Source organism: Algoriphagus litoralis, from assembly GCF_003259255.1.
Taxonomy (GTDB): Bacteria; Bacteroidota; Bacteroidia; order Cytophagales; family Cyclobacteriaceae; genus Algoriphagus; species Algoriphagus litoralis.
Genome location: NZ_QGOL01000007.1, coordinates 115,344 through 173,014, shown reverse-complemented (window position 1 = coordinate 173,014; position 57,671 = coordinate 115,344). Strand labels below are relative to the sequence as shown.

General features: G+C 42.8%; 53 protein-coding genes (2 of these 53 cut by a window edge). 23 read left to right on the top strand and 30 right to left on the bottom strand.

The window, feature by feature from the left end; all coding sequences use genetic code 11:
* Positions 1-770, bottom strand: the 5' portion of a protein-coding gene (locus tag DK188_RS08415) for a lactonase family protein (RefSeq protein WP_111670376.1). Its footprint begins 379 nt before the window's first position; 770 of the gene's 1,149 nt are visible here — the first part of the coding sequence; its start codon is at positions 768-770; the stop codon falls past the left edge of the window.
* Between the two features lie 172 nt (positions 771-942).
* Between DK188_RS08415 and DK188_RS08410 the strand changes: the two genes are divergently transcribed.
* Entirely contained in the window at positions 943-3,477 is a 2,535-nt protein-coding gene (locus DK188_RS08410; RefSeq protein WP_111670375.1) for a phosphoenolpyruvate carboxylase, read from the top strand.
* 62 nt (positions 3,478-3,539) lie between these two features.
* On the opposite strand, the gene DK188_RS08405 is transcribed toward DK188_RS08410, so the two are convergent.
* The 7 genes from DK188_RS08405 to DK188_RS08375 all read right to left on the bottom strand — a co-directional run bounded on the left by DK188_RS08405 (position 3,540) and on the right by DK188_RS08375 (position 11,960).
* Positions 3,540-4,190, bottom strand: coding sequence for a hypothetical protein (locus DK188_RS08405; RefSeq protein WP_111670374.1), 651 nt, complete (start codon positions 4,188-4,190; stop codon positions 3,540-3,542).
* Positions 4,191-4,294: 104 nt separating this feature from the next.
* The gene (locus DK188_RS08400; RefSeq protein WP_111670373.1) at positions 4,295-4,765 is read right to left on the bottom strand and encodes a hypothetical protein; all 471 of its coding nucleotides are present in this window, start codon (positions 4,763-4,765) and stop codon (positions 4,295-4,297) included.
* A gap of 129 nt (positions 4,766-4,894) precedes the next feature.
* A complete protein-coding gene (locus DK188_RS08395; protein ID WP_111670372.1) occupies positions 4,895-6,094 on the bottom strand; it encodes a BamA/TamA family outer membrane protein in 1,200 nt (399 codons plus the stop codon).
* Positions 6,095-6,252: 158 nt separating this feature from the next.
* Positions 6,253-6,909 carry a porin family protein gene (locus DK188_RS08390; protein WP_111670371.1) on the bottom strand — a complete coding sequence of 219 codons (657 nt, stop codon included), beginning with the start codon at positions 6,907-6,909 and terminating at the stop codon, positions 6,253-6,255.
* Positions 6,910-7,539: 630 nt separating this feature from the next.
* Positions 7,540-9,879, bottom strand: a complete 2,340-nt coding sequence (locus DK188_RS08385) for an outer membrane beta-barrel family protein (protein WP_111670370.1) — start codon at positions 9,877-9,879, stop codon at positions 7,540-7,542.
* A gap of 62 nt (positions 9,880-9,941) precedes the next feature.
* The gene (locus DK188_RS08380) at positions 9,942-11,195 is read right to left on the bottom strand and encodes a sensor histidine kinase (RefSeq protein ID WP_111670369.1); all 1,254 of its coding nucleotides are present in this window, start codon (positions 11,193-11,195) and stop codon (positions 9,942-9,944) included.
* Positions 11,196-11,276: 81 nt separating this feature from the next.
* The gene (locus DK188_RS08375; RefSeq protein WP_111670368.1) at positions 11,277-11,960 is read right to left on the bottom strand and encodes a response regulator transcription factor; all 684 of its coding nucleotides are present in this window, start codon (positions 11,958-11,960) and stop codon (positions 11,277-11,279) included.
* Positions 11,961-12,164: 204 nt separating this feature from the next.
* Between DK188_RS08375 and DK188_RS08370 the strand changes: the two genes are divergently transcribed.
* The 3 genes from DK188_RS08370 to DK188_RS08360 all read left to right on the top strand — a co-directional run bounded on the left by DK188_RS08370 (position 12,165) and on the right by DK188_RS08360 (position 15,932).
* Positions 12,165-13,577, top strand: a complete 1,413-nt coding sequence (locus tag DK188_RS08370; protein ID WP_111670367.1) for a sugar porter family MFS transporter — start codon at positions 12,165-12,167, stop codon at positions 13,575-13,577.
* Positions 13,578-14,163: 586 nt separating this feature from the next.
* Complete coding sequence (locus DK188_RS08365) at positions 14,164-14,892, top strand: DUF2092 domain-containing protein (RefSeq protein ID WP_111670366.1); 729 nt, start codon at positions 14,164-14,166, stop codon at positions 14,890-14,892.
* 5 nt (positions 14,893-14,897) lie between these two features.
* A complete protein-coding gene (locus DK188_RS08360) occupies positions 14,898-15,932 on the top strand; it encodes a DUF6515 family protein (protein WP_111670611.1) in 1,035 nt (344 codons plus the stop codon).
* A 21-nt stretch (positions 15,933-15,953) separates the two neighbouring features.
* Here the strand turns inward: DK188_RS08360 and DK188_RS08355 are convergent, their stop codons facing one another.
* The 3 genes from DK188_RS08355 to tamL are packed head-to-tail and all read right to left on the bottom strand — an operon-like array spanning position 15,954 to position 19,861.
* The gene (locus tag DK188_RS08355; protein WP_111670365.1) at positions 15,954-16,529 is read right to left on the bottom strand and encodes a phosphatase PAP2 family protein; all 576 of its coding nucleotides are present in this window, start codon (positions 16,527-16,529) and stop codon (positions 15,954-15,956) included.
* Positions 16,526-17,437, bottom strand: coding sequence for an oxygen-dependent coproporphyrinogen oxidase (gene hemF, locus DK188_RS08350; RefSeq protein ID WP_111670364.1), 912 nt, complete (start codon positions 17,435-17,437; stop codon positions 16,526-16,528). Before hemF ends, DK188_RS08355 begins: the two co-directional genes overlap by 4 nt.
* A gap of 6 nt (positions 17,438-17,443) precedes the next feature.
* The gene (gene tamL / locus DK188_RS08345; RefSeq protein WP_111670363.1) at positions 17,444-19,861 is read right to left on the bottom strand and encodes a translocation and assembly module lipoprotein TamL; all 2,418 of its coding nucleotides are present in this window, start codon (positions 19,859-19,861) and stop codon (positions 17,444-17,446) included.
* A gap of 19 nt (positions 19,862-19,880) precedes the next feature.
* On the opposite strand from tamL, the gene DK188_RS08340 reads away from it, so the two are divergent.
* Both DK188_RS08340 and DK188_RS08335 read left to right on the top strand, forming a co-directional pair.
* The gene (locus tag DK188_RS08340; RefSeq protein WP_111670362.1) at positions 19,881-20,630 is read left to right on the top strand and encodes a TrmH family RNA methyltransferase; all 750 of its coding nucleotides are present in this window, start codon (positions 19,881-19,883) and stop codon (positions 20,628-20,630) included.
* Positions 20,627-21,637 (top strand): bile acid:sodium symporter family protein, encoded by a 1,011-nt coding sequence (locus DK188_RS08335; protein ID WP_111670361.1) that lies wholly within the window; start codon positions 20,627-20,629, stop codon positions 21,635-21,637. Before DK188_RS08340 ends, DK188_RS08335 begins: the two co-directional genes overlap by 4 nt.
* A gap of 49 nt (positions 21,638-21,686) precedes the next feature.
* On the opposite strand, the gene DK188_RS08330 is transcribed toward DK188_RS08335, so the two are convergent.
* The gene (locus DK188_RS08330) at positions 21,687-24,290 is read right to left on the bottom strand and encodes a mechanosensitive ion channel family protein (protein ID WP_157963199.1); all 2,604 of its coding nucleotides are present in this window, start codon (positions 24,288-24,290) and stop codon (positions 21,687-21,689) included.
* Positions 24,291-24,484: 194 nt separating this feature from the next.
* Between DK188_RS08330 and DK188_RS08325 the strand changes: the two genes are divergently transcribed.
* Positions 24,485-25,357 (top strand): hypothetical protein, encoded by an 873-nt coding sequence (locus DK188_RS08325; RefSeq protein ID WP_111670359.1) that lies wholly within the window; start codon positions 24,485-24,487, stop codon positions 25,355-25,357.
* Positions 25,358-25,582: 225 nt separating this feature from the next.
* On the opposite strand, the gene DK188_RS08320 is transcribed toward DK188_RS08325, so the two are convergent.
* From DK188_RS08320 to DK188_RS08275, 9 genes are all read right to left on the bottom strand, one after another.
* Positions 25,583-26,551 (bottom strand): Kelch repeat-containing protein, encoded by a 969-nt coding sequence (locus DK188_RS08320; protein ID WP_111670358.1) that lies wholly within the window; start codon positions 26,549-26,551, stop codon positions 25,583-25,585.
* 23 nt (positions 26,552-26,574) lie between these two features.
* Positions 26,575-28,224: a serine hydrolase domain-containing protein gene (locus DK188_RS08315; protein ID WP_111670357.1), complete on the bottom strand. Its 1,650-nt coding sequence runs from the start codon at positions 28,222-28,224 to the stop codon at positions 26,575-26,577.
* Between the two features lie 324 nt (positions 28,225-28,548).
* Positions 28,549-28,791 carry a hypothetical protein gene (locus DK188_RS08305; protein WP_111670355.1) on the bottom strand — a complete coding sequence of 81 codons (243 nt, stop codon included), beginning with the start codon at positions 28,789-28,791 and terminating at the stop codon, positions 28,549-28,551.
* Positions 28,792-29,006: 215 nt separating this feature from the next.
* Positions 29,007-29,855 carry a prephenate dehydrogenase gene (locus DK188_RS08300; protein WP_111670354.1) on the bottom strand — a complete coding sequence of 283 codons (849 nt, stop codon included), beginning with the start codon at positions 29,853-29,855 and terminating at the stop codon, positions 29,007-29,009.
* Between the two features lie 5 nt (positions 29,856-29,860).
* Positions 29,861-31,009: a pyridoxal phosphate-dependent aminotransferase gene (locus DK188_RS08295; RefSeq protein ID WP_111670353.1), complete on the bottom strand. Its 1,149-nt coding sequence runs from the start codon at positions 31,007-31,009 to the stop codon at positions 29,861-29,863.
* Positions 31,006-31,830, bottom strand: coding sequence for a prephenate dehydratase (locus DK188_RS08290; RefSeq protein WP_111670352.1), 825 nt, complete (start codon positions 31,828-31,830; stop codon positions 31,006-31,008). The genes DK188_RS08295 and DK188_RS08290 overlap by 4 nt, the downstream gene beginning before the upstream one ends.
* Positions 31,827-33,059 (bottom strand): 3-phosphoshikimate 1-carboxyvinyltransferase, encoded by a 1,233-nt coding sequence (locus DK188_RS08285; protein WP_111670351.1) that lies wholly within the window; start codon positions 33,057-33,059, stop codon positions 31,827-31,829. The genes DK188_RS08290 and DK188_RS08285 overlap by 4 nt, the downstream gene beginning before the upstream one ends.
* Positions 33,060-33,077: 18 nt before the next feature.
* A complete protein-coding gene (gene aroB / locus DK188_RS08280) occupies positions 33,078-34,121 on the bottom strand; it encodes a 3-dehydroquinate synthase (RefSeq protein ID WP_111670350.1) in 1,044 nt (347 codons plus the stop codon).
* A 79-nt stretch (positions 34,122-34,200) separates the two neighbouring features.
* Positions 34,201-35,298 carry a chorismate mutase gene (locus tag DK188_RS08275; RefSeq protein ID WP_111670349.1) on the bottom strand — a complete coding sequence of 366 codons (1,098 nt, stop codon included), beginning with the start codon at positions 35,296-35,298 and terminating at the stop codon, positions 34,201-34,203.
* Between the two features lie 582 nt (positions 35,299-35,880).
* Here DK188_RS08275 and DK188_RS08270 point away from each other — a divergent pair.
* The 5 genes from DK188_RS08270 (at position 35,881) to DK188_RS08250 (ending at position 40,385) form a co-directional block, all read left to right on the top strand.
* Positions 35,881-37,053, top strand: a complete 1,173-nt coding sequence (locus DK188_RS08270) for a proline dehydrogenase family protein (protein ID WP_111670348.1) — start codon at positions 35,881-35,883, stop codon at positions 37,051-37,053.
* 175 nt (positions 37,054-37,228) lie between these two features.
* Positions 37,229-38,932 carry a lysine--tRNA ligase gene (lysS, locus tag DK188_RS08265; protein ID WP_111670347.1) on the top strand — a complete coding sequence of 568 codons (1,704 nt, stop codon included), beginning with the start codon at positions 37,229-37,231 and terminating at the stop codon, positions 38,930-38,932.
* Positions 38,933-39,092: 160 nt separating this feature from the next.
* Positions 39,093-39,401, top strand: a complete 309-nt coding sequence (locus DK188_RS08260; RefSeq protein WP_111670346.1) for a nucleotidyltransferase family protein — start codon at positions 39,093-39,095, stop codon at positions 39,399-39,401.
* Entirely contained in the window at positions 39,391-39,732 is a 342-nt protein-coding gene (locus tag DK188_RS08255) for a HepT-like ribonuclease domain-containing protein (RefSeq protein ID WP_111670345.1), read from the top strand. Before DK188_RS08260 ends, DK188_RS08255 begins: the two co-directional genes overlap by 11 nt.
* Before the next feature lie 182 nt (positions 39,733-39,914).
* Entirely contained in the window at positions 39,915-40,385 is a 471-nt protein-coding gene (locus DK188_RS08250; protein ID WP_157963198.1) for a hypothetical protein, read from the top strand.
* 143 nt (positions 40,386-40,528) lie between these two features.
* Here the strand turns inward: DK188_RS08250 and DK188_RS08245 are convergent, their stop codons facing one another.
* The 4 genes from DK188_RS08245 to DK188_RS08230 form a co-directional block, all read right to left on the bottom strand.
* Complete coding sequence (locus DK188_RS08245) at positions 40,529-41,119, bottom strand: hypothetical protein (RefSeq protein ID WP_111670343.1); 591 nt, start codon at positions 41,117-41,119, stop codon at positions 40,529-40,531.
* Positions 41,112-41,609: an RNA polymerase sigma factor gene (locus DK188_RS08240; RefSeq protein ID WP_111670342.1), complete on the bottom strand. Its 498-nt coding sequence runs from the start codon at positions 41,607-41,609 to the stop codon at positions 41,112-41,114. Before DK188_RS08240 ends, DK188_RS08245 begins: the two co-directional genes overlap by 8 nt.
* On the bottom strand, positions 41,606-42,439 hold the full coding sequence (locus tag DK188_RS08235; RefSeq protein WP_157963197.1) for an alpha/beta fold hydrolase: 834 nt from the start codon (positions 42,437-42,439) through the stop codon (positions 41,606-41,608). Before DK188_RS08235 ends, DK188_RS08240 begins: the two co-directional genes overlap by 4 nt.
* Positions 42,440-42,673: 234 nt before the next feature.
* On the bottom strand, positions 42,674-43,408 hold the full coding sequence (locus DK188_RS08230) for a DUF4197 domain-containing protein (RefSeq protein WP_111670340.1): 735 nt from the start codon (positions 43,406-43,408) through the stop codon (positions 42,674-42,676).
* Between the two features lie 240 nt (positions 43,409-43,648).
* On the opposite strand from DK188_RS08230, the gene DK188_RS08225 reads away from it, so the two are divergent.
* The gene (locus DK188_RS08225) at positions 43,649-44,863 is read left to right on the top strand and encodes an arginine deiminase (RefSeq protein ID WP_111670339.1); all 1,215 of its coding nucleotides are present in this window, start codon (positions 43,649-43,651) and stop codon (positions 44,861-44,863) included.
* 25 nt (positions 44,864-44,888) lie between these two features.
* On the opposite strand, the gene DK188_RS08220 is transcribed toward DK188_RS08225, so the two are convergent.
* A complete protein-coding gene (locus tag DK188_RS08220; protein ID WP_232825690.1) occupies positions 44,889-47,684 on the bottom strand; it encodes a putative LPS assembly protein LptD in 2,796 nt (931 codons plus the stop codon).
* Here DK188_RS08220 and DK188_RS08215 point away from each other — a divergent pair.
* The 3 genes from DK188_RS08215 (at position 47,683) to DK188_RS08205 (ending at position 51,120) form a co-directional block, all read left to right on the top strand.
* Complete coding sequence (locus DK188_RS08215; RefSeq protein ID WP_111670338.1) at positions 47,683-48,483, top strand: N-acetylmuramoyl-L-alanine amidase family protein; 801 nt, start codon at positions 47,683-47,685, stop codon at positions 48,481-48,483. The two genes, DK188_RS08220 and DK188_RS08215, sit on opposite strands and share 2 nt — an antisense overlap.
* A 135-nt stretch (positions 48,484-48,618) precedes the next feature.
* Positions 48,619-50,235, top strand: coding sequence for an acyl-CoA carboxylase subunit beta (locus DK188_RS08210; protein ID WP_111670337.1), 1,617 nt, complete (start codon positions 48,619-48,621; stop codon positions 50,233-50,235).
* Positions 50,236-50,274: 39 nt separating this feature from the next.
* Positions 50,275-51,120, top strand: coding sequence for a transglutaminase family protein (locus tag DK188_RS08205; protein ID WP_111670336.1), 846 nt, complete (start codon positions 50,275-50,277; stop codon positions 51,118-51,120).
* Here DK188_RS08205 and DK188_RS08200 read toward each other — a convergent pair.
* Together DK188_RS08200 and DK188_RS08195 are read right to left on the bottom strand one after the other, a co-directional pair.
* Complete coding sequence (locus DK188_RS08200; RefSeq protein ID WP_111670335.1) at positions 51,114-51,692, bottom strand: thioredoxin domain-containing protein; 579 nt, start codon at positions 51,690-51,692, stop codon at positions 51,114-51,116. The genes DK188_RS08205 and DK188_RS08200 overlap by 7 nt on opposite strands.
* Before the next feature lie 212 nt (positions 51,693-51,904).
* Positions 51,905-52,534, bottom strand: coding sequence for a 4'-phosphopantetheinyl transferase family protein (locus DK188_RS08195; RefSeq protein WP_111670334.1), 630 nt, complete (start codon positions 52,532-52,534; stop codon positions 51,905-51,907).
* Between the two features lie 36 nt (positions 52,535-52,570).
* Between DK188_RS08195 and DK188_RS08190 the strand changes: the two genes are divergently transcribed.
* From DK188_RS08190 to DK188_RS08175, 4 genes are read left to right on the top strand one after another with little or no spacing between them, the layout of a single operon-like run.
* Positions 52,571-53,491, top strand: a complete 921-nt coding sequence (locus DK188_RS08190) for a WD40 repeat domain-containing protein (RefSeq protein ID WP_111670609.1) — start codon at positions 52,571-52,573, stop codon at positions 53,489-53,491.
* Complete coding sequence (locus DK188_RS08185) at positions 53,488-54,597, top strand: DivIVA domain-containing protein (protein ID WP_111670333.1); 1,110 nt, start codon at positions 53,488-53,490, stop codon at positions 54,595-54,597. The genes DK188_RS08190 and DK188_RS08185 overlap by 4 nt, the downstream gene beginning before the upstream one ends.
* Positions 54,597-54,962 carry a dihydroneopterin aldolase gene (gene folB / locus DK188_RS08180; RefSeq protein ID WP_103922960.1) on the top strand — a complete coding sequence of 122 codons (366 nt, stop codon included), beginning with the start codon at positions 54,597-54,599 and terminating at the stop codon, positions 54,960-54,962. The genes DK188_RS08185 and folB overlap by 1 nt, the downstream gene beginning before the upstream one ends.
* An 8-nt stretch (positions 54,963-54,970) precedes the next feature.
* Entirely contained in the window at positions 54,971-55,426 is a 456-nt protein-coding gene (locus DK188_RS08175) for a DUF4268 domain-containing protein (protein ID WP_111670332.1), read from the top strand.
* Between the two features lie 3 nt (positions 55,427-55,429).
* Here DK188_RS08175 and DK188_RS08170 read toward each other — a convergent pair whose 3' ends face one another.
* Complete coding sequence (locus DK188_RS08170; protein ID WP_111670331.1) at positions 55,430-55,924, bottom strand: DUF6265 family protein; 495 nt, start codon at positions 55,922-55,924, stop codon at positions 55,430-55,432.
* A 34-nt stretch (positions 55,925-55,958) separates the two neighbouring features.
* The gene (locus DK188_RS08165) at positions 55,959-56,273 is read right to left on the bottom strand and encodes a HesB/IscA family protein (RefSeq protein ID WP_111670608.1); all 315 of its coding nucleotides are present in this window, start codon (positions 56,271-56,273) and stop codon (positions 55,959-55,961) included.
* A 112-nt stretch (positions 56,274-56,385) separates the two neighbouring features.
* On the opposite strand from DK188_RS08165, the gene DK188_RS08160 reads away from it, so the two are divergent.
* The 3 genes in view from DK188_RS08160 to DK188_RS08150 are tightly spaced (at most 32 nt apart) and all read left to right on the top strand, a layout consistent with a single transcriptional unit that may run on beyond the window.
* Complete coding sequence (locus DK188_RS08160) at positions 56,386-56,907, top strand: DUF7935 family protein (protein ID WP_111670330.1); 522 nt, start codon at positions 56,386-56,388, stop codon at positions 56,905-56,907.
* Positions 56,908-56,916: 9 nt separating this feature from the next.
* On the top strand, positions 56,917-57,330 hold the full coding sequence (locus DK188_RS08155) for a YkvA family protein (protein ID WP_111670329.1): 414 nt from the start codon (positions 56,917-56,919) through the stop codon (positions 57,328-57,330).
* Positions 57,331-57,362: 32 nt separating this feature from the next.
* On the top strand, positions 57,363-57,671 hold the beginning of the coding sequence (locus DK188_RS08150) for a thioredoxin family protein (protein WP_111670607.1). Its footprint extends 315 nt past the window's final position; 309 of the gene's 624 nt are visible here — the first part of the coding sequence; the start codon lies at positions 57,363-57,365; its stop codon lies beyond the right edge, outside the window.

The window sequence follows — 57,671 nt, the reverse complement described above, 5'->3', positions numbered from 1 at the left end:
TAGGAAAATACATCCATAGCAGCAGCCATTTCCTGCACTACCAATACCTCTGAGCCATCTGCTGAAAAAGTCAAATGCCTAGGGCCATCTCCTGGCGTCACAGGAAATTCTCCTGAAAGTGAAAGAGGTTCGGTGCGCGTTGCATCAAAATCATACACGTAGAGCTTGTCTGTGCCTAAGTCTGCGACCAAAACCCGCTTGCCCTCAGGATCAAACGTGGTGCTGTGGACATGTGGCGCTTCTTGTCGGTCTCGATTGACACTTTTGCCGGTATGCTGGATGGTTTGAACATGGGTCAGGCTGCCTTCCGGGGAGACTTTAAATACACTGAGACTACCTCCGGTATAATTTCCCAAAATGACAAAATCCTCATTTGGAGAGATCGAAATATGGCAAGGATGATCTCCTCCTGACTCTTTTTGGTCGATCAGGCGGAGGGAATTGTCCATAGTGTCTCTTGCAAAGCTGAGAATCTGTCCACCTGGAGTGCCAGATTCTTCCTCCAGTGCAAAAACCCGTTTTCCATCCTTGCTTGCGATGACAAAAGAAGGATTGGCTATGCCTCCTGCAATTGTCTCTACCGTCAGGATATTTTCTTCTGGTGAAAAATAGAGGTGATTGATACCCTGAATGGGAGAGTCAGTATAGGTGCCGACCAGAAATTCATAGCTGGTAGGGGTAGGAGGGGTATTAGCCAATTGGTTTTCTTGTTTTGGGGAATTGCAGGCAGCAAGTATCAGTGCCAAGGTCAGGACGGGAATGGATTTCATGAGATGAAAGTAGAAAAAAAAATTGTGTTAATATTTTTCTTGTTTTGCTAAAAAGAAGAAATAAATCGATCAAAAAGAAAAAAAATAATTCAAAAACTTATTGAATTTCTAAATATCCTTCAGAAAAATAGAAAATTCATTAATTTGCCATAACTACCAAATCTGACCCTGGATGTTTCAAATTTATGATACCCAAGTCGCCAAGCGATTTACGATTTACAACAGCCTTTTTTTAGATCTGCCATTTGATGACATCTATGTCACCGGAACCTTGCTGCCTTTTTTGGGAAAGGCCTGTGAAAAAGGTTTTGCCGAAGGAAAAACTCCCCGGGAGATAATTGATGGTTTTTTTGAAGAGATGATGCCTGGTGAAAAAGGAAAGGCGCAAACCGATTTTCTTTTCCAAATGATCCAATATGTGGAGCGTCAGGTCGTTTTGTTTGACTCTATAGAGGATGCAGCCTACGAAAAGATCAATGATATCGGAGGCAAAGGGTCCATCAAAGCGCTAATCAGTCGTGTAGAAACGGATCGAAAAAAAGACCAACTGGTAGAAAAGCTGAAAAATTTTTCGGTAAGACTGACCCTTACCGCCCACCCGACACAATTTTATCCAGGAAATGTACTCGGAATAATTACTGATCTGGAGAACGCCATTCGGACCGACGATCTGGAAAGTATCAATCTTCTCCTTCAACAACTGGGAAAAACAGGTTTTATCAATCGGGAAAAACCCACTCCTTTTGATGAGGCAATCAGTCTCATTTGGTATCTGGAGAATGTATTTTACCACAGCATTCCGGATATCATTATTCGCCTACTCAAAGGACTCAATCAGCCGCTTCACACTTGGGAAAATCCATCCATATTAAAGGTGGGATTTTGGCCGGGAGGAGATCGGGATGGAAACCCGTTTGTAACCCATGAGACCACGCTTCAAGTTGCGGATCGATTGAAAAAATGGCTCATGCGCTGCTATTATCGTGATCTGAGGAAACTCCGGAAGCGACTGACCTTCAAGCATGTGGAGGAGCATATTGTCAAAGCGGAGCGGGGTATTTATTACACTCTCTTCGAAAACAAAGAAATCTACTCTTCCAAAGAGGATCTGTTGGCTATACTTTTTGAAGCAAGAGAGGCATTGATCACATATCATGACGGTTTGTTTTTGGATCTTTTGGACCGCTTTATTCTCAAAGTGCGGATTTTCGGATTTCACTTCGCTTACATGGATTTGAGGCAGGACAGCCGCAAGCATGATGGACTCTGGGAAGAAGTTCTAAGTATCCAAGGGCGAGAATTTACAGGGACGGAAGACGAGCTCATTGAGAAGGTCATGACTACCCAATCCCTGCCAAGTGTGGATCAATTCCAGGAGCCCTTTCATAAAGAAATGCTACTCTCCACAGCTACTGTGAAGTCTGTGCAGAAATCTAATGGCGAAGATGGACTTCACCGATATATCATTTCCAACTGTCAGTCAGTGCTTCATGTCCTTGAAGTCTATCAGATGGCAAAATTGACTTTAGGTGTTCAAACGGGGAATTTACCTCTTGATATTGTTCCTCTTTTTGAAACGATAGATGATTTGGAGATGGCACCCCAAATCATGACCAAACTCTACCAGATGCCAGAATATCAGGCCCACCTCAAAAGTCGTGGTAATAAACAAAATATCATGCTTGGTTTCTCAGACGGAACCAAGGACGGAGGGTATCTGAAAGCAAACTGGTCAATCCTCATCGCAAAAGAAGAGCTGACCCGTGTTTCGAGAGAAAACAACATCGAAGTGGTCTTCTTCGATGGCAGGGGAGGACCAGTAGCAAGAGGAGGAGGAAACCTACATAATTTCTATGCTTCTCTAGGTGAAAAAGTGGAGAATTCAGAGATCCAGGTGACTATTCAGGGTCAGACGATCTCCTCAAACTATGGGAAGCAAGCGTCCTGTATCTATAATTTCGAGCAATTATTGAGTGCGGGAGTAGAAAATCACCTGTATCCTGATTTTGAAAAGAGCCTGGACCAACGGCAACGTGCACTCATCGAGCGGCTGGCAAACATAGGCTATGAAAAATATAAGGATCTTAAAAACCATCCCAAATTTGTCCCTTATCTCGAACATGTCGCCCCACTGAAATTCTTTGGAATGACCAATATCGGTTCTCGACCGCTAAAACGAGGAAAGGGCTCTGGACTTAAGTTTGAAGACCTGAGAGCGATACCTTTTGTCGGTTCTTGGGCACAGATGAAACAGAATATTCCGGGCTTTTACGGAGTAGGATCGGCAATTACAGCCATGGAGCAAGAGATAGGAATGGAAGAATTACAGAAACTTTACCAAGACAGTCTATTCTTCCGGACGCTTTTGAGCAATTCGATGCAGTCCCTTAAAAAATGCTTCTATCCAGCCACAGCCTACTTAAAAGACAATCCTGAATACAGCGAATTCTGGCAGATGCTCTTCCGCGAATTTGAATGCTCGGTGGAGAAACTGAAGAAAATAGCCGGAATGGATGAGCTATTGGATGATAATCCAGTGACTAAAAGTTCTATTGAAATCCGTGAACGAATCGTTTTGCCATTGATCACTATTCAGCAATATGCCATTCAGACTATTCTAGAAAATGGATCTTCTACGGAGATTCTCGACCGATTAATTCTGCGCACCATGTTCGGCATTATCAATGCCACCAGAAATGCTGCTTAACCTTTGAACATAAAAAAGCCCTTGAATGATGAAATTCAAGGGCTTTTTGCTTTTGAGAAGAATTATTTCTTTACCGGTTTCGCGATGATCCCGTCTTTGATCATCTGATCGACCACTACACCTGCAAAAGTGTGTGAAAAAGCTTCCAAATTGGCTGGATTGGTAGTTTCGGACTGAGAGGACCACACTAGTGCTTCAGTTTTTGAATCATACAGATTGACCTCGATGTAATAGTTCTTGTCTGTTGTATAATATCCAGGATCATAGGTCATCGCTCCATAGTAGCCATAGTATCCTGTGTATCTGCCATAATATCCTCCATATAACATCGGAGAGTAGGTGGTAGTGCCTTGCACATAGCGGGTTTCAGAAGTCTGATCCAATAGCGCCACAGTCAGGATACCATCAAATCCTCTTTCACGGATTGCATCAAGTGCCTTTGCCATTCCTGCTTCATCTTTTGCCGAACCGATAGGAATCAAGGTCAAACTGCTCTCTGCATCTAATCCATCCTCATTCAATGTAGCAGTGAGTTCTTCTTCGAATGCCTGTCGATTGACAATATTGCTCGTAAGTCCACTTACGAGGATTTTTTTGAATCCGCCGGCTGGTTTTTCAGGACTTGACCAAGACCCGATGATTTTTGTACTTGGTGAGCAGGAGGCCATCAAAGCTAAAGCGCCGATACAGGCCATAATTGAAATTTTTTTCATAAAGAGTAGAAATTTGATTGTGGAATTTTAATAAAGCTTGGATAGTAACAATTTAACAAAATATCCCAGCTAGGTTAAGTAAATGTAAGTAGGGTTATGAGTTTTTAGATTTCACCAATGAATGGCAACTCTTGTTGAATTGCATTCCTGATGGTATTGGAAATGTAGAATTCAATCTGAATAAATTTTGCAGCATCCATAGCAGAAGTCGCTTTTTTGAACTTCTTATAGTAAGCTGAATAAAGCTTATTCTGTCTTGCGTCATTTTTCAAAGAACGGGTGGCTAACACATCTGCTTCTTCATTTCCGATACGGGTGAATTCTTCAATGTATTCATTGATGATGAGCATGCGCTCTTTTGAGATTTCTTTTCGTTCTATTTCATAAGCTTCATAGATCGTCCAAAAGGCTGCTGATTTTTCCGGAGTTAGATCCATGTAGTCTTCCACCAGCGCTTTTTTGTCTTTGCCAAAAGCTTCTTGAACTAAAGCGATTTCCTCATCTACAGTCTGGGCAAATGAATTTCCAAAGCCTACTGCTACCAAAATAAATGCTGAGAGTAATAATTTTTTCATGATACTTTAAAATTAATGTTTGGATAAAGAACTGGGTTTAAAATTTATTCCTGTAAAACTGCGTTTTTGTTTAGAATTAATACATAATTAAAGGCATCTACACTATTAAAATTTCCTAGTCTATCTCGTTTAGAAGCTTTCGTTTACATTCAGGTAAAAGCCAGAATTCCCTTTTTGACCAAATCCATAATCTGCCGAAATCGTGGTCCTGTTCTGTTTATTGATCATGACTCGAAGGCCGACTCCATAGCCAGGATTGATTTTGTTGAACAAGGACTCATTGGTTGTTTTGCTGCTAAAGCTTGCTGCATTGACAAAGACAGTTCCTCCGAAGGTTTCCTTGTTTTGTTGAAGCGGAAATCTCCATTCAGCTTCGGTATAGACCATACTTTCCCCTCGGAATCTTCCTTGGGCATAACCTCTTCCGGTCCTGCCAAACATATCCCATGTAAGAGATGGAAGACTCATGTAGGGCACATTTCCAGAAACTACAAAGTTGCCAAAACCCCAAAGTGCAATCAGGTTTCTTTTGCGCTTTTCACTCAAATTGATGTAGTGTCGATAGTCCAGCATCAACAGGGATGAACTCTGATCGGAACCTAAAAATGAAGGGTTGATTTTGTACTGAACCCAGGCAAAATTCTTTTCATAAGGCGATACAGCAACGTCCCGATTTTCCATTACCCAGTTTAAAGAAAATCCCGAAAGTGTATAGCTGTCCAGATCGAATCCTTTGATGCTGTTATACGCATCATGAGAAAATATCGGATTGAAGTCTGGGATTGATTCGGCATAATTTTCAATCTTGGAATGGATATCCAAATGGTACCCAAGGCCTAAGTAAAACTTGGTATCACCGATTCGTTTCAAGGCCGCCTCATAAAACCTGAGCAACCTAAAGTCCATCTGTTGTTCTCCCCATAAGCTTCCCCCCAGTGATGGAGTAATTCCCAGTTCATTAGGCGTGCTGCTTCCCAAGCCATAGGTAGGCTGCGAAGTGATAAAATACCGCCAGTCTCCGATGAGAATCAACTTATTCTCATTGAGATAAATATTACTTCTGGAGCTGAAGATCCATTGTTTTTTAGTGGTGTACAGGAAGTTTCCTACCAAGTTGGACATCTTAGTAGTACTAGGATCACCCATATACCAAGTGGCCGAAGGAGCAAGGCCAAAAAGCCATCCGTTGGCAGGATTGGAGCCGATCGCTGGGAGTGGGACGACTTTGAACTGGTTGAATTTGTTTGGTTTAAAAGAAACGGAATCCGTCTGTGCTGAAACCTGAAATGTGATTACCAATACTAGGCCGACAAGGAGCTTTGATTTCATAGACTGGGTAACTAGCAGTGGAAAATTTGGGATTGATTAACCAATCTAGGATTTAGTAGCGAAAGCTTTGGTGAAAATTGAAAAAGTCCTCGAATTAGACTGTCAAAAAAGAAGAAGTAGCAGTCTACTTCTTCTTTTTTAGCATTTCCCGCATTGGATTATTGAGGGAATTTGAACACCAAACCTCCGTCAAATCCAAATTGAAATAAGGTCGAATAGGTAGAAACTCCAGCGCCTACTCCTCCAGTGCCAAAATACAATCCACCCCCAGCGCCTTGCACAGCGGACATCAAGGAAGCTTGGATTCTGATCCCAACCCGCTCCGAAAACCAGAAGTTGGATCCACCACGAACCGACCAAGCAAATTTGGTTGCGTTTTGACTTCTTCTAGTATCAGGATTGGTTGCTTTAAAAATTCCCATTCCGATTCCAAGCCCAACAAATGGCTCTGCTACATCGCTGACTGGGAAATAATTGGTGCCGTTAAGCATAATCCAGTTTTCTGAGAGGTCAAAAACGGAGTTTTGCACAATTCCACCACCCAAACCTCCGTCCAGATAGGTGATAGGAGCGGTAGTCTGCTCATTTAGGTACTGAAGTTCAAACGCCTTTGTGGAGCTGGGAAGTTGGTATTCTATTCCTGCTCCCCATCTGAATCCTCCAAGGATTTTTCCTTCGAAGTAGGAGTTTGATGAGTAATAATTGTCCACTTTGTCGTCAAAGACATAGCCCGCATAGGTATTTAATCGAAGTTCTTGGGAATAACCTGTCACTGCGCAAATGACCAAAACAAAAACAAGTGCAATTTTTTTCATGGAATTTGGTTTTGAGAATTGGAAGACTGAGATAGCAATTAGGAAAATGAAATTGACGCAAATTCAACATAAAAATCAGTTGTTCGGCATTCTTTGATGAAATTTTTATCCGTTTTTAAGTAATCTAACTCCAAAATGTTCTGAACTTTGAGTGATTACGAACTTATGCAAGCCTTTTTATGATTTTTGGAAAATCAATAAAGGAGATAATATGACTGTATCAGCGGGGAAAAAATTATTGAATGTGGCCATGCGCTGCTTGAGTGGGGTGGATTTTTCAGGACTTTTTTTTGGAAATTTTTTCTATGTTAAAAATAGAACTGGATAGTTTTCAGGGGTTAATTTTTTAACACAAACTGAGCTAATATTCTTTGATTTCTTGCAAAAAACCAAAGGCGATAAACTCATCTTTCATCCGGCCAATCCACCTGAAATTGATTTATAGTCTTTGCAAAAGCTAATTCTGCAAATTAAAAAGCTGACAAGCTATCCGAGATTTTCTTGGTTTAAAATTTGAGAGAGGCACCGCCCATGGAGCCAGTGCTTCTCTTGTTAACCCGATCTATCTAAAATTTATCTTCAACAGCCTTCCCTGTGGCTGTGCATATGTTTTTTTGCTGACTTGTTCTTTTAGAAATTAAATCTTGCAGTCATTAACAGGATTCTGGTTTCCCGCTTGGCATAGAAATCCTGAGAAAACCGATTGGTAAGCGCATTTCCAGCAAATCGTCGTGTATCAAACACATCTCGAAGGCTGAGGGATAGATTTCCCCGATCTTCAAAAAAAGATCGCTGCAGACTCGCATCTACATAGTATTGAGCCAAGTCTCTTCCCTGTGCTTCTACTTCTGGAGAATCGTAGTTTGCTGCCAATTGGAAATTGAGTCCATAGGGAAGTCGGAAGTCCTGGATCAGCTTGACATTCCAAGAAAATCCCGAGTTGGTGAATTCCTCGCTGATGTTGGATCCATCTACATCTATTCGGAATAGTGTTACCCCACCATTCAGTGAATACCAATCATTGACTTCACTGATTCCCACAAATTCTATCCCGTAAGAACTAGCTGAAAGCAGGTTTTCGGGCTGGGAATAAGAAATTCCGTCTTCGACGAAGGTGATGAAGTCCAATTGTCCGTTTACTTTTCTGTAAAAGAGATTTGTGGTGAAACTCGATTTTTCAAAATTGGCCAAATGCCCAAATTCAAAGGAATTGATCATTTCAGGCTGAAGATTGGGATTGCCTCTTCTGATATTTAATGAATCGGTGATGTCTGGAAATGGATTCAATCTCCAGGCGGTCGGACGGTCGATTCTTCGGCTGTAGGTGAATTTTAATGCGTGCTTGTCATTCAGATTATACATGGTCTGCAAGCTTGGGAATAGGTTGAAATAGTCCTGCTTGTTCTCTTCGCCTGTATTTTCCAAATAAGTATCTACCAGTGTGTATTCCCCTCTAAGTCCCAATGCATATTCCACTTTTCCACGGGTAGACGAGTACACGGCATACCCAGCATGGATTTGATCCTGATACAAGAAACGATTGCTTACCGCGGGATCTTCCACAAAATCCTGAGTGCTTTCGTCCCGTCTCAAATATTGGTAGTCGTTGTCAAACTTTCGGATGTTGGACTTCAACCCTGTTTCAAACTTTCCGTTTTCCAGTGGTTTGATGTAGTCAAATTGAAATACTGAGATATTTCGCACTTCATCCGTAAAAGCTCGTTCTTGACCGGTCAGATTTTCATTGCTGGGATTTAGGGTGTTGCCAAAAATCCCGATCCGCTGTGTTTTGAATTGATTTCGATAGGAATGACTGGCTGTGAATCGCAGTAAATGCCCTTTGTCTTTGAAGTTGTGCTCGAAAATCAGCGCGTTGTCCAGTCCCTCGTCGATTTCATCCTCCGTATTTCTTCTCACGTAATCGAATGATTCATTTTCACCGGCTTGGTTCATTCGGTCCAATTCCGCGTAGAGTGTATTGGTCTGAAAATCCTGACCATATTGATAGACACCTTCATAGCTGAGCACATTGTTTCCAAAGTAATAATCTGCTCCATAGTTCAGATTATGGCCTTGGTTGCGGTTTACATTATCCGTGTTCTGAGTCAAAGTCTCCTGATCTTCAAAAATCACCCGGGTAGATCTTCGGGTTCCTACATCCTTCCAGTCTCTGTAGTTGTATCCAGCAAAGACGTTGAAATTGGTGTTTCGGTGATTTATTCTGCCTCCCAGATTGGTTCTGTTTCTAGTACCATAAGTGGCTTCCAGTCCGCCATGGGTACCGAGATCCTGGCCTTTTTTGAGAATGATGTCGATCACTCCACCTTCTGCCTCGGCGTCAAACCTTGCATTGGGATTGTTGATCACACGGACCTCTTCCACGGCGCTAGCTGGGAGTTGATCGAGATTTTGAGTCAGCGAGGAGTTTCGTCCATTGATCAGGATATTTGTGCCGGTACTTCCTCGAAGGGAGATGGTGCCATCATCAGCCACAGCAATAGAGGGAGTATTGCGCAGAATGTCGAGCAGGGTACCACCTGCGTTGGCAATATTGTTTTCAGGTGTGATCGTGATCCCTTCTAGGCTTGACCGGACAGGCATTTTTGAAGTTTCTACTACGACCTCCTCAAGATTTTTGCCTTCACTTTTCATTAGGATATCTCCTAAGTCTAGGTCACTGTTTAGCTTTAGGCCAGTGATCACCTGATCTTCAAAACCGAGGAAAAATGCTTTGAAGGTATAGGTGCCAGGCTTAGCCTCGAGGGTGAAATTTCCGTTTTCGTCAGAGTCCGAGTAGGCTTCAGGATTTGTCTCTTCGCCTTCGGCAAAAAGCGCAACCTGAACATATCCCAAGACCTCTTTCCGTTGGGCATCTTTAAGGGTTCCAGATACTTTAAAGGTTTGGGCCCAAACCAAACTAGGTAAGGCGAAAAAGAATAAAATCAACAGAAAAGATTTACTAAGATTCATCGGGCAGAATGTTGGTTTTGATACAAGTGTACAGTTACATTTTGTACCAATTTTGAAGTTGGCTACCTAAATAGAATCCGAATGACGTGCATATTGTTTTCGAAATTGTAAAAGAGTCTGAATCCATAATTTTTGCAGATCTGCTGCACGATCGCCAGTCCAAGACCCACTGAATCAGGATGGTCGCTACTTTTTTTGAATCGCTGCAGGTATTCCTCTGGATCCATGGTCGGAGCACTGCCAGTATTTTCAATTTTTAGAAATTGAGAATTCAGCTCAAGGTTGATTTTGCCCTTGTCCATATTGTGTTTGATGGAATTCCCGATCAGATTATTCAGCAGTACCTCTGCGACATAAGGGTGGATGTCCAGCCAAACCATCGGATCGATCTTAGTCGTTATTTGGATGGACCGGATGGCCATCAATTCTTCCAGATCCGCCAGAATTTTTTCGGTAATGGCGCTGAGATTTATTGTCTCCGGCGCTTCAAATTCTTCGTTTTCTAGTTTGGCAAGGATCCCCAATGAACGAACGATTCGGTTGATTCGCTCATTGTTTTGGTAAGCCGAACTGATCAATTCGGCCTGTTGCGCGGTGATTTCTTCATTCATCAAGTGCTCCAATTTGCCACGAATAATGGCAGAAGGAGTCTGGATTTCATGGGAAAGGTTTTCAGAAAACTCTTTGATTTGCCGGTAGTCTTTGAGTAGTTTTTTAGTCATTCGTTCCAGAAAATCATTCAACTTTTCAAATTCCACTATTCCATTTTTTTGAAACTCCAGAGGTTCATTCTTCTGAAAGCTAAATGACTGCACCGCATCTAAGCTTTCATGGAATGGACGGAAGATTTTTTTTGAAATAATCCTAAAAAAGAATCCGATGAAAACCAGTTGAATCGTAAACACCGCCAGCATGGTGATCACTACGGTTTCGGTAATGTCCTCGGCTTCTACGACCAAGTTGTAATAGGAAATCCGGTAATGTCTTCCATTTATTTTATAGGATTTGCTAGCCTTCAGCTGGACTTCATTTTGATTCATCGGATCATGATAGGCCAAGGTATCTCTGAGGTTCAGTTCCTCGATTGGCAGCTGATAGGGGATTTCGACGATTTCAAGCTTGTCGTACTGTAGTCTATCGGCAGAGACACCATTTTCGATTCGGTCGGCATAGGCATCGATTTGCCTCGTCAGCTCCATTCCCAGCTCAAAATCAATCTCAGCCTCCAGTTTATTGTAAATGAAAAATCCGCCTACAAGTAATGCTGCAAGTGTTATTCCGAGATACCAAAGGGTGATGATATTGATGAGTTTCATGGGAGGTTGGATTCAGAAATTTTCGCTTTTGGCCGAGGGCTGGGAGCGATTTTGCAGTGATTTTAAGGATATGGGTAAAGTTTAAAGTGCCAATGGGTCAAATTTGTAGCCGATACCATAGACTGTCGTGATGTAGTCTTTTCCTCCTGCTGCGGTCACTTTTTTTCGGAGATTTTTGACATGCTGGTAGACAAAATCAAAATTTGCCAAGTCATCGGTGTAATCTCCCCAAAGGTGCTGGGCTATGGCTTGCTTTCCCAATACCCGGTTTTTGTTGGTGATGAAAAACAGTAAGAGGTCAAACTCTTTTTTAGTCAGGTCCAAAACCTGATCATGTACTTTGGCTAGTAGCTGATGGATTTCTATCGTGATTTCATTGAAAACTACCGCATCAAAGCCTCCCAGTTTGGATCTGCGAAAGATTGCTCTTATTCGGGCAAGCAACTCTGAAAGATGGAATGGTTTGGGAAGGTAATCATCCGCCCCTTGGTCCAGTCCTTTCAGTCTATCATCCAGCGCATCTTTGGCAGAGATGATCAGGACATTTGTAGTGATTTTTTGAGATTTGATGATCTGGAGCAGCTCGAGTCCATTCCCATCTGGCAGCATCAAGTCAAGCAAAATGCAGTCGTATTCGAAGCTGAGGATTTTGTCCTGCGCTTCGTGGAGCGAAGGAGCTGACTCACAGATTATTCCCGCTAGGGAGAGGTAGTTGACCACGTTTTGGGTGAGTTCGGGATTATCTTCCACAAGGAGGATTTTCATGGGCTGTGTCGGTAGTTGGCTAGAGTCGTGTTTAAGATAGTTGGGAATACTTTATCGCACAAAATCTAAAGGGATCCTTTGAAGGAATTCTGAAGTTGGAGGCGGAGTGACCCAATTCGGTGTGAGATCCGGAATTTACAGGATTGTATCTTTCAGAAATTCAGGTATTTTTTGAGGTCAATTTCAATTTATCCAAAACAAACCATGGCCCAAACTTACCCTTACAATCAAACCTACATCTGGCTAATCAGTATAACCGCTGCGCTGGGCGGTTTTTTATTTGGCTACGATTGGGTCGTGATTGGAGGTGCTAAGCCCTTTTATGAGCCGTATTTCGACATTACCTCTGTTGCAGATCAGGGTTGGGGTACAAGTTCAGCATTGGTGGGCTGTATGGTTGGGGCCGCATTGTGTATATTCTTAAGCGATAGGCTTGGACGGAAGCGACTACTGATTTTCTCGGGACTATTATTCTCCATCTCCGCTCTGGGCACAGCCCTGGCAGGTACGTTCTGGTGGTTTAATTTTTACCGGATTTTGGGAGGTATTGCGATGGGAATCGCACTGAATCTCTCCCCACTTTACATATCTGAATTGGCTCCTCCGGAAAAACGAGGACGGCTGGTGACGATCAATCAATTTTTAGTGATGATCGGGGTACTCCTGGCGCAAGTTGCCAATTGGCAAATTTCACTTTTGGATACGGGCTTAGCTGAAAATGCAGATTTTGCAGCAATCGCCACTAGTTGGATTGGTCAAGAGGGTTGGCGCTGGATGTTTGGTGCTGAATTGGTTCCGGCAATGTTGTTTTTTGTGCTGATGTTTTTTGTGCCAGAGAGTACCCGATGGCTGATCAAAAATAATCAGCAGGATAAAGCAATGAAGATTCTGAAGAAAATAGGAGGGGAGGCTTACGCAAAAGATTCATTGGAAGAGACGCGATCCACGCTGGATGATGGCGATCTGGGCGAAGTGAATTTAGGGGATCTGCTGGGCAAAAATGTGCTCAAGTTGCTCGCCATTGGGATTTTTTTGGCTTTCCTCCAGCAGTGGAGTGGAATCAATGTGGTGATCTACTATGCAGCTGATATATTCCAGGCGGCAGGATTTACGCTTAAGCAGATGATGCTCAATATCGTGGTGATCGGTGGAGTGATGGTGGCTTCGATTTTTGTGACCTTTGCTACGGTGGACAAGTTTGGTCGCAAATCTATTTTGCTGGTCTGCCTTGGTGCCATGACCCTGATTTATGCTGGATTGGGCTATTCATTCTATGCTGATTTGGGAGGTAGGTATGTGGTAGTTTTGGTGCTTTTGAATGTGATGTTCTATTCCATTTCTTTAGCTCCCTTGCTTTGGGTGATTCTTTCAGAGATTTTTCCAACACGAATTAGAGGAGCAGCCATTTCAATCGGGGCATTGGCTCATTGGGTAGGGAATTTTACCCTGACCTATAGCTTTCCGGCGATCAAGGAAAATCTGGGCTGGGCCAATAATTTTTGGCTATATGGCATGATTTGCTGCTTAGGGTTTTTGGTGATTTGGAGGATTTTGCCTGAAACTAAAGGGAAAACATTGGAACAACTTGAAAAAGAGTTGGGGGGAATTAGGCAGTAGTTCTCTAACTTAATCCTATCAGAACGATTGATGGTAAATTTCTCAAGGTTTTTAATTTTAGACCCTTTACCTCTGTCCCAATGCTAGCGACTACTGCAGTTCTGATGGCCTGTTTACCTGTGGATTTTATTAGAATCGTAGAGGATTCTTTCCAGGCAAAGTAGCCTTATGTTTTTTAACTATTTCGAGGATGACCAAAAGAATCTTGGCAAAATTGAATCCTAGTGGGATTCATAAAAGGAGTACCTTTTTCTTGATTGGCATCAGTTGTTTATGGATTAGAAACAAGATTAAAAGGGAATTGAATTAATTATTTGCTTAATTCATGCTGAATTTCAAAATTGAGACAGATATTTCAGCTTATGCTTAAAATAGCTTATTAATGGCTGATTAGATTTTATTTTGCAGTTGAAAATTTTTGTTTTTTTCAAAAAAGCAAATTTTAAAATCAGGAATAAGAAATTAAAAAATTGGAGCGTAATCATTTAAGAAAACAGTATCAGGCAATAATTGTGAACACATTTTCAAGAATAATCCTCAAGTCAGCGGGTACTGTTTTGAAAGTAAAGAACCCCCCACCAAACCTATGAAAAAAAAATTCTTAACCCTTTTGTCTTTGTTCTTGTCATTGGCTATTCAGGCACAAGAAATCTACCATGATTCGGTTGCATTGGCGATTTTGGACAAGATGAGCCAAACTATTGGGGAACTGAACTCACTGAGATTCACCACCCAGACCTCTCAGGATGTAGCGTTTTCTAAAGATTACTACATCAAGGAATTCAAAACCGGTGATTATATTTTTCAGGGATCTGATCGTCTCTTGGCAAAGACTACCCAAAATGGCAAGGACCACTTTTACCTGTATGATGGTACTCAAATAGTCTATTATTCCATGGAGGATAATAATTATGCCGCTGCAGATGCGCCAAGTTCCACGTTGGAAATGCTTAATTGGATCGATGAAGATTTTGGAGTCCAGCTGGTCGTGGCTGACTTTTTATATCCTGATTTTACCTCTCATCTTATGGAAAACATGGATTACATCGAGTTTTTGGGTAAAACAGAGGTTAATGGCGAAAAACTACTGCATGTGGGAGGTTCAAATGCCTCCATGACTTTTCAAATATGGGTGACCCAAGATCTACTGATGCGGCCTAGACGAATTCTACTCACTTATTTTGGAGAGCCGTATTCTAGACAATTAGAGGTGGAATTTGATGATTGGGAAATCAATCAAGTTTATCCTCCATCGATATTTGAGTTTATGCCACCACCCAATTCCAAACAAATTATTTGGACCAAAAAGAATTGATACTCATGAAAAAACGTACTTCTAAATTTTCCGCTGCTATTGGTTTGGTTTTCTTACTGGCATTGGTGTCCTCAGAGCAAGGTTTGGCACAGCGGTTTGCCGGACGAGGTGGGGCTGCCAGTAAACCTGCGGCATCAAGACCAGCACCGTCACGACCTTCGGCATCACGACCTGCAACATCACAAGCTCGGCCGGCAGCAAGACCTGCGCAATCCCCTACAGCAAATCGTCAGGCGACAGCTTCAAGGCCATCCACTGCCAACTCCAAAGGAACACTCAATGGAGGATCAAGTCGTGTGACCGATAAATCAAAGCCTGAGAGCAAGGTAGGATCCCTAAACGGGAATAATTCCGGTAATCGAGGAAATACAATCAATTCTGGTGATCGTGGCTCAAACAACAAGGTAAATGTGGACCGAAGCCGAGGAGATGTCAATGTCAATGTAAACAACAATCGGTACACCAATGTCAATGTCAGAAACAATCGGAATGTAGCCTACAGGCCGCCTTATCGACCTTATCCTAGACCGCCGTACGTGTGGGGAGGTTTTGGCTTTTCTTGGTATCGCCCCTATTATTACCATCCATTCACGCCATATTATTGGGGTCCTGTTTGGCATCCATGGGGCTTTTTTGTCACTACGATCGCTGTTACAGCCATAGTTGTATCGGTCAATGAGCAAAATTACCACTATGACGAAGGTGTATTTTATGTTAAAGAAACTGATGGCTATGTAGTAGTAGAAGCACCTCAAGGAGCTAACGTCACTGTAATCCCAAAAGAGTCTGAGGTAGTGGAAGTAAGTCCTACAGTGAACAATTATTACTTTGGAGGAACATTCTACGAGCAAAAAGACGGCACTTATACCGTAGTGCCTCCTCCAGCAGGTGCGGTGGTTTCCAATTTACCTGAGGGAGCAGAGGAGGTTAAAGTCGGAGATCAGACCTTTGTGAAATATGGAGATACCTATTACATGCCTGTAGTAGAAGATGGAAAAAATATGTACGAGATCGTTCAGGTAGAAGAGGAGGATAAATAACCTTCTACCTGCCACTTTCCATTACTTTAATATTTGTTTCACCAATTCTCTCTTGGCAAACACGATAAAAAACCAAGAAATCCATGCGATAAGCGTACCTATCGCTGCCCCAAGGATAATGTCAAACGGATAATGAACACCCAAGTAGATTCGTGTGTAGCTCACTACAAGAGCGTATACATACAACCAGCGAAGGTGTTTCATTTTTCCCTTTAATTTTCGATTTAGGAATACTGCCAGGCCAAAAGTGTTGGCGGCATGGGATGACACAAATCCATAGAGACCTCCGCATCGGCCATAGTTATGCATAATTCCTTCCCATCTAGGGTCATGGCAAGGTCGCAATCGCTCCATGAGAGGCTTGAGAAAGCCTGAAGTGAACTGATCGGCAGCAAGAATGGTCAGTGCCACTCCGCCTAAAACCCACCAAGCATTGGCTCGGTCGACTTTGAATATCCAATAGATCAAAAAGGCATACAATGGAATCCAGGTGATCGTTTCTGTCATTTGAAACACGATCGGATCCAACCAATCTGCATGGAAAGAATTCAACCAAAGGAACAAGTCCTCATCCCATTTTTTCAAAGTCTCTATCATAAAGGATAAGTTAGCCAGTCTATATCTTTCTTCAAGTGGTTGACAGTGAATTCTTCTTGACTACCAGGGGTAGGGGAATGCATATAGGTCCATTCAGCCTGAGGAGGCATACTCATCAGGATGCTTTCTGTTCGTCCATTGGTATCCAGACCAAATTTGGTTCCCGCATCCCATACCAGATTGAATTCCACATATCGACCCCGTCTGAGGTTTTGCCAAGCTTTTTCTTGGCTTCCAAATGGAGTTTTTGAATTTTTTCCCATGTAGTAGGAATAGACCCTTGGGAAAAGCCTGCCGATTTCTAAACTGAAATTCAAGATTTGCTGAAAGTGCTCGTCGTTTTTCCCACTTAGCCGGTCATAGAAAATACCTCCGATTCCACGGGTTTCATTTCGATGCTTAAGGAAAAAGTAATCGTCAGCCCAGGCTTTGAACCTTGGATAATACTCTTGGTCAAATTGATCGCAGACATTCTTGAGTTCTTGGTGAAAATACCTTGCGTCTAGCGGATCTATGTAATGGGGAGTCAGGTCGATCCCACCTCCAAACCAGTGAATTCCATTTTCCATTTCAAAATACCGAATATTCATGTGGATAATCGGCACCATCGGGCTATAAGGATGTAGTACTATAGAGACGCCTGTGGCAAAGAAATCACCTTTTTCCAGTCCTAATTTTTGTAGGATTTTCTGCGGGGTGGGACCATGAACAGCTGAAAAAGCAACTCCTCCCTTTTCAATTACCTTACCGTTTTCGAAAATCCTGGTACGTCCTCCGCCACCGTCTTCGCGGGTCCATTTGTCTTCTCTGAATTGTCCCTGTCCGTCACCTTGCTCCAGTCCTTGACAGATGTAATCCTGCATTTGCTGGTATATTTCAGCTATTTCGGCTTTGGTTTTTCTACTCATGATTCGTTAGAAGGGATATCCTATCCCAAAATTTAGCACTGTCTGTCCTTTGATTCCAAAGGGACGATCGAAACTGATATTATCAAAGACCCATCGCTCCCCAATAGGCTTTGAGGGGTCAATGGCTTTGGTCGCCAAATCCAATCGGACGACCAGAAAGTCAAAATCCATCCGCAAGCCAAATCCTGCTCCGACGGCGATTTCTTTGTAGAACCTGTCCCATCTGAAATCCGCCCCTGGTCTTGCTGCATCGTATCCGATCATCCAGCTATTGCCCGCATCTATGAACAGGGCCATATCAAAATACCCAAACAAGTTTCTTCGGTATTCCAGCATGGTCTCAAGGATCATTTCGGCTGGTTGCTCGTTGGTATAATCATATTCTCCTCCCTCGCCCGTTTGAGGTACATAGCTACCGGGGCCAAGTCGTCGGGCTTGCCAGGCTCTGATGCTCGTGCCGCCTCCGGCAAAGAAATACTTTTCATAAGGAAGAATCCCCGCACTCACTCCATAGGGTCTGGCCCACCCAAAATTAAACCGATAGGCAAAAGTCTGCTTTTCGTTGACCGGATAATATCTCCTAAAATCCACTTGGGCTTTAACCCATTGAAAATTTGCGTATTCGATATCAGGTTCGCTATTATTCTGAACATCGAAGAAGTTGAGCGTAGTACCGCCACTTTCTGCAAAAAGCCTCAAAAGCGAAGCCCGATTGGTGTTGAAGTTCCCGTATTTGTTGAAGTTGATAATCGACTGTCCTGATATACTGCTGATAAACGAAGGAAGAAATGACCAGATCAGGTTGTTTCCTTCCTGTTGCAGGTTTGCCAGAATATCAAAAAATTCATCCTGAATTCTCGGTGTCCGGATGTAGCTGAGGTCAGCTGCATTTAAGGTATAGAAAATCCGATTGTTGGAAGTGACCCAAGAGTATGACAGCAATCCATTTACAGAGTTTCTATTGTATTCAGGTCTGTTGGTATAATTGTAGCCCAGCCGCACTCTTGTGCTTGGATTATATCTGCCATATTTCTGAAGTGATCCGGGTGAAAAGGGAATCAGAAACCGGGGGAAAATTAGTGTTACGCCAGCATTTACCTCGGAACTTTGGTATACGCCTTGTCCAGTGGCGGATGCCACTCCTTCCAGACCTGCCCGAAAGTTAAATTCAAGAATCTCACCCGCCCGGAAGAAATTTCGATTCCGTAGTGCAGTACTAAAGAATGGTCCTGGGAGTTGCTCTGTAATGGTCATACCGACCTGATTGGTGAGCTGATATTTCTGATTGGGTTGAGTGAAAATATTGGCCGTAAGCGAAGTACCCAAGGTATCGAATGTAATGTTTACAAACCGGAACAAATCCAGATTGCTAAGCTGACGCTGCGTCTCTATAGCTGAAGTCCTGTTATAAACCTGCCCGGGTTGAAAGAAGACCCTTGAGGCCAAAACCTTAGCGGAGTATCTATCTTGGAAAAACGAGAAATCAATACTCTTGTACTGCTCCTTTACCCTCCTGTCTGCGAATTCATTGCTTGGTGGATTGATCCGAAAAGTAATCGAATCAATGGTATAGACTTCGTGAATATCGGTGAATGTGGGTTTTTGGATCACCTGCTCCAGCTTGATGGTATGAGTAGCCGTATCCTTGTAGGCGATGTAATTGATATATGATTTTGAAAACATAAAGAAGCCATTGTTTTTCAATAGTTCTTCTAATCTGTTTCGTTCCGCTGTGATTTGGTCTTGGTTGTAATTACCACCGACCTTGATTTTTGAATCTTTAGCTGATGAGTTCAGCAATTTGATGATTTCCGTGTTTTCTGTTTTGGTGTAGAAAGATTCAAGCAAGTACGGGCTTTTCTCTGTGACCAGATAGGACACATAGGCCTTCTTTTTATCGGTCTTTACCTCAAAATCAACCTCAGCGTCAAAAAATCCATGATTGACCAGATAACCTTTGAGATTTTCCTTGGTGGTTTTGGTCAGAGTACTGTCAAAAATCACCAGTGGATTTCCGGTCCTCATTACAGTGTTTCCGTATTCCAGTTTCTTATTTAGACCAACAATTTTGGTCTCCAGTTTTTCTACTCTTTTTTTAGCTTTCTTTTCGTCAGGTAATGAATCGAGTAGGAGCTCAAGTTGAGCTAATTCTCTTTCATCCGATCTTAGTTTTTCTGCGACCTTGACACTGTCATAGAATTTGGCACCAAAGCGATAGATGATGACACCTGGAGATACGCCAAGGAAACGTGTATTGGGTTCCTGTTCGATTAATCCATAGAGCGTTTCTTTGTTAGCCTTTTCCACTCCTGTGATGTCATTTTCATAGAGTGCATACTGGCCTTCCTCTAGATTCTTGGTCAAGGAACAACCCCAGCAAATCCCAAGAAGCGCTATAAAAAGTATATATTTGGAGGATTTCAAATCGGAATAAGCTGAAGAGATGCTGAGCAAAAATACGGTTAAGTTTATAAAATCCTTGCATCAAAAAAAATACCGAAGTGATAGCAGGATGTTCTTTGTGGAAGGGGAAAAAAGCGTTTTGGAGGTGTTGGATTCGGACTTTTCAGTGGAAATGATATTGGGTACAGCGTCTTTTGAAAAAAGGAATTCGCAAGTGCTCACCTCCTTCTCTGGTGATTTTATTTCAGTGACTCAAAATCAACTGGAACAAGTCGGGCACTACCAATCCAATGATGCAGCACTTGCTGTTGTCAAAATGAAAGAAAATAAAGCCTTTGAACCTGGAGAGGACCAATTGATTTTAGCCTTGGATGAGGTGAGAGATCCCGGAAATCTCGGCACCATTATTCGGGTGGCAGATTGGTATGGAATCCGAAGGCTGGTCTTCTCCCAACAGACCGCCGAATTTTACAATCCCAAGGTGATTCAGGCTTCCATGGGATCCTTTACACGCGTTGAGTTTTTTTATGGAGATTTAGGAGAAGTTCTGGAGCGTTGGAAACTCCCGGTCTATGGGGCGTTTTTAGACGGTGAAAATATTCATCGGTTGGATAAGCCTGCCTCAGGAGTGATTTTGATGGGAAATGAGGCCAATGGCATCTCATCTGAATTAGCAAAAAAAGTGAGTCAAAAAGTGACAATTCCCGGATTTGGACGAGCGGAATCACTGAATGTAGCCATCGCTACAGCTATCATTTGTGATAATTTCAAAAGGCTGATGGGATCATGATCCACAAATTGATCCAGACCCTCCAGCGAGTAGGCATCAATGGGTTTTTGTTGGGGTTATTTCTCGCAATCGGATTGGCAGCCATTTTTCCAGAGGTGGGGTCTGTAGATTCTGGACTTCCCTGGAAGCCGATCATTAATTTGGGAATCGCTTTCGTCTTCTTTTTTTATGGGGTAAAACTTGATCCTCAGCAGCTCCGGTCTGGGCTTTCCAATTGGAGACTGCACCTGCTGATTCAGCTTTCAACTTTCCTCATTTTTCCTGTTTTGGTACATTTTCTTTTGAACTACATGTGGTGGGTGGATCCAGACTTTCGATTGGGGATTACTTACCTCTCTGCGCTTCCTTCCACAGTGAGTGCTTCCGTAGTCATGGTATCCATTGCCGGAGGTAACCTGCCTGCAGCTATTTTCAATGCCAGTATTTCCAGTCTCTTTGGAGTAGTTCTGACACCAGCCTGGATGGGATTTTTGGTGGGAGGAGCCGAGGGGGAACTCGATTTCTGGCATACACTTGGCGAACTGACGCTTAAGGTCATCCTGCCTGTGGTGTTGGGAATCTTTTCTCATGGATGGCTTTTTCCGAGAGTAAAGTCGATTCTTCCAAAGCTGAAGTACATAGATCAGGCAGTTATTATGGTCATTGTATTTACTTCCTTTGCCGAGTCATTTTCTCAGCGATTGTTTTCTTCCTATCAACTTTCTGTATTGTGGACCATAGCCGTTACGGTTTTGGGTATTTTTATAATTGTGTGGCTGTTACTGGATGTGATATCGAAGCTGCTCAAATTTTCTATCCAGGACCGGATTACGACCCTTTTTTGTGGATCCAAAAAATCACTGGTTCATGCAGTGGTGATAGGCAAAGTGATATTCCCGGATCCTGCGGTTCTGGGATTGGTTTTACTTCCTGTGATGCTATATCACATCCAGCAATTGATTTTGGGAAGTATTTTGGCAGGATATTTCGGAAGACAAAAGGCTGAGAAAGATGCCCCAGTGTCTTGATTTCGAAAACTGCGGACTGAATTCCTGATGAAATTTAGTCTTCTATTTATTAACCATTGGGATTGAATGAATCTGCCTCACTACCTTCCTTTTCATCTTTTTTAGGTAGTTTTTTGAGATACAGGTCGCGCTGAGGGAATGGAATTTTGATTCCATTTTGCTGGAATAATTCATTGGCCCGGCTGATGAATTCCCCTTTGACAAAAGGAAAATCATTGTAATTATTTACCCAGAAAGTCACCTCAATGTCAATCGAACTGTCGGCAAACTCTACAGGAACAACCCGTGCTGCCGGATAAAGACGGATCCGGGTGTCTTCTGAGATAATTTCGCGAAGTATGTGAGTGACCTTAGCCAGATCACTGCCATAGGCCACGCCGATGATCAGAGTGAGTTTTCTCCCTTTGCCAGTGGTCCAATTGATAAGTTGTTTTGCTATCAGGTCGCCATTTGGGATGACCACCGTAGACCCTTCAAACATATTTACCACGCTACTGCGAAATCCAATTGATTTCATTATCCCCGGTTTGCCTTCAATTTCGATCAAATCACCGACTTTCACCGTGTTTTCGAAGGCAATGATCAATCCACTTACCAAATTGTTTACCAGACTTTGGAGACCCAAGCCGATGCCGACACTCAATGCACCAAGGATGATCGTGATCTTATCCAAGGGTATTCCAGATGCCGCAAACGCCAAAAACAAACCCGTAGAAATGACAAAAATTTGAACCAGCAAAAGCCAACTTCCAAAGCTGACCCGCTTCCGCTGATCCGTAGTAGATGCAGGATCTGGATCTGCCGAAAAAATGGACAATAATCTGGAAATCAATACAGAGACCAGTAGGATGATGATGAAGACAAAGATCCCATTGATTGAGAATTTGTAGGATCCTATCATCCTTTCCGCATTCAGGAATTCATTGATGGAGATCGAGATCTGAGAAAATGTGTAGAAATTCTTTCCTATCAGAATAGTCCATCCCAAAACGATAAAGGCATAGAAAATTCCCGGCGCTTTTTCGCCTAGCTTATCAAAATTGATGAAGAATAAATCCTTTTCTTGACCATGATAGACTTTGTTGGCTAGGGATAGACCTTGATTGATCAATCGGACTGTCCAAAGCAACAAAATCCCAACTACTATACCGATAAAACCTGCTACCAAGAATGATTTGGAAAGATTGAAGCGACCCATGAGGTTCAGCGCCAATGAAAAAAACTCAAATACACCCATAAACCAGATGAAGTATACAATCCGCTTTTCTTTAAGCTGCTTGTTTCTACCTCTCCAAATGGTGAAAACCAAGAAAAGTACCCCAATCGAAGAAAGGATAATCATTAAAATCCGTTCTTCTTGACTTGGAAGCAAAATCATATTCACACTTCCGGATAGTAAAAAAACGACCACAGTAAATACCCAGAAAAACATCCAAAACCTGACCAGGTATCCACTGAAAATAATCGTTAAGGATATGGATGAAATGAACCAGATTATCCAGTACACCACAAATGGAGGGCTGGGAAAGAAAAACTGAAAAATCCCAGAAACAATGACAATAGCGGAAAGTAAAGGCGATTTGAGGACAACACTGTTTTCGTCGATATCAGTAGAAGTTTGATTCTGAATGTATCGGGCTTTAACGTTTCTTAAAAACAGCCAAACAGTCAGGATCAATACTACTAGTAAAACAAACCTGGGTATGTAAAGATTGAAATAAAAGAATAGGGCAATTTTCTCTTTGAGGATGGAATACGAGATGGCTTCTGTGATGGATCTTTTGAAATAAGAGGAATTCAATTCTTCAGGGATTTCCTGAGAAAAAATAGAGGCATTCAGTTCTTTACGGGTTAGTTCTAATGTCTCGATTTGGGTGTTTAGGTCAAAAACCATTTCATTCAACGAGGTCTGGAGGCTGTCAACGAGGTTGCTCAGGTTTTTTAATGAATCATCGATGGGTTTGGTTTCTTTGGAAATCTCAATCAATAGGTAAGCATATTGCCGGGTTTCTAATGAGTCGTCGGAAAAGAGATAGAGATCCTTCTCGGCAGAGATCGAGTCTATCACATATTGAGACCTCCTGATTTGATCAGCAAATTCATCCACGACGTTTTTTTTCACCGCGAGCTGATCCAGCATTTCCCTAAAAATCGCTGCAGAAACAGTCAGGTTACGTTCAGTTTGGAGTTCTTTATCACTTTCATTGATCCCACTAAGTGTGGCGGCCATCAAGGATTGGAATTCGTTGATTTTGGCTTTAATTTCCCTGTAGTCAAAACCCTTAGTAATGATCCTCTTTATCCTGTAGTTTTCATCTTTTAGGGAATTGAGCAAATCATGCTGACGGAGGTAGATCTTTCTATTCTCAAATTTTTGAACGCTAGAGACATATTCATTAGCAGCAGATTCCTGAATTTGCTCGATGAAACCCTTGATTGGAACTGCTGATTTACTTCCTGTTGAATCACCTGAGATACCCGGATCGGCCGAGTTTTGAATAGTATCTTGATTGACAGATTGATTTTGGATGGAATCAGCCTCTTGGCTTTTGGAAAAATGACTAAGAAATAGTCCAAAGATAAGGGTGAGGCAAAAAAGAGGTGATCTAAATATTCCTAAAAACTGCTGGCCAGCCTTAATGATTATGTCCATTATTCTTTCACAAAGAAATTTTTTCAAGCTAAAAAAAACCGGATCAAATACCAATAGCACCAGACCATTTCACAGGGATCAGAAAATTTACTAAAATGACTCAGATAAGGTCAAAATAAGTTTTTCAGTTTTTCTGACAAACACGTATTTTTATTCGAAAAATTCGGTGATTTACCATCAGAAAATTTGGAATTATGAAACAGATTGTAGGTTTAATTTTTGCACTGCTCATTTTTGGCTTGAGTACCGCAGCTTTTTCTCAGGTTAAAAATGATGTATTGACCCTTACAAATGGGGAGAAAAAGGAGGGTAAAGTAACAGGGATTACCAGTGCCCAAATCAAATTCAGATATCCCGGGGAGGAGTTTGATTATGAATTCTCAAAAGATGAGGTGTCCAAGGTGGAGTTTGCCAGTGGAAGAGTAGAAACATTCGGGCCTTCTTCAGTAGGTCAGCCTGCACCTTCAAGTAGAAACCCTGCCCCATCGGGTGGTCCGGATACACACAACAAAGTGGCTGTTTTGCCTTTTGAGTTTATCTCAAATGACCCAGGTATGACTCCTGAATCTATGAGCAAATTGGTTCAAAGTACCACCTCCAATATGGTACGGGATGAATACAGTACATTGACCCTGCAGGATCCATTGACTACCAATGCCATTCTTGCAAAAAACAACATTACTCACAGTAATGTAGCCTCCTTTACCCCAGATGAGCTCGCAAAATTATTGGGAGTGGAGTTCGTTATTTTCGGTACGCTTAGCATCACCAATAAGGGTACATCTACGTTTGGATCCACGGGTACTAATTATAAGGAAAAAGAAAACAATACCTATACCAACAACAAATCAACCACCACGACCAAAGGTGGCGTCTTCTCCTCAAGTAGTTCTTCCACTACCATCGAGTATGATACTACGGTAGATTTTAGAATGTTCAATGACAGGGGAGACAACTTGTATTCGCAATCCCGACATGTATTTGGCACATCAATGGATTCGTATAAAGGAGGCATAGAGTATATGGTCAAACGAACACCTTTTGGATCCAAATACGGCAAAAATTAGAAGACAAGGCTAGGAAAGACCTGATCTCCTGTTTCTCAACAAAAAAAGCATCCTCACATTGACGATGCTTTTTTGTTACTGGTTTGAAACAAATATTCGGTATTTTTTTAGTTAGAAAAATGACTGGTCTTGAGACTATCGGGATTTCGATGAAATCGAAATTTTGTCAATAGCCATCGGAAATTATTCAGCCTAGGGCACACTTAGTGTAGCAATGGGCCTACTTTATCGCTTCCATTCTATCATTTCAGTAGTATTGATTTCCGGACCACCGCCACGATTTGCTGAGCCAGCATGGACGTAGATTTTTCCATCCAAAAATGCCGCTCCGGTGCCGTGACGTCCTTGAGTTAGGTTCGGTAGTTTGCTCCAGGTGTGTGTGCGCGTGTCCAAGACTTCGACTTCAGCATGTGCAGAAGTTTGGGCTTGGCTTTCACCATTGAGAATCACGAGATATGGCCCGATTCCCAGATTGGAGTTTCCTGCTCGGGCTGTTGGGATTTCGGTTTCGATTGTTGTCCAAGTATTGGTACTGAAGTCGAAATAATCAATTTCATTGTTCGTCAGCTCCAGCACTTTTCCGATTTTGGCATAGGAAGTTCTTCCTCCTGCCAGATAAAGTCTGTCCCCAACCAAAGCCGCACTTACGTGATCTCTTGACCGTGGAGCACTTGGAAGAGCAGTCCATTTTCCTGTTGCAGGATCCAATACATCAAACCAGCGAACAAACCCATCGTAGTGCCCATCCTGGATTCCACAAACCATGTAAATTTTATCATTTCGGACCACCACTCCGGCCGAACCGCGATGCCTTTTTTCAGGGAGGGCAGGTCCATCCCGCCAGGTTTTGGTTTTAGGGTTGAAGATTAAAATATTTGGAATTGGTGTTTCATGAGGATACCCTCCTGTCAGCGCACCGACAACCCAGATTTCTCCCTTATAGGAAACGGCCTGAAAATGGTGTATTTCCATCGGGGCATCTGCCAGTTTGGTCCAAGTATTTGTCTTGGGGTCGTATTCATCGACTGGTCGTTCGCCGCGACCACCCAATGCATAAAGTTTGCCGTCACATTCCACAAAAGAACTTTCATGGCGTGAAGTTGCCTCGGTTTCAGGTTGGATAGTGATCCAGGATTCTTGGGCATAAGCTCCCAATGAAAGAAGGAAGATTACTGCAAGTAGGAAAGGTTTCATAGGTTTTTGGGTATAGTGTAAGGTTAATCTTTCTTTTCAAATTTAATATTTCTCGCTCTAGCGGAAGTAGCTTTCAATCCGATCACATTTTCTGATTTATTGCGAATGAATTCTGCCTGACCAAAAAACCAGCATTCAGCTCTAAAAACATCTTTTTTCACAGCTTGAAAATATATGTCCGGATGTCGGTAATGAGTCGCCACAAGTTGATCATCTTTTATTTGAAAATGGTAGGCGGTTGATAATTCCTCGCTATAGAAAGTGCCGAGGAATTCTTCCAATTTCGCAGAACTTGGATCGAAAGGGGCTACTCGCGTTCCCTCTTCAGTGTCATCGTTGGAATAATAGACCTTCACCGATTGGGTAAGGCTGTTTTCTTCGTTTAAAAACTCAATTTCTATTTCTGCCTCAGCAATGACAAACCGATTGTCAGCAACTGGTTTGAGGAGAAATTCCGGTTCACCGGAAGCTTGAATATATAGATTATCATCCCGATCTGAGACATAAACTAGCGTCCCGGATTTCAATTCATAGTCCCCCAGATATTTGGCCAGAATCTCCAGGCCTAATTTTGGTCCAGCTACAGAATCCACTTTTTCAACCTCAACCGGAGTTTCAATTTCCAAATATAGGTCCGCAACATCATGGGCAAATTGGCCGGAGGAAAAGGAAGCGTCATTGCTGAAGACAATCACTGAAAGTTGCTGTTCAGGATATCTTGCCAAATAGGTGCGAAATCCAGCATCAGCTCCTCCGTGGGAGATTTCTTCAACTCCTTTGTATTGACCGACAAATTGCCCCATTGCACCGCCAAAAGTTTCGCCATTGTTGAGTCTGCCCAGGGTGTTCATCTCCTGAAATATGGTTTCGTCTCCGACCTTAGGATCAGAGAAGTTGATAGCCCATAGGCTCAGATCCTCTACTGTGGTCATAAGACTTGTTGCACCGGCATTGGCGTAGCTCAAGACACTTTTCTTATAGCCTGCTCTGTCAGGATAGTAAGAGTAAGCTCGATTGGGAACAATCATCTCATGGTCTTCATAGAAAAGTGTACTTTCCATTTGAAGTGGTTTGAAAATTCTTTCATCCGTGAAAGTCGAAAAAGATTGACCAGAAACCCGTGAGACAACTTCGGCCAAAAGCGTAAATCCTGTGTTACAATAAAGAAATTCTTCTCCCGGATCAAAATTCAATTCCTCCTGAGCGCTGATCAATTTCATGATCTGGTCGCGGGTGATTACATCGTCAAGCCTCCAGCCAGCCAAAGCAAGAAGGTTCCATTGATCTCTCAATCCACTCGTATGTGTAGCCAAATGTCGAAGGGTAATCGTTTTCCCAAAGTCAGGAACTTCTGGAATGTACTTCCTGATATCATCTTCCAGAGATAGCTTTCCATCTTTTTCCAAAAGCAAGATCGAAAACACAGTGAACTGCTTGGAAACGGAAGCGATATGGAAAATCGTCTTTGGAGTTACCGGAATATTATACTCCAAATTGGCCATTCCATAGCCTTTTTTAAAAATGATTTCTCCGTTTTTCACAACTGCAATTGCTACCCCTGGAGTTTTCGTGCTATTCCATTTTTCGAAGACTTTCTCCACATTGCTTTGTGTATCTGAGGTGCATGCGTTTAAGAAGAGTATACCAAAAAAAAAGAAAAGTCGAGAGGTCATGGCTTTGTGAAAAAAAGTAATGTTATTCTTCCCTTAATGAATAATCTTGGGGCTTTTTGTAGGAATGAATTAATGCCAGAATTATAATTTGCCTTTTTGGTTCATCTATTAAATAATGAATGTGGTAAGGGAACTGTTTAAGAAGTAAAGTTCTGACATTCTTGTACTTAATTTGAAATCCGTAGGGAGTTCTCAAAATAGCGGTTTTCGCTTCACGGATACGAAATACAAGCTGTTTCGGCAATTTTGGATTTATTTTTTTGTAATAGCTAACAGCAGAAAGGATATCTGATTTGACTTCTGATCTGTTTACTATCTTGTAAATCATAAATCTTTCTCGATGTCATCTAACGTCTCGTCAAAATCAAAGACATCCTCAGGATTGCTCTCATAAGCCGAAAGCCGTTGATCAATTATTTGTTTTTGCCAATCAGCAAGATGCATTGAGTTGTCTGATTCTGCCTTTTGCAATTCCTCATACTTGGAAGTCAGAAATTGCCATTCATCTATAGGAATATAAACCCCAGTGGTATTCCCTTCTTTGTCATGGATAAATTGGAGCGTCATTTTTTCTGTTTTTAAGATTTTCGAATTGATATCGAGTTTCTAAAATAACGAAAAATCATGATTAATATTCCCGCAGCTCACCGCAAAGAAGGGCGTGGAATTTCGTCGGTAAAATCAGCGTCTATCTGCGACTTTTTCAGCCTTATCCGCGGGACACTAAAAACAAAAACCACGAATCACTCCGTGGTTTTCTCATTGAAATCTCGAGTCTCAAATTACTTACCAAGTTCCAGAATATCCCGAATCTTATTGATTTCAGCCATTTCCTCAAATAATCCTTGGCTGTCGTCCTTTGCGATTTTGTCCCGGAAGGAAGTTAAATTAGAAATATAGCCATCCAAAGCGCTCAGGATATTTTCCTTGTTTTCTGTAAAAATAGGAGCCCACATAGCAGGACTTGACTTAGCTAATCGAACTGTCGAAGCAAACCCCGAGCCTGCCATGTCGAAAATGTTTTTCTCATCGGCCATCTTTTGCAGGACAGTTTCTCCAAGCATGAAGGACGAAATATGTGAAAGGTGGGAGACAAAGGCCAAATGTCGATCATGCTCCTCGGGATCCATGAAGCGCAGCTTCACATTCAGCGCATCAAAAAGCTGATAAGCCTTTTCTTTCAAGTGGAGATCAGTTTTTTCCAACTCGCAAATGATCAAAACCTTCCGATTTAGCAAATCCGCCAAAGCAGCTTTGGGACCCGAATATTCGGTTCCTGCGATCGGGTGGGCAGCCAAGTATTGCTTTCGTTTTGGGTGATCAGCCATCATCTCACATAACTTTGACTTGGTAGAACCGACATCAAAGACCAGTGTGTTTTCACCCACTTGGTTCAAAGTGTCGATCAGTATTTTGCCCAAAGTATCCGCAGGAGTGGCCAAAATGACCAGATCAGTATCTGCATCTGGCGTTTCTTTCGCTTCAGTGATGATGCCTAAAGTCAGTGCATCTTTGAGGTTTTGGGGATTGGCATCGGTACCAGTGATGATTAGTTCAGGGAATTTTTGTCTGGCTCCTAACCCAAAGGAACCACCTAAAAGGCCAAGGCCAATGATGTGTATTTTTTGCATAGTCGTTATGATTTGATGCGATTGATTGCTTCAAGGATTTTGAATTCCGGCATGCAAAGGGAGATTCTTACATAACCTTCGCCTGCGGGTCCGAATATTCTTCCCGGAGTAATAAATATGTTTTTCTCATAAAGGAGAAAATCCACCAATTCGTCGGCGGTTTTTCCCTCAGGAACTTTGCACCAGACGAAAAGTCCCGCTGTTTCCTTTGGGAAGCTGAGATTCAGTATTTCGGCCATTTTCCAGACCAACTTCCTTCGGTTTTGATACTGTTCATCCAAATCAGCAAACCAGGTATTTCCTAAACTCATGGCTGCGATGGCACCCTTTTGAATCCCTAGAAACATTCCTGAGTCCATGTTGGATTTGACTTTGAGCACAGCTTCGATCCAGTCGGCACGGCCACAGAGCATCCCAACTCTCCAACCTGGCATATTGAATGTTTTGCTGAGTGAGTTTAGCTCCAAAGCAACATCCTTCCCACCTGGAATTCCAAGAATGCTTAGCGGATCAGGATTCAGAATATGGCTGTAAGGGTTGTCATGGAGTAGAATTATTTCATGCTTTTTTGCAAAAGCGATCAAATCCGCCAGAATCTCTTTGCTACCCAATGCTCCAGTCGGCATGTGAGGGTAGTTGATCCACATGATTTTGACCTTGCTCAGATCCAGTTTTTCAAGGTTATCCAGATTTGGTCGCCCTTTTTTCTCTAGATCTAGGGTATAAAAGATCGGTTCTGCACCAAGTAATTTAGTAACTGAGCTATAAGTTGGATAGCCAGGGTCAGGGATCAAAACTTGATCACCCGGATTCAAAAACGCCATGCTGAGGTGCATGATGCCTTCTTTCGAACCCATCAATGGAAGGATTTCCTTGTTGGGATTTAAAGTCACTTTGTATGCTCTGCCATAAAATTCTGCCATGGCAATCCGGAGCTCAGGGATTCCTTGGTAATTCTGATAGCCATGTGCTCTGGGATGCTCTACGGTGCTTTTCAGCGCATCGATGACTGACCGGTCAGGGGCAAGATCTGGACTTCCAATTCCCAGATTGATGACAGGTTTACCATCGGCGATCAATTGATTTACCTCTCTCAGCTTTGCTGAAAAATAATATTCCTGCACTGTGTCTACTCGATTTGCAAAGCCCTTCATGCCTTTCTGCTAGTATATTCTCCGAATATTTTTAAATCGCCAAAGTCCTGAGTCACCAATTTCATGGCTTCCTGAAACTCTCCGTAATTTTCAAATTCCGCATCGATGAAAAATGCGTATTCCCAGGGTTTTTCGATGACTGGGATAGACTGGATTTTACTCAAATCAAGCCCTTTTTCAGCAATCATGGTCAATAATTTGGCTAATCCACCCTGCTGATTTTGGATGGTAACCTTAAAAGATGCCTTGTTTGGTTTACCTACCAAAGTAGGCTTTCCTTTTTGCAAAATGATAAATCGGGTGAAGTTATCTTTTACAGTCTGGATGTCTTTAGCCAGAATCTCCAGCCCGTAAATTTCAGCTGCTATTCCACTCGCAATACCGGCGACTCCGGTCAATTTTTCCTCGGAAATCCGCTTGGCTACGGATGCAGTATCCACATCATCAAATTGCTGTATGTGCGGGTGCTTCGCAAAAAAAGCCTTGCATTGCAAAATAGCCATTGGATGGGATCTGACCTCTCGAATATCCTCGATTTTTTGACCTGGCAAAGCCATCAACTGATGTGCGATCGGTAAATAAAACTCGTCCCGAATGCTCAATTCATACCGATCGATGAGGTCATAGTTGGGGAGAATAGCCCCTGCAATAGAGTTTTCAATGGCCATCACCCCAAAGTCAGCTTCGCCGTTTGCGACCGATTTAGCCACAGGCTCAAAGGTGTTGAAAGCAAGAATTTCCGCTTCTGGTCTGAAGTTGATCAGTGCTACTTGATGGTGAAATGATCCGGGTACGCCCTGAATCGAAATCTTTACACTCATGATTGGGTTGGTTTATCCATAGAGATGGAAAGCAACTCGCAGTGTTTCCAAAAGCTCGGATAGGATTTGTTGACGACTTCCGGATCTTCGATCAATACTTCGGTTTTGGTCAAAAGCGGCATAAATGCCATGGCCATTCGGTGATCGTCATAGGTGTGAATCTGCACCTCACGTGGCATCGTGACAGAAGGAATTACCTGAAATACTTCCGGTTCGATCTCTTTCAGTTCTGCATTGAATTTTGCCAATTCCTGCTGCAAAGCTAAGATTCTGTCAGTTTCTTTGATTTTCAGACTTTCCAATCCTGTGAATACAGCATTTTGACCGAGCACAGCACAAGTTACTGCTACGGTTTGGGCTAGGTCTGGACAGTGTGTGAAATCCCAGTTTTTCAATCCTTTGACAGGTTGCTTTTTGAGCAAAACTCCTCCTTTTTCAAAGGTGCTTTTTACTCCCAAATGATCCATGATTTCCACGATCTTCGAATCACCCTGAAGGCTATTTTCTTTTAATCCCTCCAAAAAAAGTGCTCCTGAATCCGCACAAGCCAATAGACTGAACCAATAGCTCGCTCCCGACCAGTCGCTTTCCACTGCAAAAACTGTGGGCTGATAGGCTTGATGCGGAACTTTGATTTTGTTTTGTTCCCAAGTGTAGGTAATCCCAAACTGAGCCATCAGCTCCAGGGTCATTTCGATGTATGTTTGACTGCCAACTTTCCCTTCCAATTCGATTTCGAGTCCCTGAGGCAAAATAGGTGCAATCATCAGCATGGCAGAAATGTACTGACTGGATACATCACCACGGATTTTTACTTTATCTGATTTTTGCTCAGGAAGACCGTGGATTGCCAGCGGCGGGTAGCCTTCGATATTCAAATAGTGGATCTCTGCGCCGATAGTTCTGAGCGCATCTACCAAGATGCCGATCGGTCGCTCGCACATTCTGGCAGTTCCGGTCATGACCTTTTTTTGATTGGTCACTGAAGCAAATGCGGTCAGAAACCGCATGGTCGTCCCTGCGTCCAGGACATCAAAAACCGGAGGGTTTTTCTCCAGCAATCGGATCATTGTCTGCGTATCGCGTGCCTCAGCCAGGTTGGTGATTTTATTTTCTCCTTCAGTCAAAGCATCTATCACCAAAGCTCGGTTGGATTCACTTTTGGAAGAGGGTAAAGGAATTCGAGAAGGGGTAAATTCGCTTTTCTGATGTAGGCGAAGAATGGTCATGGTATGAGTATTCAAGGCTCAGGCCGTTTTAAGATTGTGATAATATTGGATGGCTTCTCGTATTTCTTCTCGATTCACCTGGATATTGTAATCGCAGTCGCCAATTGAATTTAGTAGGGAAAAAAGTAGCGTGCTTCCCTCATTTTTTTTGTCCTGAAGGCATAGATCGAGGATTGGGTTTAGATGCTCTTCGGAGAATTCTACTTTTCCATAGATCTGAAGCATCATTTTGGTGAGTTGATCAAGTTCTTCAAAACTGAACCCGATCTTTTGAAAAGAAAGAAATCCCTCGCAAATCATTCCCAAAGCAATTGCTTCACCATGAAGCAGGTGATTTTCTGAATCTAAAAAGTAGGACTCAAATGCATGTCCGATCGTATGACCAAAATTGAGGATTTTTCGAAGCCCTGCTTCTTTTGGATCGGCTTCTACTACGGCTTTTTTGATCCCAACAGAGTGCCTGATCAAGCTCTCCCAGTCCTGAGAATCCCAGTTTTCAGTTTTTAGTTTTTCGAAGTAGGCTTTATCACGTATCAATCCGTGTTTCAGGATTTCTGCATACCCGGATCGAAGCTCTGCCTTTGGCAAAGTTTGAAGAAATTCCGGTGCGATGATGACCGTTTCGGGTTCATTGAAGACGCCCAAGTGATTTTTTAATCCTTTGAAATCCACTCCCAATTTCCCCCCGACACTTGCATCAACTTGGGAGAGTAGCGTAGTGGGCATATTGATGAATCGGATTCCGCGTTTATACAAGCTGGCGCAAAAGCCGCCCATATCTGTGACCACACCGCCTCCTAGATTTAGCATTAGTGCTTTCCGGTCCAGCGCTGCTTCGGTCATTTCTGACCAGATTTGCTTGCAGGTCTCGAGGTTTTTGTGGATTTCGCCGGGTTCGACGCTGATGTATATCGTGTCGTTGGGTAAAATTCCATTGACTAGCGGGAGGCAATGTGCCTGTGTATTGGAATCGGTCAATACCACTAATCGAGAAAAATTGACTTGCGCTAATACTCCCGAAAGGGCATTTGCTGCTTCGGAAGTGAAAATGACAGGATCCAAGGTTTAAGGAAGTTGGTAGAAGTTTAAAGGTAAGGAAAGCAGTCACCATGAGTAACTGCCTTCCAGATTTGAGAGCAGATTATTTCTTAACAGGCTCAGCCTCTCTCAGTTGTTTTTCCTGGCGTTTTACTGATTCCTCATGGATACAATAAAGCAACTCTTTCATGAATTTTTCACTCAAATGCTTGGCTACACCTTTTTGGGTCCGGCTTTCCATGACATCTTTCCAGCGGTCTGACTGAAATACAGTCAAATGATGCTCACGCTTATGCGCTCCGATCTGATCGATTACTGCAAATCTTTCCTGAAGAATATCCAACAATTGATCGTCCAAATGATCTACTGCACGACGGAGGTCTTGTAGCCTTTCGTCTGGCTTCATGTTTTCAAGTGGAGTCTTGAAGTCGATCGAACTGATCATTTCTTTCAGTCTGGCAGGTGTTACTTGCTGCTTGGCATCTGACCAAGCTTTATCCGGATCATGGTGAGTTTCGATCATTAGGCCATCCAGGCCAAAGTTCATAGCACTTTGCGCTACTTCCAGCAGGCCGTCTCTTCTTCCCACAATGTGTGAAGGGTCATTGATGACTTCCATTCCAGTCCATTCACGCTTCAGGTGAATCGGCATAGACCAGTTTGGTTTGTTTCTGTAGCGCTTATCATACGCATCAGAGAAGCCTCTGTGAATGGCAGCGAGTTTATCGATGCCGACAGCATACATTCTTTCCAAAGCACCCATCCAAAGTTCTAGATCTGGGTTCATTGGGTTTTTGATCATGACTGGGACATCTACACCTCTGAGGGCTTCTGCAATTTCCTGAACTGCAAACGGATTTACAGTGGTGCGCGCACCGATCCAGAGGACATCAACTTTGTGTTTTAGGGCTAATTCCACGTGGGAAGCATTGCCAACTTCTACAGTGACAGGAATATTCAGATGATGGCGAACGATCTCCATCCACTTCAAACCTTCTTCCCCCACGCCTTCAAAGGACCCCGGTCTGGTTCTCGGTTTCCAGATTCCTGCTCTGAAAAGCTGGGGAACCATATTGACTTCTTTCATTTCTTTGCAGATCTGCTCGATCTGTTCTGGAGTCTCTGCAGAGCAAGGACCTGCGATAATCAGCGGGGTGGTCAAACCCAATCCCCAATCTTTGATTTGTTTGTGCGGCTTCATAGTGTTGAGCGTTTTAAATGAAAAAAGCCCGACTCTTTCGAATCGGGCTTTTGTGTGTTATATTTTTTTTAGTTTTTGGCTAGGACATACACAGCTCCGATTCGATTTTGGCTTCGAAAGTAAAAGTAAAAGAAGGTAAAATAGATCGCTGCTGTGATTAACATGTTTCAAAAGTAAAAGGCGACAGTTTAAAAACAAAATTAATTTTCAGTCATTTTTTTAACTATTCGATAAATCCGAGTTAGAATCTTTGGTTTTTCGCTAAATGGACAGCTAATTTTGATCTAAACAGAATAATATTTTTATTTTATTTGGTTAATTGATGAAATATTTTGAAAAAATAATTTTGAATTTCTTTCTATTTCATGATTGATTATTTGGTAAAAGGAAAATTGGTATGTTTTCTTACTTGAAAGGTTTGAAAATTTGAATGTCAGGTGGGCGGAGTTTAAAAACCTGAGTAAAAGACTTCAAACTCTTAAGAAGATAGACTTTTTACTCTGGCAATGACCCGTCAAATACCCGAACAAAAGCCCTGTTAGAGCAGTTTTTTTGATATCTTTGCCACCTTATTTGCGTGATATGCCCGTCATACCCAAAATTTCTTTTGAAAATCTGGAAGTAGCTTTCGCTTCCAAAAGCAATGCTGAACTCAGGAAAATGTACCTGATTTTTGCTACGCTGAACAATAATCTTATCTCAGATCTTGGCATTGCCCTGGCTAATCTTGCTTTTAAACTGAAAATTCCTGTCAAAGGAATCATGAAGAAAACCATGTTTGGACACTTTTGTGGTGGCGAGACCATCGCCGAAAGCGTTCAAGCCTGCAAGCACTTAGCGAAATATGGCGTTCATTCCATTCTGGACCTGTCTGTAGAGGGAAAAGGGGATGAGGCTAGTTTTGATGCCACTACAGAGGAGATCTATCAGACTTTGGTCGAATCTGCCAAGACGGATTACATGCCGTTTGGTGTCTTTAAAGTGACGGGATTGGGCGATTATCAGTTGATGGTCAAAGTCCAGGATGGTGAGCTACTGAAAGGGGAGGAGTTGGCTGCCTTTAATCGGATGAAAGCTCGTGTCGATCGACTTTGCAAAGCTGCACATGATCTAGGGCTGAAAATTCTGGTGGATGCAGAAGAAAGCTGGTTTCAAAACGTCATCGACGACTTGGCCTACGAAGCCATGGAGAAATACAATAAAGAACGCTGCGTCGTGTACAATACCTATCAAATGTATCGTCACGATTCGCTGGAGCGATTGAAGAAATCGGCGGAGATGGCAAAAAGTAAGGGCTATTTATTTGGCGCAAAACCAGTACGTGGAGCCTACATGGAGAAGGAGAGAGAACGTGCAGAAGAGTTGGGATATCGAGATCCTATCCAGCCAACTAAAGCTGCTACAGACCGGGATTACGATGCCGCCATTGAATACTGTGTCGAAAATGGTATTTACTTAGTCTGCGCATCTCACAATGAGAAGAGTAATTTGGCTTTAACCCGCTTGATGAATCTTCATAACATTGATCCTGTTTCGGATCGTATTTATTTCTCCCAGCTATACGGGATGAGCGATAATATTTCATTCAATTTGGCAAAGGCAGGCTACCGAGTAGTGAAGTACGTTCCCTACGGTCCGGTAGAAAAAGTAATGCCTTACCTCACTAGAAGAGCTTCTGAGAACACATCCATCGCCGGTCAAAGCAGCAGGGAGTTTGACCTGATCAAGCGAGAGATGAGGAGAAGGAAGAAGTGATCAGTATTCAGTATTCAGTAGGCAGTCGCAGTGATCAGTTCTGTCAGGCTGAGCGGAGTCGAAGCCTTAATAGTTAATAGTTAATAGTAAATAGGTAGTGGTAGAGGGTAGTTAGGTTCGAACTTCGGTCTTCCCGCTTAATTAAATTTCAAATATCAAATATCAAATCATAAAAATGCAACTTTTGAGCGAACAGGAACTCGAACGCAGAAAAGACCGGGAAGAATTAATGGCTCTGGGGATCAATCCCTATCCAGCCGAATCTTTCCCCATTAATGTCACGGCGGAGGATATTCATAGAAACTACGAAAACAGAAAAACTGACTACAAGGACATATCCATCGCGGGTCGTCTCATGAGTCGTCGGATCATGGGATCTGCATCATTTGCTGAGATCCAAGATTCCACCGGGATTCTTCAGATCTACGTTCGTCGGGATGATATCTGTCCGGACGAGGATAAGACTTTATACAACACCGTTTTCAAGAAGCTGCTTGGATTAGGTGATTTTGTTGGGGTGAAAGGCTACATTTTCACCACTCAAACCGGTGAAATCTCCCTCCATGTCACTGAATTGAAGCTCCTTTCTAAGTCAATAAAGCCACTTCCTGTTGTAAAACGTGACGAAGAGGGCAATGTCTATGATGGATTCACCGATCCTGAACTTCGGTATCGTCAGCGATATGTGGATTTGACGGTAAATCCTGAGATCAAGTCGACCTTTGTCACTCGATCAAAAATAATCTCCAACATGCGTCGATTTTTCGATGATCACGGATGGTTGGAAGTGGAGACGCCGATTCTTCAGGCAGTTCATGGTGGTGCAGCGGCGAGACCTTTCCAGACGCACCACAATACCTTGGACATGCCGCTTTTCTTGAGAATCGCCAATGAATTGTACCTGAAAAGGTTGATCGTTGGTGGTTTTGACGGGGTTTATGAGTTTGGGAAAATGTTCCGAAACGAAGGCATGGACCGCACGCATAATCCGGAATTCACGTCCATGGAGATCTATGTAGCCTACAAAGACTACATCTGGATGATGGAGATGGTGGAGGAACTGCTAGAAAAAGTAACTGAATCCATCCACGGCAAAACGGTCGTAAAAGTCGGTGATCGAGAAATTGATTTTGCTGGACCATACAGAAGGCTTTCGATGTATGATTCGATCAAAGAATTTGCAAATATCGACGTAAGCAAAATGGATGAATCGGCAATCCGCCAAGTTTGTGTGGATTTGGGAATCCAAGTTGACAATTCGATGGGTCGAGGTAAGCTGATTGACGAGATCTTTGGTGCCAAAGTGGAGGCCAACTTGATTCAGCCAACCTACATCACCGATTATCCGATAGAGATGACGCCTTTGGCGAAAAAGCATAGAACCGAGCCGGGTTTGGTGGAGCGATTTGAGCTTTTTGTCAATGGAAAAGAAATAGCCAATGCCTACACCGAACTCAACGATCCAATCGATCAGCGGGAGCGATTTGAGGAGCAATTGAAACTGGCAGCAAGAGGGGATGATGAAGCCATGGCGATGGATGAAGATTTCCTTCGTGCTTTGGAATACGGGATGCCTCCGACTTCGGGATTGGGAATTGGTATCGATCGATTGACGATGCTCCTGACTAATAAGACGACGATTCAGGAAGTACTTTTCTTCCCTCAGATGAGACCGGAGAAAAAAGCGGTGGAAATGACCGAGGATGAGAAAGTGATTTTCGAGCTTCTCATCAAAAATCACCCTGCATCACTTCCCGATCTGAAAGCACAATCAGGTCTTAGCGGCAAGAAATGGGATGTCTCTATGAAAGGACTGACTCAAAAGGGAGTGGTCAAAGTGACGAAGGAAGGGGAAATGCTGACTGTTGATTTGGTCTGAGTTAGTGACCAGTAGATTATTATTGCAGCCGTGAGTGTTCGCACTCCCGGCTTTTTTGTTTCCTAAAGAAAATCTTCATTAAGGAGCACTTATTGAATCAAAAATATTGGTTTAGAACAGGGGGAACTCAAATTTTTCTCTTTCGTTCTTATATTTGATTATGTTAAAACTGAAACCAAATCAGCAAAATCAGCTAGAATCGATCTGCAAAAAGCATTTTGTAGCAAACTTATTTTTATTCGGATCAGCAGTTTCAACCTCTTTTTCAGCTTCAAGCGATCTTGATTTTGCAGTTTTATTTTCAGAAAATCTTTCTCCCCTAGAGCATGGAGAAGCTTTCTTTGACCTAAAGGATGATTTGGAAAGATTGTTTTTAAGAAAAGTCGATCTTGTCTCCTACAGAGTAGTGAAGAACCCTGTATTCAAGAAGGAATTGGACGACACGAAAGTCCTGCTTTATGCCGCCTAGTAAGATTTTGAAATTCATACTTGACATTGAATCAGTGATCCAAGAATTGGAGCAAGTGATTGAAATTAACTCAAGGGATTACTCAAAATTCAGTTCAAATTTTATGGCTGTTCGAACAGTAGAACGAGATTTAGAAATTATCGGAGAGGCAGTTAGGAAAATTACTCTTATTGATGCTTCTGTGTCTATTTCGAGCTCAAAACATATTATTGGGCTGAGGAATATGATAGTTCATGCCTATGATTCCATTGACCCTACTTTACTTTGGAAAATTCTAATTAATGATCTTCCTGTTTTAAAAGAAGAAATTAGAAACATAAAAAATCTTTAATTTATCTTTTTGTAATATTCATAGGTTTGGAAAGTCTTTAGAAAAATGAAGATTTTTTAGTTCAATAATAAACTTGTTTTTAAAAAGTAATGAATCAAAGATTAATTTCCTTATTCCTTTTTATGTTCTTGACAAGTTGTGCCTCAAAAAAGGAGAAAGTCTATAAATCCTATAATCATTTAGTGGAAAAGTTGGTAAATGACTTGATTAAAAGTGGTGAGCTTGAAAATCGAACTTCAATAATCGGACATACTTATCCTTTTGTGTACTATACTATTGAAACAGGTGAAGATGGAATTGAATTTCCTCCTCCAGAATATTTTTCTAGAAATGAGCAGGGAATTTTTAACTCTATAGACATGAATCTTTTTCCAAATAGTAAACAGACCTTGAACCATCTGAAATACCAATTAACAAGTTCTACTTCCAAAGAGAAATTTGATTTTGGTAAAAACACAATCGAACCTAATAACCTTGATTTGGATAAGCCCTATTACAAAGTATATAAACCCATTTTTAATCTGGATTCAACTGGGGTGTATTTAGAAATTGATTACCACCATCAGATTTATGGAGATGGTAGAGCATTTGTATTCGAATTGAAGAATGGAGTTTGGGAAAATGTAAAGTTTATCCCAACATGGATTAGGTAAAAGTGGATATTCATATTTAAAAATTCTATTGGGTCTTTGTGTATCCCTAGACCCGAAGCAAAAAAATAGTGGAATTCAATTTTCGGTGAGCTTAAAAAAAAAACGTGAGTGAAGTCACTCACGTTGGCAAGATTTTTTCTGACTTATCCCAAAATCTTTTCCTTCAACTCCACCACCATTCTCAACTCCCGAAGTTCTTTTTGCACATTCTTTCGGATCAGCAGCGTCAGGATAATACCAGGAATAAAGTAGGAACAGACCAAAGCTCCCATCCAAAAGGAACTGATGTATTTGGAGAATTCCGGTAGGAGAAGCAGAAAGCCCAAAGTATAAGCACTGAGCGTCAGAAAGGTGTAGAATCCGTGGATGCGTAGCCGGAGTTCCAGGTATTTCTTTTCCTTTTCCAGACTTTCTATGGCTGAATCTGTGGCTTCTTTTTTTCCACCTTCCACAATACTGAAAGCTTCCAGCACAAACCGAAGGAGAAAGAACCCCAACATAATTCCCACGCCCACATGACTCAGCGTTTCGCGAAAGCCAAAGTAAACCAGCAGAAAATAGCACATCATCAGGAATGTCGATCCCAAGATCAGTAAGGTGCTCCATTGGAATTTTTTGCTTTCTCGGTTGAGTCGTTGGGCTTCGCTGATTAATTGTGCAGGGATGTGTGGAGGAGTGATGTCCGATCCGGAGCTTTTCCATCCCGATTTGAGAGTTTGTCCTAGTTCATTCATATGAAATTAATTTTTTAAGTCTGAGTTTGATTCTGTGGATTTTGACACGGAGATTTCCGTCTGAGATGCCCAAAATGGTTGCGATTTCTTCCTGCGGGACATCTTCGAGGAGTAATCCAGTGACTAGTCGATCGATCTCAGAGAGGTGAGCCATTGCTTCAAAAAGCATTTTGCTTGGATCTGTCTCTGTGAAGTTGATTTCTTCGGTCGTTTCTTGGTCTCGCAGGATTTCTCCTAGTTTTTGATCTTTGTTTTTCTGCTTTTTCAGAAAATTCAGGCAAGTATTCACTGTGATTCTGTAGATCCAGGTTTTGGGAGTAGCATCCTGACGAAACTTGCTCAGATTGTTCCAAACCTGGATGAACACTTCCTGCGTGAGGTCTTTGGCCTGATCGCTGTCTCCTTTCACGAATCCAAGGCAGAGTTGAAGAACCATTCGGTAATGGGCCTGATAGAGTAGCTCAAATTGCGTTTTCAGTTCTGGATTCACTTTCCTAGAAAGGTATTGATTTCCTGCACAAACCACTCCGGTTGATCCAGCATCAGGTAGTGCTTACTGTCGGCAGTAAAGGCAAAGGTCTTGTTTTCCAGCGCTTCATATTGCTTTTTCATAGTATCCAGTGCTCCTGGGCCAAAAGGCTGACCCGCTACCATGAGCAATACCGGGACTTTGATCGACGTGAGTAGCGGTCGACTGTCTAGCTTAAGCAAGTCCACATAGCCATAGACAAAGGTTTTGCGATCAGCATTTGCCATCCAGGTTTTGACCATCTCCTGATCAGATGGCTTGGTGATCATATTCTGGGTCATTTGAGTCAAATAGGCTGACTGAGCTGTTGCATCCATCGCTAGGAGTTGGTCATTGTAGGGACTTTCGTAGCCCAAAGCTGCTGCTGGTACGCCCGGCATCATGACTTCGCGCATGCAGGCCAAGGCATCGGCGATGACTACTTTTTGGATACGATCCGGGAAACTGGCCGCTAAATCCAAAGCTAAATTTCCTCCCATGCTGTGGCCAATGACCGTCAAATTGCTCAGGTTATTTGAAGTAATGTACTCGATTAAGTCAGTTTTGAGCGATTCGTACCAGGGCATTTCTACTGGAGCAATTCCTCCGAAACCCGCATAGGTAACGATATGAGCGGAATGTGTTGGGAATTGGGAAGCGGTTTCATTCCAGACTTCTCCCGGAGTAGCAAATCCCGGTAGGTAAAGGATTGGGTCTCCGGTTCCGGAGGTTTTCACTGAGATCGATGACTGAGCTACAACTAGTGGCTGGAGGAGTAGCGTGAAGCAGATGAGTAGAAGTGTCTTTTTCATTTTCCTTGATTTTTTGTGGTTTTGTATCTTGGAAAATGGATCTGTCTTTTTGTTACAGGCAGAATTGAAAAATATTTTTAAATTCTTTCTCCCTGATTTCCAAAGTCCCTTAAGTCCTGTTTTCCGATCACTTTTTTGCAAAAAAAAAACGTGAACGGGGTCGCTCACGTGGTCAATTCTTTAGTGATTTTTTCCGCTGTAGAAGAAATATTCAAACTCCATGGGTCATTTTCTTTACCTCTTCTGACTCTCGGCGTAGCCAAAAACCTTCTTTAGCAGGGGACTGGTTCTTGCGCCGATGTTTTCCCGTATTTCCAGCTCTTCCTTAGCAATCTCAATGAAAAGTCCGTCGATTGCTTTCTGTGTCACGTAGGCAGTCAGATCGGTGTCTACTTTTTTCACGAAAGGCACCTTGTTGTATCGGGTCATCACATCACCCCAGTATTTTGTAGCATCCACTTTTTTCAAACTGGCATCAATGATCGGAGAAAACTTTTCCGTGAGCGAAGAAGTAGTGCTGCCTTTGAAATACATGGTGGCGGCATTTTCCTCCCCGAGCAGGATATTTTGCACATCCTGAAAACTCATCTGCTTAATGGCCTGAGTGAATATGGGTTTTGCTTCTATGGCAGCATCCTCTGCCGCTCGATTCAAACTAGTGATCACTTGATCAACCATGGATCCTAATCCGATGGATCGTAGGGTGTTTTCCACGTTTTTTGCTTCTTCAGGAAATAGGATTTTGACATCGAGATTGCCCAAGTATCCATTTTCAAGTGAAAGTCGCTCAGCACTGATCCCGGTTCCTTTCTCAAGCGCCTCTTTCAGCCCCATGGAAATCTCAGTGGTGGTAGGGTTAGTACTCGCCTGCTTAAGAATATCAGTAATTTGAGCAGTAGTACAGCCTGAATGAAGAAGCAATGCACCGGTAAAAAAAAAGCCGGTGAGGAATTTTTTGAAAGAAAACATAAGTTGTTTTTGGGTGAATGGTATAGATAACGAAATAACCGTGCCAGAGGGTTTGAGGGGCGTACAAAAAATTAGTAAATTTTAATTCATATTCTCAAAAAAAATAATCAGTTCTGAATCAGATTTTTTCACTTTTTGCATTCAAAGCAATCAGTAAAATTTTATCAAATATTCACTTAATTCGATTTTTGATTTTGAAAATTGCAATAAAAATTTCTTTTTGTTGAAAATATAGAAATAATGAACCTAAGGCTCAATTCAGAATTTGGGACCCTCAAAGCAGTCTTAATGCACCGTCCCGGGAAAGAAATAGATCGGTTGACTCCATACAATAAGGAGTTTCTTCTCTTCGACGATGTGCCTTATCTCGAAGCGCTGCAAAAGGAGCACGATACCTTTTCCAATCTCATCAAAGCTTCTACAGGGGCCATGGTGTATCAGCTCCGGGAGCTTTTGATCCGGGTATTGTATGACCAAACTATTCTGTTGAAACTGATGCAGAGCGCACTTAGCAGATCAGGACTGGGGCACCTTGCCGGGGATATATTGGAACGATATTCAACTGCCGAATGTGCGGGGATCCTCACGGGAGGGCTCAAAATCCATGAGCTGAGACGGAAAATCCCCAATCTCAATGCAGGTGAACTGATGGAGTATGCCTTTGCCATCTCTCCCTGTCCCAACTTGTATTTCCAGCGAGATCCCATGGCTGTAACTCCAGGTGGTATCATTTTCTCCAGCATGAAAATGGAAGGAAGGCAGCGGGAAGCAGACCTTCTTCGGACTATTTTTGAAAATCATCCTGACTTTAAAGAGAATATCAATTTGCTCTATCCACTGGAGGGGATGCATAGTCCACCAAGTATCGAAGGGGGAGATATAATCATCCTTTCCAATGAAGCAGTGGCCATTGGTAATTCTGAGCGAACGGATGAAAAGGCAATCTACCATGCCGCCAAATCCTTGTTGGGAGAAGGTACAGTGAAGCGAGTATATGAAGTGCATTTGCCTGAAAAACGACAATACATGCACCTGGATACGGTTTTTACCATTTTGGATGAAAATCTCGTGTTGACTTATCCAGATGCGATGAATGCGGTGTTGCAGACTTCACTTTATACCCTAAAAGAAAACAATGGAGAAAAAGTGACAATCAAGCGTGAAATTCTGAAGGAATCCTTGCTAACAGTCTTGGCACGGGAAATCCCTCATCTGGAAGTTCTGCATACCGCAGATGGCAATCCGGATTATTCCATGCGGGAGCAGTGGTTTGATGGAGCGAATGTATTCGCAATCGGACCGCGTAGGGTGATTTCTTACAATCGGAATATCCACACCAATCGAGCTCTGCGAAATATGGGGGTGGAGGTTTTGGAGATACCGAGTTCAGAATTGAGTCGTGGCTTGGGTGGACCGAGATGTATGACGATGCCATTAAGCCGGGCGAGGGTTTGATTTTCAGCAATCCACTGCTAATCCTTTATAAATCAAAGAATGTTCTTCTTCTAGAAACCTTAAGGTCTTGAAGGATACTGGATTTGACGCGGATGTCAATATTGTAGGAGGTGAATTTGCCAAAAGGTACCCAATTGACATTCATCTGCCAGCAATGAAGATCACGGGCGATACCGATCATAGTTTGGGTGAGTTCGGCAGTTTGGAAATCGTATCCGGTGTTGAAATTGATTTTCCATTTTTCTGAGATAGACACATCCCCGCTCAGGTTCATCGTTTGGGTGATGTTTTTGTTGTTATTGATCTGTCGGGAGTATGCTAGGTTATACCCAACAGTAAGATTCCAAGGGATATCCCAATCGATATATTGGCTGGGATCTGACACAATTCGGTTGATTTCGTTTTGTGCAAATTCATCTACGACACCCCCACGCTGAATGAAATCCTGAGTCAATTCGTCCCGCACTTCTCCAGGAGATTGTCCGCTTCGGGGATTGATAGAGGCATTCATGTTCAGGGAAGCATTGCGGATCGTCCCTATTCCTTGGCCGTTTTTCCAGGCAAATTGGTTGATTCTACGGAAGGTCTCTGTGCCGTTTTCGCCTGGTATGGTTTGAACTGCATAGGGGTCGATGTTACTCGTCAAGTTCACAGAGAGCTTCCGATCAAAAAAGCTTGTTCTGGCTGAAATTTGAAAAGGAGAGAGCTTAAATGAATCCGCTGCAAAGTTGTATGCGGTATTGACGTTGAAAGACTCCAAAAGTGGAATTTTCTTAGTAGCGTTTTCTGAGGTGCTATCCTTGGCATTTAGAATTTTGGCTTCCAGGACATTTCGGATTCCGATACTCAATGCCCGGGATTCTCCCGGAGGTGCACCACCATAGACAAAGCCCTGATGTCTTGAAAATCGCTGAATTCTACCTGATTCATCTACTTGGACTTCCTGATAGTATCCGTAAGAAGGATCTGAAAAATCTGGAGTAAAGTTAAAACCAAAAGTGGGCGCAATATGGTGCCGGATCGTTTGGATTTTGCTGCTCGGTTTGAAGTTATAGAAGCCATAGAAGTTGGTGTTCATGGCAAATGAACTGGTGTAAAAACCCACCCGGTTGAAACCATCTTCGATGATGCGGTCTACCCGCTCTTCGGTAGGATTGTAATAGTAATTGATTCGCTGGAGATACCAGAGTTCGTTGTAATTGACCGAAGCAGTGCCTGTGAAGTAATTGAAAAGTGTGAAGTTGGAAGAAAGTGGAATCGAGTTTTTGGCGCCATTATTGGCATTTTGTAAGAGCAAGCCGAAATTTTCCAGGTTGAATGGGATTGTTCTTGGTCCTGATCCAAGTTCTGGATTATTGACTCCAAGTTGCTGCTGAAGACGGTTGGAGATCGTGTTTTGCATATTGAAGTTCCATGCAATATTTAGGGTTTTAAGCGGTTCAAATTTTACATTCTTGAACGGGCTTTGCCGGTTCATATTCACCGCAATCGTAGGTAGATCCAGTCTGACTTCTCCTGTCTGCACACTTTGGGAGTGACGGAAATTAGCCGACAAGGAAAACGGCGTTCCTGCAAATTGTTTGGAATAGGAAATATTAGAATTGAGATCGGCAGTCACATTGTTTGAAAAATTATTCTGACTGACCACGTTGTTGAAGTAGCTAGTCGAACCGGCATTGACCGAAGCGGAAAACTTCCCAGTGCCTCGTGTAATCGGCGTATGGTTCCATTGAATCCGAAACGTATTGTAATCGACGGGATTCAATTCTGTCTCTGGGCTTACAAACTTCTGAAAATCCACATTGAAGCCGCCGCTATAGCGATATCGCTTGGTGTAGATGGCCTGGGATTTTAGTCCCCATCCACCTTTTGAAAAAATATCCCCAGTGATTCTGGCATGAATGTAGTCGTTGATTGCAAAATAATAACCTAAATCTCTGAGGAAGATTCCCCGGGTTTGTTCCTTTCCATAACTCGGGAAAATGACGCCAGAAGCCTTCTCCTCTGGGGTATCCGGAATCAATCCAAAAGGTAATCCCAACGGCGTAGGAATGCCATTGAAATACAAGTTAAATGGACCGGAAACCACTTGCTTGCCTGGAATGGATTTTATTTTGCTTGAGGAGATATGCCAATGGGGTTTGGTTAGTTTACAGGTCGTGTAGTAGCCGTGATCCAAATAAATACTTCCGTCTTCCGTCTTTTTGATCGTTTCACCGCGAAGTACTCCATCCTGCTGCTCGGTGACTACATCCTTGATGATTGCTTTTTGGGATTTGAAGTTGTACCGCATCTCCTTTCGGATCTCATAGGAGGTTCCTTGGTCGGTGAAAAACGGATTCCCCGTGACTGTTCCCAAGCTATCCGTAACCCCTGTGGCATAGAGTTCTGAGTTTTTCCAGTCAATGACTATTCGATCTGCCTCCAGTTTCATTTCCCCATATTCAAACCAAGCGTTTTTATAGAGGTAGACTTTATTCTCGGTAAAATCTGTAATGATGCTATCTTCAGCGAAATAGAGAATATCTGTTTGAATATCGCTTGTGGGCATAATTTTTGCCGAGTCCAAGTTTATCAAAGTGTCTTGCCTAGCAGCAAGTGTATCGGCTAATGGAAGAGTCCGCGATGGAGGCGTCAGCGTGTCCGGAGTGACTAGGACTTTTTCGACAGGAGGCTTTGTAGGTCGCTGTGCCGATGCAAATTGGGGGATTAGCCAAAGCCCTGAAATAAGTAAAAAAAGGATTTTGTGACCCGACACTGCTGCTTGCGCTTTGTTTAATTTAGTTGAAATTTTGCGTAAAGTTAATTCGATTGCCCTCATGGAACGGTTCAAGAACAAAAAAATTCTCTTAAGTTTTCTTATAGCGATTCCTTTTCTATTCGGTGGATTTATCCCCAATGAAACGATGATGCCAGCTTTTCGGATGAAAAAAATCGTATTAGATGCAGGTCACGGAGGAAGCGATCCCGGAAATATTGGGTCCAAAGTTCGGGAAAAAGACATTAACCTAGCTGTAACTCTGCTGGTTGGGAAGTATATCAAAGAAAATATGCCGGATGTAGAGGTGATTTACACACGAGATGATGATAGCTTCCCGACGCTAAAACAGCGCCCGAATATTGCCAATGTCAACAAGGCAGACCTTTTTGTTTCCATTCATTCAAACTCCGCCGCAAATAAATCAGCTTATGGCACCGAGACTTTTGTGATGGGTACCAAATACTTCGAGGCAAATTTTGATATCGTTAAAAAAGAAAACTCCGTGATTTTCCTTGAGGAAAACTACGAAGAAGAATACGAAGGATTTGATCCTACCTCTCCGGAATCCTACATGATGTTTAATCTGACCCAAAAAGCATTCATCGGCAACAGCATCTCTCTTGCCGATCAAATTGAAACTCAGTTTAGAGATCGGGTGGGCAGAAAAAGCAGAGGCGTAAAGCAAGGCCCTTTTTATGTGCTTTGGACGCCATCTATGCCAAGTGTTTTGGTAGAGTTGGGATTTTTATCCAATTCGGAGGAAGAAAAATTCCTGATGAGCCAAGAAGGCAAAGAGTACATGGCCTCAGCGATTTACCGCTCCATCAAAAGCTACAAAGAGGAAATCGAAGGTATTTAACAGCCAAAATTCTCAAAAGCATTCAGGCCCTTTTTCTCGCAGGAAAAGGGCTTTTCTGTATCTTGCTACTAAACCTCCTTCCTATAAAGGGAGTTTGACTATTCATAAACCCAAATTGACTTACCTAATTCCACGATGGAAACAAGCACACCGACTTTTCAGGATTTATTACTGCAACTCCAGCAAAAAACCGAACTAGTCAACCTAGGAGGAGGAAAAAAGCGGATCGATTCCGAGCATCAAAAAGGCAAATTGACCGCCCGTGAGCGGATTGATTATTTGATTGATTCAGGTTCCAGATTTTTGGAAATCGGGGCTTTCGCAGCTGACGGAATGTACGAAGAGGAGGGAGGCTGTCCTTCAGCTGGAGTGGTCACTGGAATTGGCTATGTCAGCGGCAGGATGTGTGTGATCGTAGCGAATGATGCTACTGTCAAAGCTGGAGCATGGTTTCCGATGACAGCCAAAAAGAACCTGAGGGCTCAGGAAGTCGCCATGGAAAATCGACTTCCCATCATCTATCTGGTCGATAGTGCAGGAGTTTTTCTTCCCATGCAAAATGAAATTTTTCCCGACAAGGAACACTTCGGCCGGCAGTTTCGAAACAACGCGAAAATGTCCGCTATGGGAATTGTACAGATTGCCGCGATCATGGGAAGCTGTGTGGCTGGAGGTGCGTATTTGCCGATCATGTCCGATGAAGCCATGATCGTAGATAAGACCGGCTCGATCTTCTTGGCTGGATCCTACTTGGTCAAAGCTGCAATCGGGGAAACAGTGGACAATGAAACGCTGGGTGGAGCGACCACCCATTGCGAAATCTCCGGTGTCACGGATAATAAGTACGAATCTGATCAGGAATGTTTGGATGCGATCCGCAAAATTTTCGGCACATTGGGCGAAAATCAAAAGGCTGGATTTGACCGGATTGAACCTAGGGATGCGGGTATTTCTGGAGAGCAACTTCTGGAAATCTTTCCCATGGAGCGGGTAAAGCCCTATGATATGTTGGAGGTTATTTCTGGAATAGTAGATAGAGGTGAAATAGATGAATACAAAAAAGATTATGGCAAAACCCTAATATGCGGCACAGCACGAATCGACGGCTGGGCCGTAGGAATCATCGCCAATCAGCGGAAAATCGTCAAAACTGCCAAAGGCGAAATGCAGATGGGCGGAGTGATATACTCAGACTCTGCTGATAAGGCTGCGCGATTTATCATGAATTGCAACCAGCGAAATATACCCTTGGTTTTCCTGCAGGATGTCAGCGGTTTCATGGTAGGCAGCAAAGCTGAGCACGGCGGAATCATCAAAGATGGCGCTAAAATGGTCAATGCCATGGCCAACTCCGTCGTTCCCAAGTTTACTATAGTGGTAGGTAATTCCTATGGTGCGGGTAATTACGCCATGTGTGGCAAAGCCTATGATCCGCGGTTGATCTATGCCTGGCCGACTGCACAGATGGCGGTGATGTCAGGTGCATCAGCTGCCAAAACCCTCCTTCAGATCAAAGTAGCTTCTCTCAAAAAAACCGGAAAGGTGATCTCGGAAGAGGATGAAAAACAGCTTTTGGAAGAGATCACAAATAAGTACAACGAAGAATTGAGCCCCTACTATGCTGCCGCCCGACTCTGGGTGGATGGGGTGATTGATCCCCGGGAGACCCGCAACCTAATCAGCATGGGTATCGAAGCGGCAAATCATGCGCCCATTACGGAAAGATTTAACGTGGGAGTGATTCAGACCTAATCATTTTTTGTAACTTAAAGTAAGTCAAAAGAAAATAGCATGAGTGAATTGACACCAGCCCAATTGGATGCATTGGTTTCATTGTTGGATGATCCAGACTTGGAAGTAAAAAACCACGTCAAGAATCGAATCACCTCGCTAGGGGCAGAGATTATTCCATTTTTGGAACAAAAATGGGAAACCAGCTTCAATCCGGAAGTCCAGAGGGAAATCGAGGAACTGGTTCATGATTTACAATTTTCGCTGGTTAAAAGCAGGTTTGCAGAATGGCGAGACACAGAGGATCGCGATTTGCTCACAGGTCTTTGGATCCTGAATACCTATCAGTATCCCGATTTGGAGTTTGAGAAATTGAATGCAGAGATGCATCAAATCTATTTCGAAGTCTGGACTTCATTCAAAAATGACTTGCAGCCCTACGACCAAGTCCGAATTATCAACAATGTGTTGTTCAATACGCTGAGGTTTTCCGCTAATACCAAAAATTTTCACTCCCCAGCGAATAGCATGCTTTCATCTGTTTTGGATTCAAAAAAAGGCAATCCGATCAGTCTCTGCTCGATTTATCTTTTGGTGGCAAAAAAGCTGGGTTTACCCATCTATGGGGTCAACCTTCCCAACCTTTTTGTCCTGACATACAAATCTTCAGACATCACCTTTTACATCAATGCCTTTAATAAAGGATTGACTTTCAGTCGACAAGACATTTTCAATTACCTCGAGCATCTCAAAATTGAACCTCAGGATTATTTTTTCGAACCCTGTGCACATTTGGATATTATTCTTAGATCGCTGCGAAATCTCGGAAATGCCTTTGAAAAATTAGGCGAAGCAAATAAAGTAGAGGAGGTCAAAGAAATGATCGCAATTCTGGAAAATCAATAAGTTCGGACGTTACAGCCTACAGGTCGAACCTGTGAAGGTGTGGTGCCTTCCCCTCGGAGGATTTGATTCAGTGCCCGCTCAAGATGCCGCTCGCTGACAGCAGATTCGGCTTGTGGATTGTTGTCGATAGCACCTCGATAGGAGATTTCCAGGCCGTTTTGACCGGGAGTAAGGACGATTACCTCGGGGACTTTCGTGATCCCGAATATTTTGGTCCAAGCCTGTCCTGTATCGATCAGGTAGGACATGTTTAAGCCACTTTGATCAATATAATTGCGAAGCGGAGTTTGCTCCGCTTCGGAAGTTCCTACCTCCGCATTGATCAGTGCAAATCCAATTCCCTGATTTTGAAAAGTACTTTTGATAGCCTTGATCCGGCTTTCATAAAGTTTTGCAAATGGGCAATTCAAGCTGTGAAAAATCAGGACAAAACCTTTTCCACTGGACATGGCGCCCAGGCTCATCGTCTTACCGGTGACAGCATCAATGGTACTTAGCTCATTGAGATTTTGCGCAGCAGCACTCCAGATCAAACCCAAACAAAGTGAAAGTAGGATTGTGGTTTTTTTCATAGGATTATAAGTTGACTTTTACAGCCCCACGGAAGTTCGCGGCGGTTAAAATCTTGCCAATTTGTGACTTTTTAGTCATGCTCGGTTTCATGGGGTTCAAATTTGATTGGTAAGGACCACAATGCCTGTCCCAGATTTGATTCGGAAGAATCCTCTGAGCTTAGCTATTCTTAGGGTTGAAAGTCGACTTGGAGCATTCTTGATTTCATTTTTCACCAAATGGTGTAGGTCAAAACTACATTGTCCAATCTGCGCACATCTACAGTGTAATGGTGGTCTGCAAAGTCCGTTCCTCTTATTTTTCCTTTGATTTTGTTGGTTTGGATATCAAAGGGTTCTAGAAGAATATTATCCCGAAAGGATACGCCTCTTTTTCCCTGGCATTTGAATATGGATTCCTTGGCCGACCAAGCCATGGTGTAGTGAAGGGGATCTTTTTCCAAAAAATCCAACTCAAACGGATCCAAAAACCTAAAACCAATTTTCAGAATTTTTTCACGGATCAAATCCATGTCGATACCTACTGGCTGTTCCCGGTGGAAAATAGCAGCAGCAAATCCGGGCGTATGCGTCAGCGAGACAAAGCCCTGCCCGTTCATGGATTGAGATTTGCCATGCTCATCTTTGAAAAAGCCCGGATAGGGGACTTCAAGGGCTTTTAACGCATCGTAGATAGCCAATCGGGCAGTGGCCCACTCTTTCTTTTTTTCCGGGTGAGAAATATTGGCAAAAGAAAGTTTTTCTCGAAAACTCAAGAAATCCAGTGATTGATCTTCCTGTGGCTCGATAATCTTTATCGCTAGGGCCGATGAAGAATCAATTTTTTCTATTTTTGTTTGCATAGGCCAAAAGGGCGCCGCTGAGTGATCGTCCAATATATGTCAAAAATCCAAGTTAATAAATTACATACCCTGACTGGTCACAACGACTGCATCTATGCACTGACCGAAGGGAGTGATCCCCGATTTTTTTATACCGGAGCCGGAGATGGGATGGTAGTAGAGTGGGATCTCGATGCTCCCAAAGATGGAAAGCTGATCGCGAAATTGCCTCATTCGGTATACGCGCTGACTGTGGACCGGGAACGAAATCTGCTCATCATCGGACATAATTTTGAAGGAATCCATGTAATCGACCTCAATGAGAACAAGGAGATCTGGAATCTAAAACTGACCGATCAAGCTATTTTTGATATCAAGGTCTTTTGTAATGAAATTTTAGTCGGGACGGGTGATGGAGTTCTTGTGATTGTGGATATCGATGCGAGAAGTGTCAAAAAACATATCAAGCTCAGTTCTAAAAGTATCCGCGTCATGTCAATTGCTCCTGAAAAAAGGCATTTGGCAATCGGATTGAGTGATCATTCCATCAAAATCCTTGATTTGGCGGATAACTTTCAGCCGATTGCAAACCTGACTGGCCATACCAATTCCGTTTTTGCCCTGAATTTTTCTCCAGATGAAAAAAATCTGGTCTCAGCGGGTAGGGATGCCCACATGAAATTCTGGGAATCTGAAACCTACACCCTGGTAGAAAATATCGTGGCACACATGTATGCCATTAATTTTTTATCTTTCAAAGAAGACGGGAAGTACCTAGTTACCTGCTCCATGGACAAGTCCATCAAGGTATGGGATGCAGCGAGCTATAAACTAATGAAGGTCATCGACAAAGCTCGAAATGCCGGCCATGGCACCTCGATCAATAAAGTGCTCTGGAGTACTTATTCCGGACAGGTCATCTCTATATCAGATGATCGCACTATTTCCATTTGGCAAATTGAAGAAGAAAGTTTATGAAGATTTCACCAACAGCCATTAGGCAAAAAGCCTTCGAGACAGCATTTAGAGGCTACGAAAAGAAGGAAGTATCCATGTTTCTGGAAGAAATGAGCGTGGCTATGGAGCAGATCAACCAAGAAAATCTGGAGCTGCGAAGTAAGCTTCAGCAGGTGGAATCCGAGGCCAAGCGGCTCAAAGACGTAGAAGATTCCTTATTCAGAACTTTGAAAACTGCTGAAGATACCGGGGCAAGTATCATCACCGAGGCGACCGAAGCAGCCGATCAGATCATCGCTGAAGCCAATGCTCAGGCAGAAGAGACTACCCTTCGGGCAAATCAATATGCCGAAAAGACTATTTCTGGTGCAAATCAATATGCCGAAAGCACCAAGAACGAGGTGGAGAAATACGCTGAAAACGTAAACAAAGAAGCAAATCAAATCTTTCAAAAAGCTCAGAAGCAAGCGGAAGATCAAGCTCGTATCATCACTTCAGCAGCTGAAGCCAAAGCTAAGGAAACCATCAAGGAAATCCGGGAGAGCATGCAGAGCTTAGTGAGAAGCTACGATGGTCTACTCGAGCAGCGGGAAGCGCTGGTGAAAAGTTTGAAACGACTTTCTCAGGATGCCCTGAATCAAATTGACCTATCAGATGCACACTTTTTCCGAATTGATGGTAAGGCCTATCAGCGAGCGATCGATGAATTAAGTCGATCTAGCCATTTTTCTGTTGCCAACATTGCTGTCTTGGCCACGCAGGCGGAGGTGCCTGCCGATGCAGAATCAGAAGAACAGTTTGAGGAAGATATGTCTACAGCGACTTTGGACGAAGAGACGCTGGAAACTGTCGAGGCCATGACTCATGAGCTGGAGGAGCAGGGAGAGCTTACTGTGAAAGAAATTGAGCAAGAACAGGATGAAGAAGACATCGCATACGAAGAAGAACCCATCATCAATGAATCCCTACCTGTAGTGGAGGATGAGGTGATCGCCGAAGAAGAAATCAAAGAAGAAGAGGTGAAAAAAGAAGCACCCGTTCAGCAGGCTCCTTCAACCGCAATGGAAGATTCAAAACCTGAAGATCTCAAGAAGTCCTCGGGATCATTTTTTGACCAGTTTGACTGATGGGAAAAGTTTCACTGGAAGGGATTGAATTTCACGCGTACCATGGGGCTTATCCCGAAGAATCCATTCTGGGCAATCGCTTTACATTGGATCTCGAATTGGAGACAGATTTCAAAGAAGCCATGCTACATGACAGCCTGAAGGATACGGTGGATTATGCAAAACTTTATCAATTGATCAAAGCCCGGATGGATGTGAAAGTGAAGCTATTGGAGCATCTGGGTCACCGGATTGTTTCCGATATTCTAGTTGCTTATCCCAAAGTGAAATCCGTGCGTCTTACTTTGAAAAAACATCATCCTGCTTTAGGCGGAATTGTGCAGTATTCTGCTGTGACGGTTTGTTTCCCAGAGGATTTTGCATAAGATAATTTATGTACAGTCGATCAGAAGCTTCAAGAATTCGAGCTGAGTTTTGGATTACTTTTGGGCAATACATGAAGCCTGTTCCAAATGCTGAAGGCCGCAAAATCAACTGGCCAAACTACCGTACAGGAGTGAAGCATATTTATTTCAGAATGAAAGCTGAATCGAATTTTGCATCAATTGGAATCGAAATCGCGCACAAAGACGAAGAACTTCAGGAGTTGTATTTTATGCAATTCAAGGAATTGAAAAATCTCCTGAAAAATACACTAGAGGAAGAATGGGACTGGAAGTTACATGCAATAAATGAAGTCGGTCAGCCCGTGTCTAAAATCGAAAAAGTACTTCCGGGCGTCAATGTGATGGAGGAATCGGATTGGCCCGAAATCATAGGATTTCTAAAACCAAGAATCATCGCCTTGGATGAGTTTTGGGATAATGTGAAACCCGGGTTTGAGGAATGATAATTAAAGAGCTTTCTTGGTAAACCTCAATTCCTCAACCGTTTCCACACCATTTTCAGTCAAAGCCAACTGGTAGATCATTTCGTCACCAATTCGCTCTATGGTTAGACCGTGAAACCAAACCTTGTTTTCACCTAATTCGATCAAGCGAAACGTCGTCCATTCCTCTTTTTCTTCCCAGCCAGAAAGATCGGGATTGAAATGCTTCAGCTTCATGGACACGCTTTCTCCTTCCTGTACGAGATTCATAAACTCTGAGAAAACCAGCTCACCATCCATCCAAAAACGAAAGGTACCTACCATGTGACCGTCTTTAGCGGGCATCCAAACTTCCTCGCATTCTCCACCAAAACCAGGTCCCGACCAATACCCAACCATCCAACTGAGGTCTTCCACTTTTCCTTTTCCGGGAGATTGGTCAGGTTTGAGTTGACGGACTTGGGCTGGAGAGAATTGACTACTTGTCAAAAATGCCAAGACAAGATATAAGGTCTTCATAGCTTTATTTTTGGATGCTATTAAGGTACAAAAATTACAAATCGTGACGCTTTGGAATGTCAGGATTAATAAAAGTAAAACCACGGGCTTCATCTCCCTCAAAAAAGTCGATCTGCATTCCCATCAGGAACATGAAGTGTTTTTTCTCGATCAAAACAGGAATCCCATCGATCTCAAATTGCTGATCCTCAGCTTTTGGCCTATCAAAGCCCAAGGCGTAAGACATCCCTCCGCAACCGCCGCCTTTGACACCGACTCGCAAAAAATAGTCGCTCGGGATATTCTTGGTGGCCATGATGTGTTTGATTTCGGCCTCGGCTTTCTCAGTGATGGAAATGGGAATCAGCATGCGGAGAAAAGTAAATTTTCTTGGTTTTGGTTCGCAATTTGGTCCAAATTTATCGATTCGGCCGGTTTTTTGACTCAAGAGAATTACTGATATTCGAATACAAAATAAAACGATGGATTACATACTCGATTTGCTAAAAATCATTTTGCCAGCTGGAATAGTCCTTTACGGCATGTACTTGGTGGTGGTCTCTTTTCTTTCTAAAGAAAGAGAAAAGCTACTGATTGATCTCAAAACACAAAATACTCAAGTCGTGTTGCCCATTCGGCTTCAGGCGGCTGAGCGACTTTGCCTTTTGCTGGAAAGAATCACCCCTAATAACTTGGTGAGACGCTCCAATCCGAATCAGTTTACTGCTGCTGAACTTCATCCTCAGCTTTTGGCGGAAGTCAGAGAGGAATTCAATCACAATTTGAGTCAACAAGTCTATTTCTCAGAGGAAACTTGGGAAGCGGTACGTCGAGCGGTGGAGGATGTGGTCACGCTTCTGAACCTTAGCCGTCAATCCTTACATGCTGACGCATCTGGCATGGATCTGGCAAAAGCTATTTTTGCACAGTCTCTGGAGCAAAAAAATGACGCAATCACCTATGCGCTCCGTCAGGTGAAATCCGAAATACAACTTCATTTCTAACACAAGCCAATGACCACATTTGCAAACAAGACAACTGAAATCGTAGAAAAAGCCAAAAACCTCTTTGGCAAACAGGTCGATATGATTGTTCGTCAAGAGCAAAAAGTAGTCGAGCTTCTCAAGAATGTCGGCCAAAAACTGGTCATTCTGGCTAATAACCCCAAAGTCCAAAAGCTGACTGCTCCGGTTCAGATTTTCATCCGAATGATCAAGGCGCATTTTAGGGGAGACCACAAAATGGAAATGACCACCCTCGGGTTGATCGTCCTGTCTTTGGTTTATTTTATTTCTCCGATTGATTTGATTCCTGATTTCTTGGGATTCTTTGGATTTGCTGATGATCTGTCGGTAGTCTTGGCTGTCTACGCCAAAGTACGGGATGAAGTGGAGCGATTTTTAGAATGGGAACGAACTCAGATTTAGATCTGACTGTTTTCCCTCAAATCGTTCAAAAAATGGAGTTTTTAAGTCACCCGGTTACCCAAAAGGTACTCGACCACGCGTTTTCCTACCCTCAATTTGTAGAATTTACTGCCCAACTTGTTCTGGAAAACCGGACTACCGGAGCCAATCAAAGTGAAGCCTACCTAGAATATACCTGGATGTGTCTGCAGCGGATGCGACGCTGGGACAAAACCGCAAAGATTTCGACTGGAATGGAAATTCTGCTTCGGTCTATTGAAGAGCCACAGGTTTGGATGGTAATCACGGAGGCATGGTGCGGCGATGGTTCCCAATCCATTCCTTTCCTTGCAAAATTGGCT

Excerpts from the sequence above, each read along its gene's own strand:
- DK188_RS08295 (WP_111670353.1), bottom strand. The coding sequence starts at position 31,009 with ATGAAGGGCTTTGCAAATCGAGTAGACACAGTGCAGGAATATTATTTT.
- DK188_RS08255 (WP_111670345.1), top strand. The coding sequence starts at position 39,391 with ATGCCGCCTAGTAAGATTTTGAAATTCATACTTGACATTGAATCAGTG.
- DK188_RS08385 (WP_111670370.1), bottom strand. The coding sequence starts at position 9,879 with ATGAATCTTAGTAAATCTTTTCTGTTGATTTTATTCTTTTTCGCCTTA.
- DK188_RS08155 (WP_111670329.1), top strand. The coding sequence starts at position 56,917 with ATGACCACATTTGCAAACAAGACAACTGAAATCGTAGAAAAAGCCAAA.
- DK188_RS08260 (WP_111670346.1), top strand. The coding sequence starts at position 39,093 with ATGTTAAAACTGAAACCAAATCAGCAAAATCAGCTAGAATCGATCTGC.
- DK188_RS08395 (WP_111670372.1), bottom strand. The coding sequence starts at position 6,094 with ATGAAATCAAAGCTCCTTGTCGGCCTAGTATTGGTAATCACATTTCAG.
- DK188_RS08315 (WP_111670357.1), bottom strand. The coding sequence starts at position 28,224 with ATGACCTCTCGACTTTTCTTTTTTTTTGGTATACTCTTCTTAAACGCA.
- DK188_RS08185 (WP_111670333.1), top strand. The coding sequence starts at position 53,488 with ATGAAGATTTCACCAACAGCCATTAGGCAAAAAGCCTTCGAGACAGCA.
- DK188_RS08235 (WP_157963197.1), bottom strand. The coding sequence starts at position 42,439 with ATGAAAAAGACACTTCTACTCATCTGCTTCACGCTACTCCTCCAGCCA.
- DK188_RS08225 (WP_111670339.1), top strand. The coding sequence starts at position 43,649 with ATGAACCTAAGGCTCAATTCAGAATTTGGGACCCTCAAAGCAGTCTTA.
- DK188_RS08355 (WP_111670365.1), bottom strand. The coding sequence starts at position 16,529 with ATGATAGAGACTTTGAAAAAATGGGATGAGGACTTGTTCCTTTGGTTG.
- hemF (WP_111670364.1), bottom strand. The coding sequence starts at position 17,437 with ATGAGTAGAAAAACCAAAGCCGAAATAGCTGAAATATACCAGCAAATG.
- DK188_RS08195 (WP_111670334.1), bottom strand. The coding sequence starts at position 52,534 with ATGCAAACAAAAATAGAAAAAATTGATTCTTCATCGGCCCTAGCGATA.
- folB (WP_103922960.1), top strand. The coding sequence starts at position 54,597 with ATGGGAAAAGTTTCACTGGAAGGGATTGAATTTCACGCGTACCATGGG.
- DK188_RS08300 (WP_111670354.1), bottom strand. The coding sequence starts at position 29,855 with ATGCAAAAAATACACATCATTGGCCTTGGCCTTTTAGGTGGTTCCTTT.
- DK188_RS08160 (WP_111670330.1), top strand. The coding sequence starts at position 56,386 with ATGGATTACATACTCGATTTGCTAAAAATCATTTTGCCAGCTGGAATA.
- DK188_RS08190 (WP_111670609.1), top strand. The coding sequence starts at position 52,571 with ATGTCAAAAATCCAAGTTAATAAATTACATACCCTGACTGGTCACAAC.
- DK188_RS08285 (WP_111670351.1), bottom strand. The coding sequence starts at position 33,059 with ATGACCATTCTTCGCCTACATCAGAAAAGCGAATTTACCCCTTCTCGA.
- DK188_RS08245 (WP_111670343.1), bottom strand. The coding sequence starts at position 41,119 with ATGAATGAACTAGGACAAACTCTCAAATCGGGATGGAAAAGCTCCGGA.
- DK188_RS08220 (WP_232825690.1), bottom strand. The coding sequence starts at position 47,684 with ATGAGGGCAATCGAATTAACTTTACGCAAAATTTCAACTAAATTAAAC.
- DK188_RS08205 (WP_111670336.1), top strand. The coding sequence starts at position 50,275 with ATGAGTGAATTGACACCAGCCCAATTGGATGCATTGGTTTCATTGTTG.
- DK188_RS08170 (WP_111670331.1), bottom strand. The coding sequence starts at position 55,924 with ATGAAGACCTTATATCTTGTCTTGGCATTTTTGACAAGTAGTCAATTC.
- DK188_RS08320 (WP_111670358.1), bottom strand. The coding sequence starts at position 26,551 with ATGAAACCTTTCCTACTTGCAGTAATCTTCCTTCTTTCATTGGGAGCT.
- DK188_RS08215 (WP_111670338.1), top strand. The coding sequence starts at position 47,683 with ATGGAACGGTTCAAGAACAAAAAAATTCTCTTAAGTTTTCTTATAGCG.
- DK188_RS08390 (WP_111670371.1), bottom strand. The coding sequence starts at position 6,909 with ATGAAAAAAATTGCACTTGTTTTTGTTTTGGTCATTTGCGCAGTGACA.
- DK188_RS08370 (WP_111670367.1), top strand. The coding sequence starts at position 12,165 with ATGGCCCAAACTTACCCTTACAATCAAACCTACATCTGGCTAATCAGT.
- DK188_RS08335 (WP_111670361.1), top strand. The coding sequence starts at position 20,627 with ATGATCCACAAATTGATCCAGACCCTCCAGCGAGTAGGCATCAATGGG.
- DK188_RS08210 (WP_111670337.1), top strand. The coding sequence starts at position 48,619 with ATGGAAACAAGCACACCGACTTTTCAGGATTTATTACTGCAACTCCAG.
- DK188_RS08340 (WP_111670362.1), top strand. The coding sequence starts at position 19,881 with ATGCTGAGCAAAAATACGGTTAAGTTTATAAAATCCTTGCATCAAAAA.
- DK188_RS08230 (WP_111670340.1), bottom strand. The coding sequence starts at position 43,408 with ATGTTTTCTTTCAAAAAATTCCTCACCGGCTTTTTTTTTACCGGTGCA.
- lysS (WP_111670347.1), top strand. The coding sequence starts at position 37,229 with ATGCAACTTTTGAGCGAACAGGAACTCGAACGCAGAAAAGACCGGGAA.
- DK188_RS08275 (WP_111670349.1), bottom strand. The coding sequence starts at position 35,298 with ATGAAGCCGCACAAACAAATCAAAGATTGGGGATTGGGTTTGACCACC.
- DK188_RS08410 (WP_111670375.1), top strand. The coding sequence starts at position 943 with ATGTTTCAAATTTATGATACCCAAGTCGCCAAGCGATTTACGATTTAC.
- DK188_RS08325 (WP_111670359.1), top strand. The coding sequence starts at position 24,485 with ATGAAACAGATTGTAGGTTTAATTTTTGCACTGCTCATTTTTGGCTTG.
- DK188_RS08360 (WP_111670611.1), top strand. The coding sequence starts at position 14,898 with ATGAAAAAACGTACTTCTAAATTTTCCGCTGCTATTGGTTTGGTTTTC.
- DK188_RS08200 (WP_111670335.1), bottom strand. The coding sequence starts at position 51,692 with ATGAAAAAAACCACAATCCTACTTTCACTTTGTTTGGGTTTGATCTGG.
- DK188_RS08305 (WP_111670355.1), bottom strand. The coding sequence starts at position 28,791 with ATGACGCTCCAATTTATCCATGACAAAGAAGGGAATACCACTGGGGTT.
- DK188_RS08330 (WP_157963199.1), bottom strand. The coding sequence starts at position 24,290 with ATGGACATAATCATTAAGGCTGGCCAGCAGTTTTTAGGAATATTTAGA.
- DK188_RS08380 (WP_111670369.1), bottom strand. The coding sequence starts at position 11,195 with ATGAAACTCATCAATATCATCACCCTTTGGTATCTCGGAATAACACTT.
- DK188_RS08400 (WP_111670373.1), bottom strand. The coding sequence starts at position 4,765 with ATGAAAAAATTATTACTCTCAGCATTTATTTTGGTAGCAGTAGGCTTT.
- DK188_RS08290 (WP_111670352.1), bottom strand. The coding sequence starts at position 31,830 with ATGAGTGTAAAGATTTCGATTCAGGGCGTACCCGGATCATTTCACCAT.
- DK188_RS08165 (WP_111670608.1), bottom strand. The coding sequence starts at position 56,273 with ATGCTGATTCCCATTTCCATCACTGAGAAAGCCGAGGCCGAAATCAAA.
- DK188_RS08175 (WP_111670332.1), top strand. The coding sequence starts at position 54,971 with ATGTACAGTCGATCAGAAGCTTCAAGAATTCGAGCTGAGTTTTGGATT.
- DK188_RS08270 (WP_111670348.1), top strand. The coding sequence starts at position 35,881 with ATGCCCGTCATACCCAAAATTTCTTTTGAAAATCTGGAAGTAGCTTTC.
- DK188_RS08375 (WP_111670368.1), bottom strand. The coding sequence starts at position 11,960 with ATGAAAATCCTCCTTGTGGAAGATAATCCCGAACTCACCCAAAACGTG.
- DK188_RS08405 (WP_111670374.1), bottom strand. The coding sequence starts at position 4,190 with ATGAAAAAAATTTCAATTATGGCCTGTATCGGCGCTTTAGCTTTGATG.
- DK188_RS08365 (WP_111670366.1), top strand. The coding sequence starts at position 14,164 with ATGAAAAAAAAATTCTTAACCCTTTTGTCTTTGTTCTTGTCATTGGCT.